Annotated in this window: 50 protein-coding genes, 1 tRNA gene and 1 pseudogene; 28 read left to right on the plus strand and 24 right to left on the minus strand. The window is 61.5% G+C overall.

The genetic code is table 11. The annotated features are described in order from the left end of the window. Positions 1 to 255: 255 nt before the first annotated feature. Positions 256 to 777: pseudogene (locus tag L6D75_RS09485) on the minus strand (Fic family protein); the annotation flags it as partial. Positions 778 to 970: 193 nt separating this feature from the next. On the opposite strand from L6D75_RS09485, the gene L6D75_RS09490 reads away from it, so the two are divergent. The 3 genes from L6D75_RS09490 to L6D75_RS09500 all read left to right on the plus strand — a co-directional run bounded on the left by L6D75_RS09490 (position 971) and on the right by L6D75_RS09500 (position 4,398). Next, on the plus strand, positions 971 to 1,360 hold the full coding sequence (locus L6D75_RS09490) for a YybH family protein (RefSeq protein ID WP_176512183.1): 390 nt from the start codon (positions 971 to 973) through the stop codon (positions 1,358 to 1,360). 94 nt (positions 1,361 to 1,454) lie between these two features. Continuing rightward, positions 1,455 to 2,954 (plus strand): purine-cytosine permease family protein, encoded by a 1,500-nt coding sequence (locus L6D75_RS09495; protein WP_176512184.1) that lies wholly within the window; start codon positions 1,455 to 1,457, stop codon positions 2,952 to 2,954. Between the two features lie 13 nt (positions 2,955 to 2,967). Then, the gene (locus L6D75_RS09500; protein WP_176512185.1) at positions 2,968 to 4,398 is read left to right on the plus strand and encodes an aldehyde dehydrogenase family protein; all 1,431 of its coding nucleotides are present in this window, start codon (positions 2,968 to 2,970) and stop codon (positions 4,396 to 4,398) included. A gap of 103 nt (positions 4,399 to 4,501) precedes the next feature. On the opposite strand, the gene L6D75_RS09505 is transcribed toward L6D75_RS09500, so the two are convergent. The 4 genes from L6D75_RS09505 to L6D75_RS09520 all read right to left on the minus strand — a co-directional run bounded on the left by L6D75_RS09505 (position 4,502) and on the right by L6D75_RS09520 (position 9,815). Next, positions 4,502 to 6,904, minus strand: coding sequence for a DUF3772 domain-containing protein (locus L6D75_RS09505; protein WP_176512186.1), 2,403 nt, complete (start codon positions 6,902 to 6,904; stop codon positions 4,502 to 4,504). Positions 6,905 to 7,029: 125 nt separating this feature from the next. Beyond that, complete coding sequence (locus tag L6D75_RS09510) at positions 7,030 to 8,190, minus strand: MFS transporter (protein WP_176512187.1); 1,161 nt, start codon at positions 8,188 to 8,190, stop codon at positions 7,030 to 7,032. 85 nt (positions 8,191 to 8,275) lie between these two features. Further along, positions 8,276 to 8,419, minus strand: coding sequence for a hypothetical protein (locus L6D75_RS09515; RefSeq protein WP_176512188.1), 144 nt, complete (start codon positions 8,417 to 8,419; stop codon positions 8,276 to 8,278). A gap of 184 nt (positions 8,420 to 8,603) precedes the next feature. Next, positions 8,604 to 9,815, minus strand: a complete 1,212-nt coding sequence (locus L6D75_RS09520) for an MFS transporter (protein ID WP_176512189.1) — start codon at positions 9,813 to 9,815, stop codon at positions 8,604 to 8,606. 181 nt (positions 9,816 to 9,996) lie between these two features. On the opposite strand from L6D75_RS09520, the gene L6D75_RS09525 reads away from it, so the two are divergent. Together L6D75_RS09525 and L6D75_RS09530 are read left to right on the plus strand one after the other, a co-directional pair. Further along, on the plus strand, positions 9,997 to 10,929 hold the full coding sequence (locus L6D75_RS09525; RefSeq protein ID WP_176512190.1) for a FecR family protein: 933 nt from the start codon (positions 9,997 to 9,999) through the stop codon (positions 10,927 to 10,929). A gap of 95 nt (positions 10,930 to 11,024) precedes the next feature. Further along, a tRNA-Met gene (locus L6D75_RS09530) sits at positions 11,025 to 11,101 on the plus strand. 69 nt (positions 11,102 to 11,170) lie between these two features. Here L6D75_RS09530 and L6D75_RS09535 read toward each other — a convergent pair. After that, a complete protein-coding gene (locus L6D75_RS09535; RefSeq protein ID WP_176512191.1) occupies positions 11,171 to 11,782 on the minus strand; it encodes a LysE family translocator in 612 nt (203 codons plus the stop codon). Between the two features lie 161 nt (positions 11,783 to 11,943). Between L6D75_RS09535 and L6D75_RS09540 the strand changes: the two genes are divergently transcribed. Then, complete coding sequence (locus tag L6D75_RS09540) at positions 11,944 to 12,858, plus strand: LysR substrate-binding domain-containing protein (RefSeq protein ID WP_176512192.1); 915 nt, start codon at positions 11,944 to 11,946, stop codon at positions 12,856 to 12,858. Here L6D75_RS09540 and L6D75_RS09545 read toward each other — a convergent pair. Beyond that, complete coding sequence (locus L6D75_RS09545) at positions 12,798 to 13,379, minus strand: D-Ala-D-Ala carboxypeptidase family metallohydrolase (RefSeq protein WP_176512193.1); 582 nt, start codon at positions 13,377 to 13,379, stop codon at positions 12,798 to 12,800. The genes L6D75_RS09540 and L6D75_RS09545 overlap by 61 nt on opposite strands. A gap of 67 nt (positions 13,380 to 13,446) precedes the next feature. Between L6D75_RS09545 and L6D75_RS09550 the strand changes: the two genes are divergently transcribed. Then, the gene (locus L6D75_RS09550; RefSeq protein WP_176512194.1) at positions 13,447 to 14,601 is read left to right on the plus strand and encodes a hypothetical protein; all 1,155 of its coding nucleotides are present in this window, start codon (positions 13,447 to 13,449) and stop codon (positions 14,599 to 14,601) included. Positions 14,602 to 14,710: 109 nt separating this feature from the next. Here L6D75_RS09550 and rimI read toward each other — a convergent pair whose 3' ends face one another. Both rimI and L6D75_RS09560 read right to left on the minus strand, forming a co-directional pair. After that, positions 14,711 to 15,166, minus strand: coding sequence for a ribosomal protein S18-alanine N-acetyltransferase (gene rimI / locus L6D75_RS09555; RefSeq protein WP_025337640.1), 456 nt, complete (start codon positions 15,164 to 15,166; stop codon positions 14,711 to 14,713). Beyond that, on the minus strand, positions 15,163 to 15,951 hold the full coding sequence (locus L6D75_RS09560; RefSeq protein ID WP_176512215.1) for an energy transducer TonB: 789 nt from the start codon (positions 15,949 to 15,951) through the stop codon (positions 15,163 to 15,165). Before L6D75_RS09560 ends, rimI begins: the two co-directional genes overlap by 4 nt. A gap of 286 nt (positions 15,952 to 16,237) precedes the next feature. Between L6D75_RS09560 and mksB the strand changes: the two genes are divergently transcribed. From mksB to mksF, 3 genes are read left to right on the plus strand one after another with little or no spacing between them, the layout of a single operon-like run. Further along, the gene (mksB, locus tag L6D75_RS09565; protein WP_176512195.1) at positions 16,238 to 17,515 is read left to right on the plus strand and encodes an Mks condensin complex protein MksB; all 1,278 of its coding nucleotides are present in this window, start codon (positions 16,238 to 16,240) and stop codon (positions 17,513 to 17,515) included. Further along, the gene (gene mksE, locus L6D75_RS09570; RefSeq protein WP_176512196.1) at positions 17,505 to 18,212 is read left to right on the plus strand and encodes an Mks condensin complex protein MksE; all 708 of its coding nucleotides are present in this window, start codon (positions 17,505 to 17,507) and stop codon (positions 18,210 to 18,212) included. The genes mksB and mksE overlap by 11 nt, the downstream gene beginning before the upstream one ends. Then, on the plus strand, positions 18,209 to 21,040 hold the full coding sequence (mksF, locus tag L6D75_RS09575) for an Mks condensin complex protein MksF (RefSeq protein WP_176512197.1): 2,832 nt from the start codon (positions 18,209 to 18,211) through the stop codon (positions 21,038 to 21,040). The genes mksE and mksF overlap by 4 nt, the downstream gene beginning before the upstream one ends. A gap of 122 nt (positions 21,041 to 21,162) precedes the next feature. Here the strand turns inward: mksF and L6D75_RS09580 are convergent, their stop codons facing one another. The 5 genes from L6D75_RS09580 to rplU form a co-directional block, all read right to left on the minus strand. Further along, entirely contained in the window at positions 21,163 to 21,624 is a 462-nt protein-coding gene (locus L6D75_RS09580; protein ID WP_176512198.1) for a CreA family protein, read from the minus strand. Beyond that, positions 21,621 to 22,739, minus strand: coding sequence for a glutamate 5-kinase (gene proB / locus L6D75_RS09585; protein WP_176512199.1), 1,119 nt, complete (start codon positions 22,737 to 22,739; stop codon positions 21,621 to 21,623). The genes L6D75_RS09580 and proB overlap by 4 nt, the downstream gene beginning before the upstream one ends. An 87-nt stretch (positions 22,740 to 22,826) precedes the next feature. Continuing rightward, the gene (cgtA, locus tag L6D75_RS09590) at positions 22,827 to 24,053 is read right to left on the minus strand and encodes an Obg family GTPase CgtA (RefSeq protein ID WP_016392849.1); all 1,227 of its coding nucleotides are present in this window, start codon (positions 24,051 to 24,053) and stop codon (positions 22,827 to 22,829) included. 190 nt (positions 24,054 to 24,243) lie between these two features. Continuing rightward, on the minus strand, positions 24,244 to 24,501 hold the full coding sequence (rpmA, locus tag L6D75_RS09595) for a 50S ribosomal protein L27 (RefSeq protein WP_008092023.1): 258 nt from the start codon (positions 24,499 to 24,501) through the stop codon (positions 24,244 to 24,246). 38 nt (positions 24,502 to 24,539) lie between these two features. Next, positions 24,540 to 24,854, minus strand: a complete 315-nt coding sequence (gene rplU / locus L6D75_RS09600; protein WP_003247466.1) for a 50S ribosomal protein L21 — start codon at positions 24,852 to 24,854, stop codon at positions 24,540 to 24,542. 245 nt (positions 24,855 to 25,099) lie between these two features. Between rplU and L6D75_RS09605 the strand changes: the two genes are divergently transcribed. The 3 genes from L6D75_RS09605 to L6D75_RS09615 all read left to right on the plus strand — a co-directional run bounded on the left by L6D75_RS09605 (position 25,100) and on the right by L6D75_RS09615 (position 26,905). Beyond that, positions 25,100 to 26,068 carry a polyprenyl synthetase family protein gene (locus tag L6D75_RS09605; RefSeq protein WP_176512200.1) on the plus strand — a complete coding sequence of 323 codons (969 nt, stop codon included), beginning with the start codon at positions 25,100 to 25,102 and terminating at the stop codon, positions 26,066 to 26,068. Between the two features lie 167 nt (positions 26,069 to 26,235). Continuing rightward, positions 26,236 to 26,577, plus strand: a complete 342-nt coding sequence (locus L6D75_RS09610; protein WP_008092017.1) for a zinc ribbon domain-containing protein YjdM — start codon at positions 26,236 to 26,238, stop codon at positions 26,575 to 26,577. Between the two features lie 82 nt (positions 26,578 to 26,659). After that, positions 26,660 to 26,905 carry a PA4570 family protein gene (locus L6D75_RS09615; RefSeq protein WP_176512201.1) on the plus strand — a complete coding sequence of 82 codons (246 nt, stop codon included), beginning with the start codon at positions 26,660 to 26,662 and terminating at the stop codon, positions 26,903 to 26,905. A gap of 109 nt (positions 26,906 to 27,014) precedes the next feature. Here the strand turns inward: L6D75_RS09615 and L6D75_RS09620 are convergent, their stop codons facing one another. The 5 genes from L6D75_RS09620 to L6D75_RS09640 all read right to left on the minus strand — a co-directional run bounded on the left by L6D75_RS09620 (position 27,015) and on the right by L6D75_RS09640 (position 31,712). Then, the gene (locus L6D75_RS09620; protein ID WP_176512202.1) at positions 27,015 to 27,632 is read right to left on the minus strand and encodes a BamJ family beta-barrel-assembly machinery protein; all 618 of its coding nucleotides are present in this window, start codon (positions 27,630 to 27,632) and stop codon (positions 27,015 to 27,017) included. A gap of 85 nt (positions 27,633 to 27,717) precedes the next feature. After that, the gene (locus L6D75_RS09625; RefSeq protein ID WP_176512203.1) at positions 27,718 to 28,023 is read right to left on the minus strand and encodes a DUF6482 family protein; all 306 of its coding nucleotides are present in this window, start codon (positions 28,021 to 28,023) and stop codon (positions 27,718 to 27,720) included. A gap of 171 nt (positions 28,024 to 28,194) precedes the next feature. Beyond that, positions 28,195 to 28,683, minus strand: a complete 489-nt coding sequence (locus tag L6D75_RS09630) for a TIGR00645 family protein (RefSeq protein ID WP_170028202.1) — start codon at positions 28,681 to 28,683, stop codon at positions 28,195 to 28,197. A gap of 88 nt (positions 28,684 to 28,771) precedes the next feature. Then, positions 28,772 to 29,110 (minus strand): PA4575 family protein, encoded by a 339-nt coding sequence (locus L6D75_RS09635; RefSeq protein WP_008092007.1) that lies wholly within the window; start codon positions 29,108 to 29,110, stop codon positions 28,772 to 28,774. Between the two features lie 163 nt (positions 29,111 to 29,273). Beyond that, the gene (locus tag L6D75_RS09640) at positions 29,274 to 31,712 is read right to left on the minus strand and encodes a Lon protease family protein (protein WP_176512204.1); all 2,439 of its coding nucleotides are present in this window, start codon (positions 31,710 to 31,712) and stop codon (positions 29,274 to 29,276) included. Positions 31,713 to 31,966: 254 nt separating this feature from the next. On the opposite strand from L6D75_RS09640, the gene L6D75_RS09645 reads away from it, so the two are divergent. The 4 genes from L6D75_RS09645 (at position 31,967) to L6D75_RS09660 (ending at position 35,509) form a co-directional block, all read left to right on the plus strand. Beyond that, positions 31,967 to 32,455 (plus strand): DUF3015 domain-containing protein, encoded by a 489-nt coding sequence (locus tag L6D75_RS09645; RefSeq protein WP_176512205.1) that lies wholly within the window; start codon positions 31,967 to 31,969, stop codon positions 32,453 to 32,455. 71 nt (positions 32,456 to 32,526) lie between these two features. Then, positions 32,527 to 34,380 (plus strand): Lnb N-terminal periplasmic domain-containing protein, encoded by a 1,854-nt coding sequence (locus tag L6D75_RS09650; protein ID WP_176512206.1) that lies wholly within the window; start codon positions 32,527 to 32,529, stop codon positions 34,378 to 34,380. Between the two features lie 206 nt (positions 34,381 to 34,586). Continuing rightward, on the plus strand, positions 34,587 to 34,943 hold the full coding sequence (locus tag L6D75_RS09655) for a hypothetical protein (RefSeq protein ID WP_176512207.1): 357 nt from the start codon (positions 34,587 to 34,589) through the stop codon (positions 34,941 to 34,943). Positions 34,944 to 35,011: 68 nt separating this feature from the next. Next, positions 35,012 to 35,509, plus strand: coding sequence for a GreA/GreB family elongation factor (locus L6D75_RS09660; RefSeq protein WP_176512208.1), 498 nt, complete (start codon positions 35,012 to 35,014; stop codon positions 35,507 to 35,509). Here the strand turns inward: L6D75_RS09660 and gdhA are convergent. Together gdhA and ettA are read right to left on the minus strand one after the other, a co-directional pair. Beyond that, entirely contained in the window at positions 35,506 to 36,846 is a 1,341-nt protein-coding gene (gdhA, locus tag L6D75_RS09665) for an NADP-specific glutamate dehydrogenase (protein ID WP_176512209.1), read from the minus strand. The genes L6D75_RS09660 and gdhA overlap by 4 nt on opposite strands. A gap of 325 nt (positions 36,847 to 37,171) precedes the next feature. Beyond that, entirely contained in the window at positions 37,172 to 38,866 is a 1,695-nt protein-coding gene (gene ettA, locus L6D75_RS09670) for an energy-dependent translational throttle protein EttA (RefSeq protein WP_176512210.1), read from the minus strand. A gap of 145 nt (positions 38,867 to 39,011) precedes the next feature. On the opposite strand from ettA, the gene L6D75_RS09675 reads away from it, so the two are divergent. Genes L6D75_RS09675 through L6D75_RS09690 form a run of 4 tightly spaced genes read left to right on the plus strand, consistent with a single transcriptional unit; the run spans position 39,012 to position 44,467 of the window. Further along, positions 39,012 to 40,301 (plus strand): site-specific integrase, encoded by a 1,290-nt coding sequence (locus tag L6D75_RS09675; protein ID WP_176512211.1) that lies wholly within the window; start codon positions 39,012 to 39,014, stop codon positions 40,299 to 40,301. Beyond that, on the plus strand, positions 40,276 to 41,865 hold the full coding sequence (locus L6D75_RS09680; protein ID WP_176512212.1) for a site-specific integrase: 1,590 nt from the start codon (positions 40,276 to 40,278) through the stop codon (positions 41,863 to 41,865). The genes L6D75_RS09675 and L6D75_RS09680 overlap by 26 nt, the downstream gene beginning before the upstream one ends. After that, positions 41,862 to 44,072, plus strand: a complete 2,211-nt coding sequence (locus L6D75_RS09685) for a hypothetical protein (protein WP_176512213.1) — start codon at positions 41,862 to 41,864, stop codon at positions 44,070 to 44,072. The genes L6D75_RS09680 and L6D75_RS09685 overlap by 4 nt, the downstream gene beginning before the upstream one ends. Before the next feature lie 2 nt (positions 44,073 to 44,074). Beyond that, positions 44,075 to 44,467 (plus strand): hypothetical protein, encoded by a 393-nt coding sequence (locus tag L6D75_RS09690; RefSeq protein WP_176512214.1) that lies wholly within the window; start codon positions 44,075 to 44,077, stop codon positions 44,465 to 44,467. Between the two features lie 882 nt (positions 44,468 to 45,349). Here the strand turns inward: L6D75_RS09690 and L6D75_RS09695 are convergent. Beyond that, a complete protein-coding gene (locus tag L6D75_RS09695) occupies positions 45,350 to 46,939 on the minus strand; it encodes an IclR family transcriptional regulator domain-containing protein (protein WP_176513928.1) in 1,590 nt (529 codons plus the stop codon). Between the two features lie 104 nt (positions 46,940 to 47,043). Here L6D75_RS09695 and L6D75_RS09700 point away from each other — a divergent pair, with 104 nt between their 5' ends. The 3 genes from L6D75_RS09700 to L6D75_RS09710 are packed head-to-tail and all read left to right on the plus strand — an operon-like array spanning position 47,044 to position 50,034. Beyond that, positions 47,044 to 48,384 carry an MFS transporter gene (locus L6D75_RS09700; protein WP_176513926.1) on the plus strand — a complete coding sequence of 447 codons (1,341 nt, stop codon included), beginning with the start codon at positions 47,044 to 47,046 and terminating at the stop codon, positions 48,382 to 48,384. Between the two features lie 10 nt (positions 48,385 to 48,394). Beyond that, the gene (locus tag L6D75_RS09705) at positions 48,395 to 49,369 is read left to right on the plus strand and encodes a hydroxyacid dehydrogenase (RefSeq protein ID WP_176513925.1); all 975 of its coding nucleotides are present in this window, start codon (positions 48,395 to 48,397) and stop codon (positions 49,367 to 49,369) included. A gap of 26 nt (positions 49,370 to 49,395) precedes the next feature. Beyond that, a complete protein-coding gene (locus L6D75_RS09710; protein ID WP_176513924.1) occupies positions 49,396 to 50,034 on the plus strand; it encodes an RraA family protein in 639 nt (212 codons plus the stop codon). Positions 50,035 to 50,398: 364 nt separating this feature from the next. On the opposite strand, the gene L6D75_RS09715 is transcribed toward L6D75_RS09710, so the two are convergent. After that, complete coding sequence (locus tag L6D75_RS09715) at positions 50,399 to 50,803, minus strand: glycine zipper domain-containing protein (protein WP_176513923.1); 405 nt, start codon at positions 50,801 to 50,803, stop codon at positions 50,399 to 50,401. A gap of 596 nt (positions 50,804 to 51,399) precedes the next feature. Here L6D75_RS09715 and L6D75_RS09720 point away from each other — a divergent pair. From L6D75_RS09720 to L6D75_RS09735, 4 genes are all read left to right on the plus strand, one after another. Further along, a complete protein-coding gene (locus L6D75_RS09720) occupies positions 51,400 to 53,145 on the plus strand; it encodes an alkyl/aryl-sulfatase (RefSeq protein ID WP_236193513.1) in 1,746 nt (581 codons plus the stop codon). Positions 53,146 to 53,228: 83 nt separating this feature from the next. Continuing rightward, the gene (locus tag L6D75_RS09725) at positions 53,229 to 54,530 is read left to right on the plus strand and encodes an OmpP1/FadL family transporter (protein ID WP_176513921.1); all 1,302 of its coding nucleotides are present in this window, start codon (positions 53,229 to 53,231) and stop codon (positions 54,528 to 54,530) included. Between the two features lie 43 nt (positions 54,531 to 54,573). Then, on the plus strand, positions 54,574 to 55,242 hold the full coding sequence (locus L6D75_RS09730; RefSeq protein WP_176513919.1) for a DUF3313 domain-containing protein: 669 nt from the start codon (positions 54,574 to 54,576) through the stop codon (positions 55,240 to 55,242). A gap of 95 nt (positions 55,243 to 55,337) precedes the next feature. After that, positions 55,338 to 55,868, plus strand: a complete 531-nt coding sequence (locus tag L6D75_RS09735) for a hypothetical protein (protein WP_176513918.1) — start codon at positions 55,338 to 55,340, stop codon at positions 55,866 to 55,868. A gap of 588 nt (positions 55,869 to 56,456) precedes the next feature. On the opposite strand, the gene L6D75_RS09740 is transcribed toward L6D75_RS09735, so the two are convergent. Next, positions 56,457 to 56,732, minus strand: coding sequence for a helix-turn-helix domain-containing protein (locus L6D75_RS09740; protein WP_176513916.1), 276 nt, complete (start codon positions 56,730 to 56,732; stop codon positions 56,457 to 56,459). Between the last annotated feature and the right edge of the window lie 27 nt (positions 56,733 to 56,759).

Here is a 56,759-nt window from a genome sequence, read left to right on the forward strand (position 1 = left end):
GGAAAAACGTTTGATACTAATCAAAAATAATTTTTGAGGCTTTGAGGGCGGTGGCGGCCCCTTCGCGGGGCAAGCCCGCTCCCACAGGCCTTGCACTGCGCCCCAGCTCGGCAGGGTAACTGTGGGAGCGGGCTTACCCCGTGAAAGGGCCCCCACTGGAAGCACACGCTCTTCAAGCTGGCTCCAGGGTCACCCACCAGCGTGCCAGGTAGCGGGCACTGACCGGCAAAATGGCCCACTGCTCACCTCGATGCCTTAGCCAAGCACCCGCCGATACCGTTGGGTCGGGCTACGAGGAGACGCGGGCTCAGTCATCTCGATCAGCCCAGCAGCCAGAGCAGGTTTCAGATAGGTTTTGCTGAAGGTGGGGCGATGGGAAAGCCCCAAGCGCTGCATCAGCTCACTGGATCTCAAGGCCATCCCAGGGGGCAGAATAGTCAGGAGCTTCGATACTTGGTCGGTTACTTGATCGGTTACTTGATCGGTCGTTACGGCTTCGACCAATGCCTGCAAGAGTGCACCCAACATGAACTCGACAAATGGCGTTGCCTCAGCGGCTTGATCAGCTGCGGCTAGAGCCGCGTAATAGGCATCCTGCTGCTCGCGAATAACGCTTTCCACAGGCAGGAACGCCATGACAGGCCGCCAGTGGCTAAGCAGCAGTGTCTGCCACAGACGGCCCATCCTGCCGTTGCCATCTGCGAATGGGTGAATGAATTCGAATTCGTAATGGAAAACGCAGCTAACGATCAATGGGTGCCATGCGCTCCGGCCCAAGCGATCGGTCCTGCATGTTAAGACCGCGTTCGCCTGCGCTGCACCTTATGCCACCGCAGTTAAAGGGGTAAAGAATCATGGAAAATTGGTTCAGAAAATCCTGAACTAATTATTTCCCCCCAGCGATTTTTCCCCCTGGCACTCCCCACCAGAATCGCTTCACCACAATCACAATAACCGTGAGGCCACTCCCGTGGACCAGACACTCCAGGTACGGCAGGCTGCCGCCGACCTCGTCGCCGCCTTCGCCAGCAACGACACCGCCCGCTACTTCGCCTGTTTCAGCGAAGACGCCACCTTCCTCTTCCACACCCTGGCGCAACCGCTGCTGTCGCGCCGTGCCTATGAAGACCTCTGGGCCCAATGGCAAGCCGAGGGCTTTGCCGTGCTCGGCTGCAGGTCGAGCAACGTGCAGGTGAGCCTGCAGGGCGAGGTGGCGATCTTCATGCACGATGTGGCCACGCACATCCGTATCGCCGGCGAGGAACACCAACTCGACGAGCGCGAGACCATCGTCTTCCGCCGCCAGGGCGAACGCTGGCTGGCGTGCCACGAGCACCTGTCGGTGGTCAGCGCCGCCTGATCCCTCTTCTACGCGGCCTTGCCGCCCTGCCAACGCACCCACAATAGGGCCCGTGCACCGCACCGGCCTACAACTAACGCGCTGGAGCATCACCATGAGCCACTCGACCGGTATCGAGACCAATGGCGTCGAACAGATCCCCGACGATCAACGCGACGCCTCCCCGCTTGACCTGTTCCGCCTGATCTTCGGCGGCGCCAACACCTTCGCCACCGCCGTGCTGGGGAGCTTCCCGGTCTTGTTCGGGCTGTCGTTCCAGGCCGGGGTCTGGGCGATCCTGCTCGGGGTCGGCGTGGGCGCGCTGATCCTTGCGCCCATGGGCCTGTTCGGGGCGCTCAACGGCACCAACAACGCCGTGTCGTCCGGCGCCCACTTCGGCGTGCACGGGCGCATCGTCGGCTCGTTCCTGTCGCTGCTGACCGCCGTGGCGTTCTTTTCGCTGTCGGTGTGGAGCTCTGGCGATGCCCTGGTCGGGGGCGCCAAGCGCCTGGCCGGGCTGCCGGAAAGCGACCTGACCCTGGGCCTGGCCTACGGCCTGTTCGCCGTGCTGGTGCTGGTGGTGTGCATCTTTGGCTTCCGCTTCATGCTGTGGGTCAACAAGATCGCCGTGTGGGCATCGAGCCTGCTGTTCCTGTTGGGTATCGTCGCCTTCGCCGGGCCGTTCGACGCCGGCTACGCCGGTACCGTCAACCTCGGCCAGGCCGGTTTCTGGGCCGCTTTCGTCGGCGCAGCGATTCTGGCCATGAGCAACCCGGTGTCGTTCGGCGCCTTCCTTGGCGACTGGTCGCGCTACATCCCGCGCCAGACCCCCAAGGCGCGCATCATGCTGGCGGTGATCGCCGCCCAGGGCGCCACGCTGATCCCGTTCCTGTTCGGCCTGTGCACCGCCACCCTGGTGGCCAGCCAGGCTCCGGACTACATCGCCGCCAACAACTACGTCGGCGGCCTGCTGGCCGTGGCGCCGAGCTGGTTCTTCCTGCCGGTGTGCCTGATTGCCGTGATCGGCGGCATGTCCACCGGCACCACCGCGCTGTACGGCACCGGCCTGGACATGTCCAGCGTGTTCCCGCGCCTGCTCAGCCGCGCCGGCGCCACCTTGCTGATCGGTGTGCTGGCCATCGGTTTCATCTTCGTCGGCCGCTTCACCTTCAACCTGGTGCAGAGCGTGTCGACCTTCGCCGTGCTGATCATCACCTGCACCAGCCCGTGGATGGTGATCATGATCCTCGGCCTGATCACCCGTCGCGGCTTCTACCACGCCGACGACCTGCAGGTATTCACCCGCGGCCAGCGCGGCGGCCACTACTGGTTCCTGCATGGCTGGAACTGGCGCGGCATGGGGGCGTGGATCCCCAGCGCGGCGGTCGGCCTGTGCTTCGTCAACCTGCCGGGGCAGTTCGTCGGCCCACTGGGCGACCTGGCCGGCGGCATCGACCTGAGCCTGCCGGTCACCCTGGGCATCGCCTGCGTGCTGTACCTGCTGCTGCTCAACCTGTTCCCCGAACCTGCTGGCGTGTACGGCCCCAATGGCCCGCGCTGGGTGCGCAGCAAAAGCACCCGGCACATGCCCGTGACCACTGCCGAAATGGCCTGACTGGAATCTGACCATGACCACTTCCCACTACATCGCTGGCCGCTGGGTCGAAGGCCAGGGCAGCGACTGCATCACCGTGCATGACCCGGCCCTGGGCGTGCCCTTTGCCGAAATGATGGCCGCCAGCGTCGCCCAGGTGGACCAGGCCGTTGCCGCAGCCCGCGATGCCCTGCCCTCCTGGAAAGCCCTCAGCGCCGGCACCCGCGCGGCGTTTCTGCGTGGCTTTGCCGAGCAGCTCGGCCAGCGCCGCGAAGCGCTGATCGCCTTGCAGATGCGCAACAACGGCAAGCCGCGCCACGAGGCTGAAATCGACCTGGACGACGCCATTGCCACCTTCGCCTACTACGCGCAACTGGCCGAGCAGTTGCCGGAAAAGAACCGCGAAGTGCCCCTGGCCGCCCCCGGCTTCACCGCCCGCACGCGCCTGGAGCCGGTGGGCGTGGTCGGCCTGATCGTGCCGTGGAACTTCCCCCTGGTGACCAGCGCCTGGAAGCTCGCCCCGGCCCTGGCCGCAGGCTGCACCGTGGTGCTCAAGCCCTCGGAAGTCACCCCGCTGATCGAGCAGGCCTACGGCCAGATCGCCGACACCCTGGGCCTGCCGGCCGGCGTGCTGAACATCGTCAACGGCAAGGCCGAAACCGGCGCCGCCCTGAGCAGCCACAACGGCCTGGACAAGCTGTCGTTCACCGGTAGCAATAGTGTCGGCAGCCAGGTGATGCGCAGCGCTTCGGCGCAGTGCCGGCCGGTGACCCTGGAGCTGGGCGGCAAGTCGGCGATCGTGGTGTTCGATGACTGCGACGTCGACCAGGCGGTGGAATGGATCGTCGCCGGCATCACCTGGAACGCCGGGCAGATGTGCTCGGCCACCTCGCGCCTGCTGGTGCAGGACGGCATCGCCGATGCCCTGCTGCCGCGCCTGCAACAGGCAATGGAAAAACTGCGCGTGGGCAACCCGCTGAGCGAAGAAGTGGACATGGGGCCGCTGACCAGCCAGGCGCAATGGCTGAAGGTGGCCAGCTACTTCGCCACCGCCCGCGAAGAAGGCCTGCAGTGCCTGGCCGGCGGCAAGGCGCTGGACCGCGACGGCTGGTTCGTCAGCCCCACGCTATATGCCGACGTACCCAAGCAAAGTCGCCTGTGGAGCGAGGAAATCTTCGGCCCGGTGCTGTGCGCACGGCGCTTCGCCAGCGAAGAGCAGGCGATTGCCGAGGCCAACGACAGCCGCTTCGGCCTGGTGGCCACCGTCTGCTCGGCAGACCTGGCACGCGCCGAGCGCGTGGCCGATGCGCTGGAAGTGGGCCATGTGTGGATCAACTCGGTGCAGGCGGTGTTCGTCGAAACGTCCTGGGGCGGCACCAAGGGCAGCGGGATCGGGCGTGAACTCGGGCCTTGGGGGTTGTCGGGGTATCTGTCGGTGAAGCATGTGACGCGCTGCCTGGGCTGACGACCGCAGCGGGCCTATCGCCGGCAAGCCGGCTCCCACAGGGGTACCACATGCCTTGGGCGCTGTGGCATACCTGTGGGAGCCGGCTTGCCGGCGATGAACATCACGCCGGCTCGTCAGCCGGCCGCGCCCCTTCCTGCACCAGCACCATGCTCTGCGGCGAAGACAAGGCAATGCCCTCGTCGCGCAACTGCCCAAGGATGGTGAACAGCAAGTCGCTGCGCGCCCCCGACACCTGCCGCGGCGACGCCACGTAACCACTCACCCCTATCACCATGCCATTGCTGGTCAGGTCCTTGAAGGTGACCGACGGCGATGGCGCATCGAGCACCGCCTCGTGCTCGTGGTACGCCTTGAGCAACACCTCGCGCACGCGGTTGGCATCGGTCTCCAGGGGCAGGGTCAGGGTAATGCCGACCACGCCCAGGGCATTGCCCATGGTCACGTTGCGCACGTTCTGCGAGATGAACTGCGAGTTGGGCACGATCACCGTGGAGCGGTCGGACATCTGGATCTCGGTGGCGCGCACGTTGATCCGGCGGATGTCGCCCTCGACGCCGGCCAGGCTCACCCAGTCGCCCACCTTCACCGGGCGCTCGGTGAGCAGGATCAGGCCGGAAATGAAGTTCTGCACGATCTGCTGCAAGCCGAAACCGATACCCACCGACAACGCACTGACCACCCAGGTCAGGCTGGTGAGGTTGATGTGCAGCGTCGACATCACCAGCATGGCCAGGAACAGGAAGCCCAGGTAACCCACCAGGGTCACCAGCGAGGCGCGCATGCCGGCGTCCATGTCGGTATCGGGCAGCAGGCGTTCGCTCAGCCAGCGCTTGATCACGCGAATGGCGAACAGGCCACCGAAGAAGATCGCCATGGCCAGCAGGATGTCCTGCGGCACGATGTTCAGGTTGCCGAGCAGCTTGCCACCGGTACCGTCCCAATCGCCCAGGCTCAGCAACAGCTCGCTGGGGCTGGTGCCCGAAGGCATCAGCGCCAGCAGCAGGGCCAGCAGCAACAGCACGGTGCGGGCGATGCCGCTGAGGATGGTGCTGGCCTGCGCCTGATGGCGCGGTGCCAGGCCCAAGGTCGAGGCCAGCGCCAGGCCGCCAGGCTGGCGGGGCGACAGCAACGTCTCGCACAGGTCGCCGAGGAAGGTGGTCAACAGGTAGGCGCAGGTGGCCACCACGCTGATCCACAACAGCTTGGCCGCGAGGAAATACGCCAGGGTCAGGTAGCCGGCCAGCAAGGCCAGGGTGATCAGCGCGACCCACACCACCAGCACGAACGGCAGCAACCCGGCCAGGCCGGTGGCGCGCTCCAGTTGGTGGATGCGCCGGGTGCGGCGGTAGCGCACCAGCGCCGCCGAAAAGATCACCACCACCACCAGCGCGGTCAGGCCGTTGGTGGCCACGGTCAGCGCAAGGCTGGTGCCGATCACGCTGTTGATGCGCTCCATGGTCAACATCACCATCAGCGCCAGGGCCAGTATCTTGGGGAACCAGCCAAGGGCGCTGGCCACTTCGTCGGCGATCGGCGGCAGGCGCCACGACGGGCGCTGCAGCATCAACATGGCGCGGCCCAGGCCCGAGATGAAGGCGCTGAACACCACCAGGGCAAGGATGTGGTTGGTCAGGCTGGCGACATCGGAGCCCAGCTCGGAGCTGCTTTCCAGGCCCCAGCGCAACAACGACACGGAACCGGCGATGGTGCCCAGGGTGGCCAGGCTCACGCTCAGCGCCAGGGCGCTGCGGCGCAGGCGGCCTTCAGGCAGCCAGCGCACCATGGCGTCGGCGAGCAGGCGTTCGAGCACGCGGCGCACCAGGGTCCAGACCAAAATCGCCGCCACCAGGCTGGTGATGAAGAACCAGCGGTGCTCGGGGCTCAAGGCGCTGGCCACGGCATCGGCGGCCTCGCCGCGCAGGTCGCGCAGGCGCATGACGTCATCGTCGGTGGGGCGGATCAACGACTTCCAGAAGGCCGGGGTCAGCGGGCTGGTGGCGCGGCTGGTGACCTGGGAGTTGAACTGGCTGCGGCGCAGGTTGACGATCTGGGTGGACAGGTCGCGGGCCGACTGGGTCAGCTTGGCGGCCTGCTCCTGCTCGGCGAGCAGCGCTTTCTTCTCGGCTTCGAGCTCCTTGCGCTGCAAGGTCAGGCTCTGCGCCTCGTCCGGTTGCGGCGGGCCGATGACCTTGAGCTTGTCGTCGAGCTTCTGCACATCGGCGGCGCGCAAGGTGCTCAAGGCATCTGCCTGGCGCTGGACCTGCATGGCGCCCAGGCGCAACTGCGACAACAGGTCGTCGTTGGCATTGCTGGTCACGCCCTGGCGAATCTGGTCGAGCCGGTCGTTGAGCTGCGCGTAGCTGGCGTCCTCCTCCAGCATCGGCAGTTCGGCTGCGGCCAGGGTGGACACCGGGGTGGCGGGTGCCGACCAGGCCGGGCTGGCCAATGCCAGCATCAGGGTCATGACACCCAGGTAAAAACGGGCAAGGCAGAAACGCCTCATCGAATGTTCCTCTTTACATTTCGATCAGGCGGTGGATTCTACGCGGCTTGTGGCCAACAGAAGAGTGCCGTTGCTCGCAACAATCCTGCGCCATTGCCCCGAAGCTGAAGAAAGTGGCTACCGCTTCAGTCCGTCACGGCGCGCAGCCTGCCCGCCCGGCGGTACGACTGCCGGGCAAAGCACACGAACAGCCCGGCCATGATCGCCAGCGCCATCGGCAGCCCGTGTGGCGCCACATCCATCGCCGCGCCGCTGAGCAGCGGCCCGATCAGGCTGCCGACACCCCACAGCAGGCCGACGCTGGCATTGGCCGTGACCAGGTCCTGGCCCTTGAAGCGCTGCCCGATCAACACCAGCGCCAGGGTATAGATGCCCCCCGCCACTGCGCCCAGCACCACCAGCAACGGCCACAGCAGCCAGGTCATGTCCAGCAGCCAGGGCAAGGCGATGCCAATCGCCATCGCCACCAGCCCGCACACCAGGTGCAGCCCGGTGCGCTCGACCCGGTCGGCCAGCCAGCCCAGGGGCAGCTGGAAGACCATGTCACCGGCGAACACCACGGTCACCATCAGCGCCGCCACACCCACGGCAAAGCCATGGCTGGTGGCATACACCGGCAGCAGCGACAGCACCACCGCATCGAAGAACGAGAAAAACAGCACCGCCACGCACAGCGCCGGCGCCACTCGGAAGAACCCGGCCAGGCCGAAGCTCTTCTCGCCTTCATCGCCATGCTCGACGTGATCGTTTGGCACCGTGAACAGGATGCACAGCAAGGCCAGGCCGTAGCACACCGTCACCACCCCGGTGATCCACGGGCTGTCGGCGCCGAGCAGCGCCAGCAGCGCCGGGCCCAGCACCTGGAAGCCGGTGAAGCTGGTGGCGTACAGCGCCATGATCTTGCCGCGGTTGTGGTCGGGGCACAGTTCGTTGACCCAGGACTCGCCGAGGATGATGGCGATGCCCATGCCGATGCCCAGCCCCAGGCGCAGCACGGCCAGCAGCCACAGCGAATCGAATGCCGATTCCAGCAGGGCGATGCTGACCGTGCACAGGCTGAAGCACAGCAGGTAGATGGTGCGCCGGGTCAGCAGCCGGCAGCAGCTGTCGACCATGAATGCCGAGAGCATCATGCCGGCAGCGGGAATGGCTGAGATGATGCCGATTTCCAGGGTGCCGGCACCGGCTTCGTGCAGGCGCAACGACACCAGCGGCAGGCTGGCCCCCAGGCTGAAGCCAACCACCGAAACGGCGAACAGAAGGCCCGCCAGCAAACGCATGTTCATGTACCACTCCAAGCAAAAACCGAAAAGACGCGCAAATACAGGCGCCCACGCGCACGCCGGGACGGCGGATGGCGCAGGGGCGCGGTCAGTTCAGGGCAAGGTGTGGCGAGAAGGTGAAGGCAAACAGCACGCTGCGCCGACGCTTGAGCACCGTGTCGCTCGGCCACGCGCGACGCATGGCCTGGAGGGCAGGCTGGCGGGCATGGGGGAGGCTTTGGGTACGGCGCATTGCTTGGTTACTACGCAGGTGGGGGGAAAAGAGGCGGCACTCTAGGCCAAGGCTGGTTGGATCGTCAATTGTTGGGGCCGCTTTGCGGCCCTTTCGCGACACAAGGCCGCTCCTACAGATATGCGCGTGGCTCTGTAGGAGCGGCCTTGTGTCGCGAAAGGGCTGCAACGCAGCCCCAACCCTTTCAGCGCTTGCCAGTATTGGGCAAAAACACCGCCAGCAAGCCAAACAACGGCAAGAACGAGCACAGCCCATACACGTACTCGATACCGCGCAAATCCGCCAGGTACCCCAGCAGCGCCGCGCCAATCCCGCCAAAGCCGAACATCAGCCCGAAGAAGATCCCGGCAATCATCCCCACACTCCCCGGCACCAGCTCCTGGGCATACACCACGATCGCCGAAAACGCCGAGGCCAGGATGAAGCCGATCACCACGCTGAGCACGGTGGTCCAGAACAGGTCGGCATAGGGCAGCGCCAGGGTGAACGGCGCCACCCCCAGGATCGAGAACCAGATCACCGCCTTGCGCCCGATGCGGTCACCGATCGGCCCGCCGAAGAAGGTGCCGGCCGCCACCGCGCCGAGGAACAGGAACAGGTGCAGCTGCGAGCTGGCCACCGACAGGCCGAACTTCTCGATCAGGTAGAAGGTGAAGTAGCTGGTGAAGCTGGCCATATAGAAGTACTTGGAGAACACCAGCAGGCCCAGCACGATCAAGGCCGCGATCACCCGCTGGCGAGAAATGCCATGGGTGGCCTGCACTGCCTTGCGGGCCTTGGCCTGGTTGAGGTGCTCCTTGTACCAGCGGCGCAGCATCAGGGTCACGGCGAAGAACAGCAATCCGGCCACGCCGAACCAGGCCACGTGGGTCTGGCCGAAGGGGATGACGATGGCCGCCGCCAGCAGCGGGCCGAACGCGGAGCCGGCATTGCCGCCCACCTGGAAGGTCGACTGGGCCAGGCCAAAGCGCCCGCCCGAGGCCAGCCGCGCGATCCGCGAGGTTTCCGGGTGGAAGGTCGAAGAACCGATACCCACCAGCGCCGACGCCAGGAGAATCATCGGGAAGCTGCCGACGAACGCCAGCATGACGATGCCCACCAGGGTGCACAAAGTGCCCAGCGGCAGCAGGTTCGGCGCTGGCCGGCGGTCGGTGAAGAAGCCGACCCAGGGCTGCAGCAGCGAGGCGGTGACCTGGAACGTCAGGGTAATCAGGCCGATCTGGGCGAAGCTCAGGTTGTAGTTGGCCTTGAGCATCGGGTAGATCGCCGGCAGCACCGACTGGATAAGGTCGTTGATCAGGTGCGCCAGGGCGCAGAAGGCGATGATGCGCATCACCAGCGGGTTGGCTTGGCTCGCCGAACCGGTGCTGGCGGAGGGGGTGCTGCTGATGGCCATGGGCTTGGATTCCGTCCGCTGGGTTGGGATCCGATTATCGGGAAACAAATAGATACATAGCTACCTTTTTTATCCCTCTGTCGTCGCGTACTTGTAAATGGTTCTCAATATAATTAGCATCTTCGCTCGACATCCCCCGTAATCGTTGGGCGAAACCGCCCTTATGCGAGCACACCGACCCATGAGCCCGATGCCCGCCACGCAGATTCAGGCCGATCCCCAGCAGGAAGCTCTGGAATGGTTTTCACGCCTGCGCCAACCCGGCTGCGATGAGCGCGAACGCCAGGCCTTCGCCCAGTGGTGCCAGGCGCCGCTCAATGCCCACGCCTATGCCGAGCTCGAAGCCTGCTGGCAGCAGCTGCAGGCGCCCCCTGCCCGGCCGCGGCCGCAGCTGGTCGTGCTGAAGCGCAGCCGCCTGGGCCTGCTGCTGGGCGTGCTGTTTCTGCTGCTGCTCGGGGCGCTGGCGTACCTGTACTGGCCACTGATGCAGCGCCTGGGCAGCGAGCTGCACACCGACGCCGGCGAGCGCCGCAGCCAGCGCCTGGCCGATGGCTCGACCCTGCACCTGGACAGCGCCAGCGCGATGAATGTGGATTTGCGCGGGCGCACGCGGCACCTGCAGCTGGTGCAGGGCCAGGTGTACCTGGAGGTGAAGCTCGACGGCCGCGCCCTGGAGGTGCAGGTGGACGATGCGCGCATCCAGGTGTTCGGCACCCGGTTGATGGTGGCGCGCCATGCCGGGCATGACGAGCTGGTGGTGTTCAACGGCAAGGCGATGATCGTTCAGGGCGCCGACCAGCGCATGCTCGGCGCAGGCGAGCGGGTGACATTCAACGAGGCGCGGATCGGCTCGGTGCAGAAGGCCGATGTAAAGGCTGCAGACGCCTGGCGCTCAGGCCAACTGCACGCCGCCGAGATGCCGCTTGGCCAGGTCATCGAACGCCTGGCCAGTTACCAGGGCCGGCGCGTGTGGCTGCTGGATGAACAAGTGGCCTACCGGCGCGTGAGTGGCGATTTCAACCTCGACCGCCCCGGCGAAACCCTCGCGGCCCTGGCTGGCGCGCAGCAGCTGCAGCTCCATGACGTGCTCGGCCAGTGGCTGATCGTGCGCTAGCACCGGCCTTGGCGGCTAAGTTTTTGAAAGCGTGTAAATTTTTTTTGAAATGAGTGTTGACACAGGGTCATCACAAGGGAATAATGCGCGCCATCGGCTACATAGCTCAGTTGGTTAGAGCATAGCATTCATAATGCTGGGGTCCGGGGTTCAAGTCCCTGTGTAGCCACCAAACTTGAAAAGGGCTTACCGCAAGGTAGGCCCTTTTCTTTTGCCTGAAGAAAAGTTCAACGCCCTCCCCTCAGCGCACGCCGGCCACCACCACGGCCAGGCCCAGCCCGATCAATGCCACGCCGATCACCCGGTCGACCACCCGTTGGCGCTCGATCATCGCCTTGCGTAGCCCCGCACTCGAGAAGAACACCGCCACCAGGCTGAACCACGCCCAGTGGGCGAACGACATGAACGCGCCATAGGCGAAATCCAGCGCCAGGGGCGCGCCCGGCTGCACCACCTGGGTGTAGGCGCTGATCACGAACAGCATGGTCTTGGGGTTCAGTGCGTTGGTCAGGAAGCCGGTGCGCAGCACGGCCAGCAGGCTCGCCCCCGATGCCTGCCCCTCCAGGCTCAGGCGCGCGGTGTTGGTGAGCGACTGGTAGCCCAGGTAGATCAGGTAGCCCGCGCCGAGCACCTTCATGGCCAGGAACAGCGCCGGGCTCTGGCTGATGATCACGGCGATGCCCAGCACCGTGTACAGCACGTGCACCTGCACGCCCAGGGCAATGCCCACTGCCGCCGCGAGGCCAGCCTTGCGGCCCTGGGCATAACTGCTGCGGGTGACCATGGCGAAATCGGCGCCGGGGCTGATCACGGCCAGGATGGTGAATAGGGCTACGGCGAGTAGTTCGGTCACGGGAAAGCGTCCTTGATAGGCGATGAAAATGCACAGAGGCGCTGATTATCGAGGGCGGATAATTTCTGGAAAATCGATTTATAGTGGCGCTGATCTGCTAGTTTTTTTCACAGATATTTATTGCCCCGCGAAGAGGCCCGCACTGACAACACAGGCCCCCTATGAAACTGCCCCCACTCAGCGCCTTGCGCTACTTCGACATTGCCGCCGAAACCGAAAGCTTCGTGCGCGCCGCCGAGCGCCTGCACGTCACCCACGGCGCAGTCAGCCGCCAGGTGCGCCTGCTCGAGGAAAGCCTGGGCATCGAGCTGTTCGAGCGGCGCAACCGCGCCCTGTTCCTCACCCCCGCCGGCCGCACCCTGCATGGCACCACCCAGGCGATCTTCGAACAACTCGAAGGCGCCGTGCAGCGCCTGCAGCAGCAGGAACGCGACAATGTGCTGGTGCTGTCCTGCGAACCGACCATTGCCATGCGCTGGCTGATCCCGCGCCTGCCCCGCTTCCACGCCGCACACCCAGACTTGCACCTGCACCTGGTGGCCGCCGGCGGCCCGGTGGACTTCGCGCGCAACGGTATCGACCTGGCGCTGCGCCGCGATGACTTCCACTGGCCAGGCAGCGTGCACAGCCGCAAGGTCTGCGACGAATGGATCGGCCCGGTTTGCCGCGATGGCGGCACCCCGCTCGAAGGCCAGCGCCTGCTACACAGCAGCACCCGCCCAAGCGCCTGGCCCGACTGGCTGCGCCTGAGCGGCCAGCCGTTGCGCCGCAGCCAACGCAGCGATTACCAGCACTTCTACCTGTCGCTGCAGGCCGCCAGCGCAGGCCTGGGCCTGGCCATCGCCTCGGCACTGATGGTGCGCGACGAACTCGACAGCGGGCAGTTGCACGCCCCCTTCGGCTTCCTGCGCGATGGCTCCAGCTACCACCTGCTCAGCCCGCAGCCGCTAGGCGATGGCGGCAAGCGCCAGCGCTTCGCCGACTGGGTGGCCGGCGAAAGCCAGGCCTGCCTCGCTCAGCTGGGTTTGACGCAGAACGACGAGCCGGCGCTGCCATCGCCGCCCCAGGTGCGGTAACCGGCTGTGTCGATGTGGATGCGCCCCGTGGGGTAACGCCCCAGGCCCATGTTCCAGGCCTGCCCGTATTGCTGCCAGAAGCGGCACAGCGGGTTGGGGTCGGCCCCGCCCGGCAGCAGCATGTCGACCGCGAAGGCACGGCTATGGGCGCTGCCCACGGCGCCGCCGGCGCAACGGTTGAGGCTGGGTTCGCGGTAGGCGGACACCACCTCGAACTGGCGCAGGATGCCTTGCTCGCCCAGGGCCTTGAGCAGCGCCAGCGTCGAGCGCACCGCCGGCCAGTTGGCAGACGGCGGCACGGCAAACGGTGAAGCCCGGCACAGCTTCCAGTCCGAGGCCGAGCGCAGCAGCTGGTGAATCGGTACCACGCCATACAGGCGGGCCTGCACCAGCATTTCACGAAAGGGCCGGGTCTGATGGTCCCCGGCCCACTGGGCGAACATCCACAGGTCACGCTCATCGGCCTGGGCCGTGCCCATCAGCAACGCCAGCGCCATCAACCCGCCTTTTGCACGTTTCATTCCTGCTCCCCCTGCTCCACCATGAGCACGGCCGCCAACCCTGGCGGCTGCTGACAAGGAGTTAAGCATGCACAAGATGGCCTTACCGAGCCTGGCCGCCCTCGCCTTCAGCGGCGTGGCCCTGGCAGATGCGCGCATCGACCTGGGCGACAGCCAGCGCGTCACCCGCCTGTTCGCCTACCCCAACAACTGCCACGTGATCTGCTTTCGCGACTGGACGCTGGAGCAGACCGTCGAGCACTACCTGACCCAGAGCGTGCGCCGCGATGGCCACGCCAACGCACAGGTGCAGGTGAGCCGCCAGGGTGACCGGCTGCACGCGACCATCAGCCAGGTGCCCGCCAGCTATGCCGAGCCGCTGCGCCAGCTGCTCGCCAGCGGCGAGCTGGCCTACCAGGGCGCCAGCCAGCTGAACAAGGACGGCAAATGGGCCTACGACTGGTACCTGTTCCTGCCGCTGGGCATGGCCCTGCAGAACCGGCGCAGCATCGAACTGCTGCACTTCCCGCCCGACTATTCGCTGACCCAGGCCCAGGACTACCTGCGCTCCAACACCACCGACCGCTGGGCCGAGTTGCTGACCTTCAACGGTGTGCCAGCCAACCAGACAGCGGCCTACCAGACCATCATCGACATCGCCCCGATCGCCGCACCGGCCAGCGCAGGCGACGCCCTGAAAGGCACCTACAGCTACTTCAAGGACTATCAGCTGCGCATGGTCAGGGAAATGGCCCTGCAAGACGCCAGCAAGCCCCTGCCGATGGTGGCCTTCGGCGCTCCGGTGCGCAGCTGGATCCAGCAGCAGTACGGGCCACAGGTGGCTGTGCTGGGCCTGGTCGGCATCAGCCCGCAAGCAGGCGCCACGGTTCCGGTGCTGGGCGCGAACCACCCCAGCGCGATCTGGTATGCGGCAGACAAGGACAGCCACGGCGGCAACCAGGACGAGGCCGATGCGGCGGGGCTGAAGATGATGGGCCAGGACCTGACGGCGGCGTGCTGGCAGGCGGGAATGGGGCGTAATCAACAAGCCGATGCCCGCTCGACCCTGCAGGAGTGCTCGAACAAGTGGCAGGTGGCGCAGAAGAAGCAGACCTGCGAGCTGTTCTTCCGCACCGTGCGCCAGTACACGCCGGAGCAGGCGGCGGCCAAGTGCAATAGCGGGGGCGTGAAAAGAAGCCTGATGGATTTGCGCAAGCCGGTCGAGGGAGTGCAGGGGCTTTGATCGGTATTGCCTGTACCGGCCCTATCGCCGGCAAGCCGGCTCCCACGCTGATCCTGAGGCTTGTGGGATCCCTGTGGGAGCCGGCTTGCCGGCGATAGGGCCGCGACGATCAGTCTTCGAGCAAGGTGCAGGCCATCACCAGCGCATCCTCGCGCCCGCCCGCCACCGGGTAGTAATCCCGCCGCCGGCCAATTTCATTGAAGCCATAGCGCTCGTACAACCGATACGCCGACTGGTTGCTGGCCCGCACTTCCAGGAAGCACTCCCGGCCATTGAGCTGGTAGGCCCGCGCCATCAGGTGCTCGAGCAGGCGCAAGCCCAGGCCGCAGCCCTGGTTCTCGGGCTTGACGGTGATATTGAGCAGGTGCGCCTCGTCGATGATCACGTTGATCACCCCATGCCCCACCTGCTGCTGGCCATCGAACATCAACCACACTTCGTAGGACTTGAGCGCATCCTGGAAGATGCCGCGGGTCCAGGGGTGGCTGAACGCGGCATATTCGATCTTAAGCACGGCATCCAGATCCGCCTCGGTCATCGGGCGGAAACTGATCGAGTCACTCATTCAACGCTCTTCCAGCGCGCCATCAGCTGGCGCATCGCTTGCCAGACGTCCGCCTTGCGCTGCGGCTCGTCCATCAACAGTTCAAGGCCCGGCAACGCCCAGGCATCGCCCAGGCCGTCGAGCTTCAGGGCTTGGTAATAGGCCGTGTCGTCGACGCCGGCGGCGAAGCGCAGCGCCGGCAGGCCGACCAGCCACAGGCAGGTGCAGGGGGCCTCTTCCAGGCGCGCCTGGACGAAGCCCTGGACGAAATCACGCGCCGCATCCGGCCCCTGGTCCATGTTGCCGCGCACCAGCAGCGGCCAGCGCACCGGCTCGCCGATGATCTGCGGCGCCTCCGGCAGGCCCGCGGCGCGCAGCATGTCCTTGAGCAGCAGGTAGGACGGGTCGCGGCTCTGGAACGGCTGGCCGGTGGCCAGTTCCACCAGCAGCAGGCAGCTGCCGGCGCGCAGCAGTTGCAGCGAGAAACGCGGCGGCGGCACCGGCGCCGGGCGTGGCGCGGGGGCCTGCGGCTCGGCCTCGACGGGCTTGGCAACCGGCTTGGGCGTGCTGCCTGGGCGTGGGATTTCGATTTTCGGGCGTTCGACGGAACGCGCCTGGGGCGCGGCCGGCGCCTCGCTTGCTGGCGCGGCGGCTGGCCTGCTCTGGAACTCGGCTTCTTCCACCGGAACCTGCGGCATCAGCAGCTCGGGGCGCGACGGTGCGGCGAACGGCAGTTCGGCGCGCGGCAGCCAATGCACCACTTGCATGGCGGAAAGGAAGGCGCGGCGGCGGGGCTCGGTCAGCAAGGCACGGGTATCCGGGGGGAACAAACAGTCGGGCATTCTAACGCTGTTGGCCAGCGAGCGCCGCAACTGGTCGGCAGAAAGTTGTTGCCTGCACCGGCCCCATCGCCGGCAAGCCGGCTCCCACAGGGCTCGGTGGTGTACCTGTGGGAGCCGGCTTGCCGGCGATGGGGCCGGTGAATCCCCCAGATAAATCAGGGTTATGCCTCATTACAGACCAAGGGGTGAAATCCTCCCCCCCGGATGCAGTACAATCGCCCCCTTTTTACTTGGCAACGAGTAGACGCCAATGATCGAACCCAAGCGCGTCCTGCGCGCCCTAGCCGAACACTGGGCCCTGATCGAGCCGCTGTGCGAGCGCTTCGACCAAGGCACCCTGAGCCTGGTCGAACTGCGCCAGCAACTGGGCCGCCAGCAAGTGGAAAGCACGCCGCAGGACATCACCCAGCTGCTCGACGTGTGGATCCGCCTGGATATCCTGGTGCCGGTGGCCAAGAGCCCGAACCGTTTCGAGCTCAACGCCCAGATCCACGACTTCCTCGCCTACCTGCGCCGCGAGCACCGCCTGGGCCTGTGCCTGGAGATCGAGGCCTACCTGCGCCACCTGGAGCGCCTGGCCGGGCACATCCAGGATGCCTTCGACAACCGCGACAGCGACGACCTGGCCCGCCAGCTGCGCCTGCTCGACATGCGCGTGCGCGACGTGCTCAAGAAGCTCGACAACGACGAGCAGGCGCTGGTGGCCGTGGCCGAACGGGCCAAGACCAGCAACCGCCAGATCCCGCTGCGCCAGCGCTACGCCGAAGTACTGGCGACCTGGGACGAGTACGTCGAGCCGATGATCCAGCTGGTCAACGCCGACGGCGCCTTCGAACAGGGCGTGCGCAAGGTCGAGACCGTGCTGCTCAAGCTGCTGGGCGAGCAGGCACGCCTGGGCCACCTGGTCGACGACGACATGCTGCTGCGCACCCACGCGCGCATCCTGGAGATGCAGACCAGCGCCCAGCTGACCCTGCGCCACGCCCGCGAACTGCTGCTGCCGCTGCGTGAAGAAGCGCGCCGGCACAACGCCGTGACCCGCGGCGCCGCACTGGCGCTGTCGGTGATCCGGCGCAAGGGCATCGATGCCGTGCCCCAGGCCGCCATGCCGCTGTTCACCCGCCCGCAGAGCACCTTCCTCGGCAGCGCCAGCCAGGTCGAGGCGTATGTCTACGCCCTGGCCCGCTTCGAGCCGAAACCGGCCAAGTTCCCCAAGGCCCACAAGACCCACAGCGGCCCGTTGCCGCGCGCGCCACGCACGGTCAAGGAAATGCTCGAGCGCTGCGAAGACGCCCTGCCGCTGCCCGACCTGATGGTCTGGCTGCTGGAGCAGGAGCCCGAAGGCGCCACCGACGAACTGCTGTACTGGTTCTCGCGCCTGTCGCGGGAGAAGCGCTTCAAGCGCGAGCGCCTGGACCGTCGCGACTACACCACCCACGAACACCTGGTCAGCCTGCGCTCGTTCGCCCTGTCGTCCAGCCGCCAAGCGCAACCTGAAACCAACGCGAGCCCAGCCAATGCATCTTGATCTCTCCGAACTGTCCCAGCTCGCGCCGATCTTCCGCGAGCTGTTCAAAGGTTTCCACGTCAGCCGCCGCGACCCGGAAATGTACGCCCAGCTGTCGAACTTCCAGGACCAGTACCGCACCCTGTTCAAGGCCCTGGGCTTCGAGCTGGTGTGCGATACCCGCGGCTTCTACTACTTCGTCCCCGAGCAGGCCGCCGCCCAGGTCAACAAGACTGCCCAGCGCCTGTCGCTGTTCACCTTCATCCTGGTCGAGCACCTGGCCGACCAGGGCCGCGACCCGATGGCCGTGCTCGACGGCGGCAGCATCGGCCGCGACGAGTTGCCATCGCTGCTGGACAAGTACCGCGACCTGTTCCTGCAGGCCGAGGTGCAAACCGTCGAAGAGCTGGAAGAAAAGATCATGCGCCGCATGACCCAGCTGGGCTTCGCCCATGAGGAAGGCGGCATCTACCGCTTCCTGCCGCCGATGCACCGCTTCCTCGACGTGTGCCTGTCGGTGCAGCAGGACCGCGACCTGGCCGCCAGCCTGCACAGCGACCTGCCGCTGCCGACCCCGGTGCTGGTCGAGGAAGAAAGCCCCGAGGAACTGGCGCGCACCGACGACCCGCTCGACCTGACCCCGTTCGAGGCCGAGGAAAGCGAAGAAGAGGCCCTGGCCCGGGCGATCCGCGAAGAGCAACAGGAGATTGATGCATGAGCCAGGAACGCTACGGCATCCGCCGCTTCGCACTGCTCAACACCGCCGGCTACAGCCTTGGCCTGTTCCCCCTGGAACAACCGCTGTCGGTCTATGGCGCCAACAACCTGGGTAAATCGGCGTCGATCAACGCCCTGCAGTTCCCGATCCTGGCGCGCATGTCGGACATGAGCTTCGGCAAGTACAGCCTGGAGCAGTCGCGCCGCTTCTACTTCGCCAGCGACACCTCGTACATCCTCTGCGAACTGAACTTGCCCCACGGCCCGCACGTGATCGGCGTGGTCGGCCGCGGCCCGGGCGGCGGTTTCGGCCACCAGTTCTTCGCCTACAAAGGTGAGCTGGACCTGGCTCACTACCAGAAGAACGACACCTGCCTGCGCCAGAAAGAGCTGTTCACCAACCTCGAGCGCCTGGGCCTGAAAGCCTACGAGCTCAAGCCGGACGAGCTGCGCCGGCTGCTGGTCGGCGGCCACACCTCGGTGCCGCTGGACCTGACCATGATCCCGCTGCGCTCGACCAGCGAGCAGAGCCTGAAAACCTTCCGCGCACTGTTCATCAACCTGCTGCACATGCGCGAAATCACTGCCGCCAAGCTCAAGCAGCTGTTCCTCGATGCTTTCGAGCACAGCCTGCGCTCGGGCAGCGTCGACTACATCGCCGCTTGCGAAGAAGCCTTCCGCGACGTGCGCCGCATGGAACAGGACTACAACGCCCTGGTCGCCGCCGGCCCGTTGGTCGAGGCCCTGGCCGGCGGCGTGGCCCAGCGCGACATCCTGCGCGGCAAGCTGCACCGCCTTTCGCCATTGCTCGACAACCTGCTGGGCACCTGGCAGGAATACGCCATGGCGCGCAAGGAAGAGCTGGTGATCCAGGCCGAGCACTACCGCGGCGAGCAGGACCGCCTGCAGAACGACCAGCGCGGCGGCACCCAGGAGCTGATGCGCCTGGAGCGTGAAATCACCGGCATCCAGCGCTGGCTGGGCGAGCTGTCGGTGCTCAAGCACCGCTTCGCCCTGGTCGATGACGTCAAGGTCCTGGAGCAGCAACTGCTGGCGGCCAAGGACGCCCACGACGAGCTGGCCGGCGCCCTGGCCCAATCGCGCCAGTTCTCCGCCGAAGACCTCGACGAGCGCGTGCGCGACCTGGAAAAACGCCTCAAGCAGGTCAAGCAGCAGCTCGACCACGCCGACAACAACAGCTACGCACGCCTGCGCGAAGAGTTCTCGCAGCAGGACGTCGACCGCCTGATGCGCCTGTTCAACGGCGCGCTGTTCAGCCTGCCGCTGGGTGAGCGCGGCATCGAGCTGGACGACAGCGACCTGTGGGTCAAATCCCTGGAAGCGGTGCTCGATGGCTTCAAGGGCGAGCGCTTCGAAGCCCCCGGCATCTCCATCGACATCTCGCACATCGACCCACCGGCCCTGCAGGCCCTGGCCGACCGCGCGGCCCTGCGCGACCAGAAGGACCGCCTGGAGCGCGAGCTCAAGCAGCTCAAGACCCAGCAGTCGGTTGCCGCCGACCGCAACGCCTCCAAGGCCCAGACCGAGGCGCTGTACCAGCAGGTGCTGGACGCCCAGAAGGCCCTGGAAGACTACCGCCGCAGCGAAACCCTGGCCGCCGAGGAGCCGGAGAAGCTCGAGCAACTGGCGCAGCTCGAAGCCGCCCAGGACGAGCTCAAGCGCTCCAGCGATGCCTTCACCGAGCGCGTCCAGCAGCTGTCGGCCAAGCTGCAGCTGGTCGGCCGCCAGATCGGCGACCTGGAGTCCAAGCAGCGCACCCTGGAAGACGCCCTGCGCCGTCGCCAGCTGCTGCCAGCCGACCTGCCGTTCGGCACGCCGTTCATGGAAGCGGTCGACGACTCCATGGACAACCTGCTGCCGCTGCTCAACGACTACCAGGACAGCTGGCAGGGCCTGCAGCGCGTCGACAACCAGATCGAGGCGCTGTACGCCCAGGTGCGCCTCAAGGGCGTGGCCAAGTTCGACAGCGAAGACGATATGGAGCGCCGCCTGCAGCTGCTGGTGAACGCCTACGCGCACCGCACCGACGAAGCCCTGACCCTGGCCAAGGCGCGCCGCGCCGCAGTCACCGACATCGCCCGGACCTTGCGCAACATCCGCAGCGACTACGACAGCCTCGAGCACCAGCTGGCCCTGTTCAACCGCGAGATCAACAAGCGCCAGGTATCGAACCTGGAGAGCTTCCGCGTGGTGCTGGCGCCGAACAAGGAAGCGCTCAAGCACATCGACCAGATCATCCACAGCGCCGGCCAGTACGAGGAAGGCGAGACCCTGTCGGTGTTCGACCTGACGCAAAGCGCAGAGCAGGACCACAAGAACGAAGAGGCCAAGGAATACCTGGCGCGGCTGGTGGCGGCCAACCACAACCAGCTGGGCCTGAAGGACCTGTTCGAGCTGGCGTTCGAGATCACCAAGATCAACAGCCAGCCGGTGATCCACGCCGACATCGACGGTGCAGCCTCCAACGGCACCACCATGACCATCAAGGCGCTGACCAACATGTACCTGTTGCTGCACCTGATGGACCGCGACCTGGCCGGGCGCATTCGCCTGCCGTACTACCTCGACGAGGCGGCGGACATCGACGAACGCAACCAGGCGGCGTTGCTGGAGACCAGCCTGCAGCTGGGCTTCGTGCCGATTCTGGCGAGCGTGAAGCCGCAGGTGTCGGCGCGGGTGGCGATCGATCTGGAAGGTGGCAGCGGGCCGAATGGCATCTACATCGACGAGGCCGACTGGAAGTACATCAGCCGGCTGGATGAGGTGAAGGCGATCGTGCGTGAGGATGAGGCCGAGGAATTGGCCTGATCGGTGTAACGGGGCCGCTTTGCGGCCCTTTCGCGACACAAGGCCGCTCCTACAGGGGCATGCGTAATCCTGTAGGAGCGGCCTTGTGTCGCGAAAGGAGGCCAAAGGCCTCCCCTAGGGCATCAATGCGCCCAAGGCAGGATCGGAATCGCCGTCACCGCATTCTGCGGGCTGCCTTCGATCATGCGGTCGCTATACACCAGGTACACCAGCGTATTGCGCTTCTTGTCCAGAAAACGCACCACCTGCATGGTCTTGAACACCAGCGAGGTGCGCTCCTTGAACACCTCCTCACCGTCCTTCAAGTCCCCCTTGAAGCTGATCGGCCCCACCTGACGGCAGGCGATCGACGCCTCCGCCCGGTCCTCGGCCAGCCCCAGGCCACCCTTCACACCGCCAGTCTTGGCCCGCGACAGGTAGCAGGTCACACCCTCGACCCTGGGGTCGTCGAACGCCTCGACGACGATGCGATCGTTCGGCCCGACGAACTTGAACACGGTGGACACCTGGCCGATTTCCTCGGCCCCGGCCACCATCGGCAAGGCCAGCGCCAGCACCGCCAACGCACGTGTGAGCAGGCTCATACCAGCACCAAGTTGTCGCGGTGCACCAGCTCCGGCTCTGCGCTGTAGCCGAGCAGGGCCTCGATGGCATCGGACGGCTGGCCAATGATCTTCTGCGCTTCCAGCGCGCTGTAGTTGGCCAGGCCACGGGCCACTTCAAGGCCATCGGGGCCGACGCAGACCACCATCTCGCCACGGCGGAAACTGCCCTGCACGGTCTTCACGCCGACCGGCAGCAGGCTCTTGTTGGCGGCACGCAGCGCCTGCACGGCACCGGCGTCGAGCACCAGGGTGCCGCGGGTTTGCAGGTGGCCGGCCAGCCACTGCTTGCGCGCTGCCAGCATGCCGCGCTCGGGCGACAGCAGCGTGCCCAGGCGTTCGCCGGCCTTGAGGCGGTCGAGCACGCGCTCGATGCGCCCGCCAATGATGATGGTGTGGGCACCGGAACGGGCTGCCAGGCGCGCGGCGCGCAGCTTGGTCTGCATGCCGCCACGGCCCAGGGCGCCGCCGGTACCGCCGGCCACGGCGTCGAGCGACGGGTCGTCGGCGCGGGCTTCGTAGATCAGCTGGGCTTCGGGGTTGTTGCGCGGGTCGGCGTCGAACATGCCGTCGCGGTCGGTGAGGATCACCAGCAGGTCGGCTTCGACCAGGTTGGCCACCAGCGCGGCCAGGGTGTCGTTGTCGCCGAAACGGATCTCGTCGGTGACTACGGTGTCGTTCTCGTTGATCACCGGCACCACGCCGAGGTCGACCAGGGTACGCAAGGTGCTGCGGGCGTTGAGGTAACGCTTGCGGTCGGACAGGTCGTCGTGGGTCAGGAGGATCTGCGCGGTGTGCTTGCCGTGCTCGCCGAAGCTCGACTCCCAGGCTTGCACCAGGCGCATCTGGCCGATCGAGGCAGCCGCCTGCAGCTCGTTCATCGCGCTCGGTCGCGAGCTCCAGCCCAGCTGGCTCATGCCCGCTGCCACGGCCCCGGAGGAGACCAGCACCAACTCCACGCCCGCCTCACGCAGCGCGACCATCTGCTCGACCCACACGGCCATGGCGCCGCGGTCGAGGCCCTTGCCATCCGCCGTGAGCAGCGCACTACCGATCTTCACGACCCAGCGCTTGGCGCCAGTCACCTTGCTTCGCATCTTGTCTTCCAACCTATGTCGAATCTGTAGATACCGTAGATACAAAAACGCCGCTCCAAAGAGCGGCGTTTAGTGTACTGCAACCGATCAGTCGCGCACGTAAATGATTTCCGGGCCGTCTTCGTCGTCCTCGAAATCATCGTCCCAGGCATCGTCGTCGCCGATGTCGTGCACGCTCTTGACGCCGGTACGGCGCAGGGTGCGCGCGTCGTCCAGGGCCTGCAGCTGGGCACGGGCTTCGTCTTCGATGCGCTGGTCGAGCTCGGCCAGCTCCTCGGCGTAGGCCGGGTCGTTGGCCAGGCGGTCGGCGCGGTCTTCGATGTAGCGCATCAGGTCGTGGCTGAGCTGCTCGGTGCCCTGCTTGGCGATGGCCGAGATCACGTAGACCGGGCCTTCCCACTGCAGGCGCTCGACCACTTCCTTGACCCGCTCGTCACGCTCGTCGTCCATCAGCATGTCGGCCTTGTTCAGCACCAGCCAGCGCTCGCGGTCGGTCAGCGACGGGCTGAAGCGGGTCAGCTCGTTGATGATCACCTCGGCGGCATCGGCCGGGCTGCTGCCATCGAGCGGCGCCAGGTCGACCAGGTGCAGCAGCACGCGGGTACGCGCCAGGTGCTTGAGGAAGCGAATACCCAGGCCGGCACCGTCGGAGGCGCCTTCGATCAGGCCGGGGATGTCGGCGATGACGAAGCTCTTCCAGCGGTCGACGCTGACCACGCCCAGGTTCGGCACCAGGGTGGTGAACGGGTAGTCGGCGACTTTCGGCTTGGCGGCCGACACCGAACGGATGAAGGTGCTCTTGCCGGCATTCGGCAAACCGAGCAGGCCGACGTCGGCCAGTACCTTCAGCTCCATCTTCAGGTCGCGCTGGTCACCTGGCTTGCCGGGGGTGGTCTGGCGCGGCGCACGGTTGGTGCTGGACTTGAAACGGGTGTTGCCCAGGCCGTGCCAGCCGCCTTGGGCGACCATCAGCTTCTGGCCCGGAGTGACCAGGTCACCGATCACTTCCTGGGTCGAGGCGTCGATCACGGTGGTGCCGACCGGCACGCGCAGGAACAGGTCTTCACCCTTCTTGCCGGTGCAGTCGGTGCTGCCACCGTTGGAGCCGCGCTGGGCTTCGTGGTGACGGGTGTAGCGGTAGTCGACCAGGGTGTTGAGGTTTTCGTCGGCCACCATGTACACCGAACCACCATCACCACCGTCGCCGCCGTTGGGGCCACCGTTCTCGATGAACTTCTCGCGACGGAAGCTCATGCAACCGTTGCCGCCGTCACCGGCCTTGACCCGAATGGATACTTCGTCAACAAACTTCATTCAAAAACCGCCTCTCGTCGACCGACGAGCTGAATACCTAAAAAACCTGAGGCTCTTGCAAAAATGAGCGCGGCGGCCCCGTACGACCGTAGAAACCCACGCCGGCAGCCCATACAAACAGCTTTGCAAGAGGCTCACCACAAACGAAAAAGCCCCGTCGCATGACGGGGCTTCTGGAGCGACGTCGCGATTAAGCGGCGACGATGCTCACGTAACGGCGGTTGAACTCGCCTTTCTTCTCGAACTTGATCACGCCTTCGATCTTGGCGAACAGGGTGTGATCCTTGCCCATGCCAACGCCGTAACCGGCGTGGAACTGGGTGCCGCGCTGACGGACGATGATGTTGCCGGCCTTGACGACCTGGCTGCCATACATCTTCACGCCAAGGCGTTTCGATTCTGAGTCGCGACCGTTACGGGTACTACCACCAGCCTTCTTGTGAGCCATGGTTCAATTCTCCAAATAAATTCAGGGGATCTAGGGGATTAAGCCTGGATGCCGGTGATTTTGATCTCGGTGAACCACTGGCGGTGGCCCATACGCTTCATGTGGTGCTTACGGCGACGGAACTTGATGATGCGTACTTTATCGTGACGGCCTTGCGAAACGACTTCGGCAACAACTTTAGCGCCAGCGACGACTGGAGCGCCGATGGTGACTTCTTCACCGTTGGCAACCAGCAGAACGCGATCGAAAGTCACGGATTCGCCAGTGGCGACTTCCAGCTTTTCGATCTTGAGGAATTCACCTTCAGCGACTTTGTACTGCTTGCCGCCGGTAACGATTACTGCGTAAGACATGGGTATTTCTCCGATAATCCTGCTCACCCAGCGCTTTATATGATGAGTATTGGCTGGCATGGCTGCATGGGGCTGGAACGGCCCGGTGCAATTGCGTAAGGCAGGTGCTGCCCAGGAAGTTAGGGTGCGCGATTGTACGCAACCGCGCCTGGCCTTGCAAGTGCCGGCCCCGGCCCACGGGCAGCGCGCCTTGACACACCGGAACCCGCGACCTAGCATGCCGCGCAACCTCAATGGAGCAGCCGATGCAACCCCAAACCTTCTACCGCGCGGTAGCTGACGATTTCAGCGCCGTCGACGAGATCATCAAGAAGCAGCTGACCTCGCGCGTGCCGCTGGTATCGAAGATCGGCGACTATATCACCTCGGCCGGCGGCAAGCGCCTGCGTCCCCTGCTGGTGCTGCTCTGCGGCAAGGCCCTGGGCCGCGAGGGCGACGACCTGCGCCTGCTGGCGGCGACCATCGAATTCCTGCACACCGCCACCCTGCTGCATGACGACGTGGTCGACATGTCCGGCATGCGCCGTGGCCGCTCCACCGCCAACGCGCTGTGGGGCAACGCGCCGAGCGTGCTGGTGGGCGACTTCCTTTATTCGCGCTCGTTCGAAATGATGGTCGAGCTGGGCTCGATGCCGGTCATGCAGATCTTGTCCAAGGCCACCCGGGTGATCGCCGAGGGCGAAGTGCTGCAGCTGTCGCGCGTGCGCGATGCCAGCACCACCGAGGAAGTCTACATGGACGTCATCCGCGGCAAGACCGCGATGCTGTTCGAAGCCTCGACCCACAGCGCCGCCGCGCTGGCCCAGGCGAGCGAAGCACAGCGCGAGGCCCTGCGCACCTTCGGCGACCACCTGGGCGTGGCCTTCCAGCTGGTCGACGACCTGCTCGACTACAAGGGCGATTCGCAGACCCTGGGCAAGAACGTCGGCGACGACCTGGCCGAAGGCAAGCCGACCCTGCCGCTGATCTACACCATGCGCGAAGGCACGCCTGAACAGGCAGCGCTGGTGCGCAAGGCGATCCAGAAGGGTGGCCTGGAAGACCTGGAGCAGATCCGCGAGGCGGTGGAAGCCTCCGGTGCGCTGGACTACACCGCGCAGCTGGCTCGCGACTACGTGGCCAAGGCCATCGAGTGCCTGGAAGTGCTGCCGGCCAGCGAGTATCGGGATGCGCTGGTCGAGCTGAGTGAATTTGCCGTAGCGCGCACGCACTGATAGCGCGTCGCCCTCTTCGCGGGACAAGCCCGCTCCCACAGGCCGCCACAACGAGGCACCTGGGGGAGCGGGCTTGTCCCGCGATGCTTTTGGGCAGACGAAAACACATCTTGCAAAAAACCTTATACAATATGCGCCTTTACCGCCTGTCTGTTTAAGGAACTGAAGTGAGCACTCTGCCAGCCTGTCCGAAATGCAATTCCGAATACACCTATGAGGATGGCACTCAGCTGATCTGCCCCGAATGCGCCCACGAGTGGTCGGCCAACGGCGAAGCCGAAGCGGCCAGCGACGATGTGGTGAAGAAGGACTCGGTCGGTAACGTGCTGCAGGACGGCGACACCGTCACCGTGATCAAGGACCTCAAGGTCAAGGGTTCGTCCCTGGTGGTCAAGGTCGGCACCAAGGTCAAGAACATCCGCCTGTGCGACGGCGACCACGACATCGACTGCAAGATCGACGGCATCGGCGCCATGAAGCTGAAGTCGGAATTCGTGCGTAAGGTCTGATTGCACAAATCCGCCAATTGGCACTTGCTATTCTGATAATAAGAATTATTCTCATTGGAACCGCTATCCAAGGAGAATAGCCATGACTTATCTGATAGACGCCTGGCTGGACCGCCCCCACCCCTACCTGCGCATTCTTCACCGGGAAACCGGTGAGGTGTGCGCCGTGCTCGAAGAAGAAGCGCTGGATGAATTGCGCGACCAGGGCGACCTGGACCTCGACGGGCTGAACTCGAGCGAGCCGGTGGTGCTCAAGGAGCTGGTGCGAAACCTGTTTCTGTTCTGCTATGCACGGGCGCTGCGCCCTGGGGGGACGGACTGGAATTGAGGCCGGCAGGGCCGGCCTCATCGCCGGCAAGCCGGCTCCCACAGGCACATCAACTACCTGTGGGAGCGGGCTTGCCCCGCGAGGGGGCCGCAAAGCGGCCCCAGGGGCATTACAGAACGTCGAGCAGCTCGACGTCGAACACCAGCACGCTGTGCGGCGGGATGCTGCCAACGCCTTGGGCGCCGTAGGCCAGCTCGCTCGGCACGTACAGGCGCCATTTGCTGCCAGCGTTCATCAGTTGCAGGGCTTCGGTCCAGCCAGCGATCACGCCGCCAACCGGGAATTCGGCAGGCTGGCCACGATCGTAGGAGCTGTCGAACACGGTGCCGTCGATCAGGGTGCCGTGGTAGTGGGTGCGAACGTTGCTCTCGCGGGTCGGCTTGGCGCCTTCACCGGCGGTCAGCACTTCGAACTGCAGGCCCGAAGCCAGGGTGGTGATGCCATCGCGCTTGGCGTTCTCTACCAAAAATTCCTTGCCGGCAGCAGCGGCGGCTTCGGCCTTGGCGGCAGCTTCGGCTTGCATCAGTTCACGGATGACTTTGAAGCTGGCCGACAGGTCGGCTTCGCTGACGCGGCTGTCGGCGCCGTTGAAGGCGTCGGTCAGGCCAGCCAGAATGGCGTCCAGGCTGACGCCCGGTGGCGGGTTGTCGCGCAGTTGGCCGCCCAGCTGACGGCCGATGCCGTAGCTGACGCGAGTTTCGTCGGTGGACAGGTTGAGTTCGGACATGGTCGTGCTCCACTGCAGGGCGCAGTGCAGCCGCGCCCTTGATGAAAAGGGCGAGCAGCCTAGCACACTGGGCCGCTGCGAGCAGCTACCAGGCAGAACGCTGGGAAATCGGCACTTTGAGGTCTTCTTCCGGGTGGCTGCCCATGCCGCACATTTCATCCTGCACGGACCAGTGCACCAGGTTCATGGAGACCATCGGGATGGTCTGCAGCACCTTGCGCGCATCCTCCACCGAACGCACCCGCAGGCGCTTGCCGCGGGTATCGGCCAGGGGGTGGGCATGGCCCTTGACCCGGGCCTCGATCAGGTAGTCGCCGCCTTCGATGGCAATCAGGTTGACTTCGTCGACATGGCCGGCCCTGGCCTCGGTATTGAGCTGATGCAGGTTCATGAGAGCACCTCGCTGGTGGGAACCACGCATGAGTGCTCATTTTTTGTACGGGGGCGGGGAATACACAAGGCATAACTGACGCCGCTCGTCAGTTGGACCGCGCTGGCCCCATCGCCGGCAAGCCGGCTCCCACACAGGTTTGGGGGGGTATCTCTGTGGGAGCCATGGGGCTCAGTGCTTGGTGAGCTTGTCCAGGTAGCCCATGCAGAAGGCCGAGACCACGAAGGTCATGTGGATGATCACGTACCACATCAGGTAATCGGTGGAGATGTTCTGCGCATCCATGAACACCCGCAGCAGGTGAATGGACGAAATCGCCACGATCGAGGCGGCCACCTTCATCTTCAGCGACGAGGAGTCCATCTTGCCCAGCCAGTTGAGCTTCTCCTTGCTTTCGTCGATGTCCAGCTGCGACACGAAGTTCTCGTAGCCGGAGATCATCACCATCACCAGCAGGCCGCCCACCAGCGACATGTCGATCAGCGAGAGGATCACCAGGATCAGGTCGGCTTCGCTCAGGGCAAAGACGTTGGGCAGGACGTGGATCACTTCCTGGAAGAATTTCAGCGCCAGGGCCAGCAGGCCGAGGGACAAACCGAAGTAGATGGGGGCGAGCAGCCAGCGCGAGGCATACATCGCGTTTTCGAGAATACGTTCCATGGAGGGTTTGGGACTCGTCAGGTGACTGGAAAAGCGAGCGCGAGTATAGCCAGCCACCTGTGACAGCAAAAGCCCACACCCCAGCCACTCAGGATTCAGGATGGAACTGGTAATCCCCAAGGTTGCGACAGCGCTCGCCATTGATGCGCCGTAGCTGGGCCTGCAGGTGCAAGGTCCAGATCTGCGGCCCCTCGGTCACCTGGTACCCATGCAGGGTCAGGCTGTCGACGATGGCATTGAGCACCGACTCGGCCACCAGCGGCCCATGGAAAGGCCCCTGCGCCTTGATTGCCGAGGGTTGCTCGCCAGACATGCCGGCGGCGAACAGCAAGGTCCACATGCCGTTGTCCCCGGCCAGCGGGCGGATGCTGCATTCGATGCGAGTCACCAGGCCCAGGCACTGGCGAGTAAGGCTGAGGTTGCGCATGGCCGCGTCCCCTCCAATGAGCCCTGTTCAGCCTGAAACTCCCAGGCTGTTTCCATCCTGAACGCTGATGCCGTCCTTAAGTTCCAGCATAGAAGAACGGCACAGAAAGATGGAAAACCGGCGCTGAACGGTAGCACATGGCCGCCAGCGCCGATTTATTGACTCAGGCAGGTTTCGCCTGGGCAATCACCTCTTCCAGGCGTTCCTTTTCCGCCTTCTCGATCTCTTCCTCGCTGATCATCTCGGCGATCTCGCGCAAGCGCTCGACCACCCGGGCGTTGACGCTGCCTTCGGTGAACTGGCCCTTGTCGTCCAGCTCGCCGGCGTCCTCGCCCACCAGCAGGCTCAGTGCCTCGTCGGCCTGGCTGACCGCGTAGACATGGAACTGGCCATTCTCCACCGCCTGCAACACGCGCTCATCGAGCATCAAGGTGGCGACGTTGGCGCGCGGGATGATCACCCCCTGCTCGCCCGTCAGGCCACGGGCCTCGCAGAGGCGGAAGAAGCCCTCGATCTTCTCGTTGACCCCACCCACCGCCTGCACTTCACCGAACTGGTTGATCGAGCCGGTGATGGCGAAGCACTGCTTGAGCGGCGTGCGCGACAGCGCCGAGATCAGCGTGCAGGCCTCACCCAGGGATGCGCTGTCACCGTCCACGTAGCCGTAGGACTGCTCCAGGGCGATGCTGGCGGAAATCGCCAGGGGGAATTCCTGGGCATAGCGGCTGCCCAGGTAACCGGTGAGGATCATCACCCCCTTGGAGTGGATCGGCTGGCCCAGGTTGACCTCGCGCTCGATGTCGACGATGCCGCTGCCGCCCGGGTAGACGGTGGCGGAAATCCGCGCCGGCATGCCGAACGCCGAGTCGCCTACTTCCAGCACGGTAAGGCCATTGCACTTGCCGATCGCCGCGCCTTCGCTGTCGATCAGGATGATGCCGGCGAGCATGTCGTCGAGCACCCGCTGCGAAACGCGGCCGGTGCGCGTGGCCTTGGCCTTGAGCGCGCGCTCGATGTGGCCGGCGTCGGTCATCTCGTCGCTGGCCAGGTGGCGAATGAAATCGGCCTCGCTGACCAGCTGGAACAGGTCGCCGATGCGCGCCGACAGGCGCGACTGGTTTTCCGCCAGGCGCGCACTGTAGGTGGCCAGGCGCGCCACCGCATCGCTGGTCAGCGGCGCCATGCCCTCCTCGTTGGTGCGGGTACGCAGCAACTGGGCGAACTGCTCCAGGTTCTCGTCGACCATGGGCATGTCTTCGTCGAAGTCCACCAGCACCCGGAACATCTCCTGGAAGTCCGAGTCGTGGTCCTGCAGCGCGTAGTACAGCTGGCGCGAGCCGATGATCACCAGCTTGACGTTGAGCGGGATCATCTGCGGCGTCAGGCTGACCGTGGCGACCCGGCCCAGCTCGCCCAATGGCGACTCCATCTTCAGCTTGCGCGACTGCAGGGCGCGCTTGAGCGCATCCCAGACGAACGGCTCGCCGAGCATCTTCTCCGCTTCAAGGATCAGGAAGCCGCCATTGGCGCGGTGCAGCGCACCCGGGCGCAGCTGGCGGTAGGAGGTGTACAGCGCGCCCTGGTCGGTGCTGTATTCGATGCGGCCGAACAGGTTGTCGTAGGTGGGATGCGGCTCGAACACCACCGGCGCGCCGCCGTCGGCATAGTGGCCCACCACCAGGCTCGGGGCGTACTGCTCTTCGAGCAGCTTGCGCGCCACGGCGTCGGTCTTGCTGTCGTCGACCAGTTGCTCGACCACGGTGCGCAGCAAATTCAACTGCACCGACTGCAGGTAGGCACACACGGCCGCGTTCTCGGCGTACTTTTCCGACAACGGCGCCAGCAGTGGCTGCAGGGCCAGGGTGATGGTTTCTTCGTTGAGCTGGCGCAGCTGGTTGTTCGACTCGCGCTTCCACTGCGGCAGGCTGGCCAGTTCTTCGTTCAGGCGCTCCTCGAGCAGGGCGATGTCTTCATGGAACTGTTCGCGCACCGCTTCCGGCAGCTGGGCGAATTCGGCTTCGTCCAGCGCCTTGCCGTCGGCCATCGGGGTGAAGGCGACGTTGCTGGCGTCGCGGTACAGGGCCACGTCCTTTTCCAGCGACGCGCGCTCGATCACATCCAGGGCGCGGTCGTAACGCTGGTTGAAGGCGCGGTCGATGGCGCCCTTCTTCTGCTGGTACGACGGGTGCTCGAACACCGCCGGGAAGGTGGCCAGCAGGTTGTCGATCAGCCCGCCCATGTCGCTGATGAACTCCGCGGCGCTGCCCGAAGGCAACTCCAGGGCCCGCGGCTCGCGGGTGTCGTCGAAGTGGTTGACGTAGACCCAGTCGGCCGGGGTCTGCTGGCGCTTGCCCTCGGCCTTGAGGTAGCGCTTGACGAACGAGAAGCGGCCGGTGCCGGGCTCGCCCATCACGTACACGTTGTAGCCAGGGCGTGGCATGGCCACGCCGAACTGCAGGGCCTCGACAGCACGCTCCTGGCCCAGGACACCACGAAACGGCTCCAGATCGTCGGTATGGGTAAAGGCAAACTGCTCGGGGGAGAAACGCCGGGTCAGGGCTTCAGGCGCAAGACGCAGGCGCGCAGCGACAGGATCGGGCATTGGGTTTCCTTACTTCGGCGGGGCAGATACGCAGCATTCTGGCGCCGCCCGCGCGCGCCTTGCAAGGCTCGGCCGGACTTTATGTCGCAGGCGCGCTGGCGTAGTTCAGAAGCAAATTTTTCGCAATGAATGACGCAACCTTTAGATCGTGCCTAAACTCCAAGCTGCGCGGGTGGGTGAAACGCTTTCCCGACTTGGCAACCGAGTTGCCAGAAACCCTGACCCTTGGTTAAGACAAATAGAGAACAAATGCTATGAAACGGATTCTTCTGGGTACTCTGTTCACCGTGGTCTCCCTCAACGCCATGGCCGAAGCGCCAGGTGGCCCGAATTGCGGCTGGGGCAACATGCTGTTCGAAGGCCAGCGCGGCACTCCGGCTCACTTCCTCGCTTCCACCACCAACGGCACCTCCGGCAACGCCACCTTCGGCATGACCTCCGGCACCAACGGCTGCTCCACCAAGGCCTCGCTGACCTATGGCGGCAAGTCCTGGTTCGCCATGAACGGCATGATGAACGAGCTGTCCGAAGACATGGCCATGGGCCAGGGCGAAGCCCTGACCACCTATGCCGTGGTCCTCGGCGTGGCACCGGAAGACCGCGGCTACTTCGCTTCGGTCGCCCATCAGCACTTCAACCAGATCTTCAGCAGCGCCGACGTGACTGCCGAGACTGTGCACAGCAACACCCTGGCCGTTCTGAAGAGCGACCCACGCCTGGCCAAGTACGCTACCGAGGCCTAAGCGCAGCTACTCCCGCCCCACCCCGGGGCGGGTTTCGCCTTTTCGGCATCGTTTAGAAGTAGTTGCCCGATATGCTCAAACGCTTCGCTTACCTGGCGCTGTGTGTCTGCGCCCACGTCCAGGCTGCACCGGTGCTGGACGACGCCCGCGTGCAACAACTGGCCAACACCCCCTACTGGATCGCCCTGGGCCACTACGAAACCGCCAAGCTCGGCGGCTGGCGCAGCTATGTGGACGATCACGCCTACTTCCTCGCCGAAGATGGCGCGCACCACCCGGACCAGGAACTGCGCGCCACGGTACAGGCGCTGTACGCCCCGGCCGAGCTGGGCGACAAGCACGCCCAGTGCGTGTTCCCCGCGCGCACCCGCTGGCTGCGCGAGCAGCTTGGCCTGCAAGGCCTGCCGCAACCGGACTGCCAGGAATTCAAGACCTGGTACAAGTCGATCGACCCGCACAGCGCCGCGTTGATCTTCCCGGCCGCCTACCTGAACAGCCCCTCCTCGATGTTTGGCCACACCCTGCTGCGCATCGACCAGTCCAACACCCGCAGCGACGACACCACGCTGCTGAGCTATGCCATCAACTTCGGCGCCTACATCGAAGGCAGCGACAACAGCATCCTGTATGCCTGGAAGGGCCTGATGGGCGGCTATCCCGGCCTGTTCGCACTGATGCCTTACCAGGAAAAACTCTCCGAATACCGCAGCCTGGAAAACCGCGACCTGTGGGAATACCAGCTGGACCTGACGCCGGAAGAAACCGGGCGCATGGTCGAACACGTGTGGGAACTCAAGCAGATCCAGTTCGACTATTTCTTCTTCGACGAAAACTGCTCCTACCGCCTGCTGGAGTTGCTGCAGGTGGCCCGGCCGAGCCTGGACCTGACCTCGCAGTTCCCGCTCACCGCCATCCCCACCGACACGGTCAAAGCCGTCAAGCAGTCGGGGCTGGTGGCCAGCGAAACCTACCGCCCTTCGCGCGAGCGCGAGCTGCTGGCCCGCGCCGAGCCGCTGGACGCTGACGAAAAACGCCAGGTGCTTGCCGTGAGTGCCGACACCGCGCAACTGCAAAGCCCTGCCTTCACCGCCCTGCCCCGCGAGCGCCAGGCGCTGGTGCAGGATGCCGCGTACCGCCTGGAGCGTTACCGGGCCAACGGCCAGGAGCGCGACCCTGGCCAGGCCACCCGCAGCTTCGAGCTGCTGCGGGCGATCAACCGCAACCCGCCGCCGCCGCTGCAGATCGAACGCCCTGGCCTGCCGGAAGACGGCCACGACTCGCGCACCTGGCAACTGGGCGTCGGCACCCGCGAAGACCGCGCCTACGCCGAGTACGGCCTGCGCATGGCCTACCACGACCTCAACGACAACGCCTACGGCTTCCCGCTGGGCGCGCAGATCGAGATCCTCCAGCTCAAGCTGCGCCAGTACGAAGGCAACGACTGGCAGGTGCAGCGCCTGGACCTGGCCACCATCCGCTCGCTGACACCCCGCAACGAGCTGCTCAAGCCCTGGTCGTGGCAAGTGGCCGGCGGCCTGGAGCGGGTGCCGGGCAAGCATGACGACGAGGTGCTGGTGAGCCATGTGAACGGTGGCGCCGGCGGCACCTGGCAGTTGGCCGATGGCTTGCTGGGCTTTGCCCTGGGCACCGTGCGGGTCGAGCACCACAACGACTTCGCCCAGTTCATCGCCCCGGCGGCGGGGTTCAATGGCGGCCTGCTGTGGCGCAACGGGCTGGGCAACCTGACGCTGGAGGCCAAGGGCGACTACTTCACCAATGGCGAGGTGCGGCGCAGCGTGAGCTTGAACCAGCAGTGGGAGATCAGCCAGAACCTGGGGTTGAGGCTCAGTGCTGCGCGGGAATTCAGCCACCTGGCCACGGCGCAGAACGAGGTGATGCTGGAGCTCAAGTGGTATCACTATTGAGGGTGACTGTACTGGCCCTATCGCCGGCAAGCCGGCTCCCACAATGGATCTCACAGCCCTGAGACCTGTGTGGGAGCCGGCTTGCCGGCGATAGGGCCAGCACAAGCAACAATGTGAACCAACCGACGCTTTTGACACCGTTTTGACAGCTCCACGACAAATGCCCACCTAGACTTTCGCGTATCACTCAGAGGGTCTGGAAGGTCATGTCGCGGTACTGGTTCGGCGTATGCATCGCCTTGTTGCTGTCAGGTTGCGAAACCACCCACGAGCAGATGCTCAGCCAAGGTTACCCCCCCTCCTACGCCGACGGCTTCCAGGACGGCTGCAGCAGTGGCCGCCAGGCCGCCGGGGTCATGGCCGGCGACTTTCGCAAGGATGTCCCGCGCTACCTGCACAACCGCCAGTACGAAACCGGCTGGGACGATGGCTTTCGCCAGTGCAACGCCATGAAGAACAGCGAGGACGAACGCCAGTACCGAGACCGCTACTGGGACGAACGCGACCGCGAATGGCAGCAGGAAAAGGACCGCGACGCCGCACGTGCCTACCGCCACGAGTAGGTCGCAAACGGGCATTCGTTGAAACCCGCAGCCTGTCACCATGGTCTCCAGCACAAGGAGGCCCACCCATGAGCCGAGCATTCGTCAACGAAGACCAGGCCGCCGCCCAGGCCGACCAACCGGTGGAGCGGCGCGTCAGCGACCAGCCCAATTACCTCACCGCCAGTGGCCTGCGCCAGCTGCAACAGCGCGTGGCCGAGCTCAATGCCCTGCGCAACCAATTGCAGGGCCAGGGTGAAGGCGCAGACAAGCAGCGCCTGGCCGACACCGAGCGCGACCTGCGCTATTTCAGCGCCCGGGTGCAAAGCGCGCAGGTGGTGCCCGCCGCTACCTCGCTGAGCAAGGTGCAGATCGGTAGCCGTGTGAGCTTTGTCGATGAACAGGGCCAGGCGCATGAGGTGCGGCTGGTGGGGGAGGATGAGGCCGATGCCGGCCGCGGGCTGATCAACTGGGGCTCACCGCTGGGGCGGGCGCTGCTGGGCGCCAGCCCCGGCGATGAAGTGGTGTGGCGACGACCTGCGGGTGATCAATCGATCGAGGTCGTCGCCATCGCGCCTGATGCTTAAACCACGCCCTGGGCCAGCATGGCGTCGGCGACCTTGACGAAGCCGGCGATGTTGGCGCCCTTCACGTAGTTGATCTTGCCATCGGCCTCTTCGCCGTAATGCACGCAGGCATGGTGAATCGACTGCATGATGTTGTGCAGCTTGCTGTCCACTTCACCTGCGGTCCACAACAGGCGCATGGCGTTCTGCGACATCTCCAGGCCCGACACGGCCACGCCCCCGGCGTTGGAGGCCTTGCCCGGGGCATACAGGATGCCGGCGTCGATGAAGATATCCACAGCCTCCAGGGTGGTCGGCATGTTGGCGCCTTCGGCCACGCAGATGCAGCCGTTGCGCAGCAGGGTGCGGGCGTCTTCGCTGTCCAGCTCGTTCTGCGTGGCGCATGGCAGGGCGATGTCGCACGGCAGGCTCCACGGGGTCTGGCCCTTGCGGAACTCAAGGCCGAAGCGCTCGGCCAGCTCGCTGATACGGCCGCGCTTGACGTTCTTGAGCTCCATCAGCGCATCCCACTGCTCGTCGGTCAGGCCCGCTTCGGCGTACAGGGTGCCTTCGGAGTCCGACAGCGAGATGACCTTGCCGCCCAGGTCCATGACCTTGCGCGCAGCGTACTGGGCCACGTTGCCCGAACCCGAGACCGCCACGCGGCGGCCATCGATGCGCAGGTTCTGGCGCTTGAGCATTTCTTCGGCGAAGTACACGCAGCCGTAGCCGGTGGCCTCAGGGCGGATCAGGCTGCCGCCGTAGGTCATGCCCTTGCCGGTGAGCACCGAGGTGAACTGGTTGGCCAGGCGCTTGTACTGGCCGAACATGAAGCCGATTTCGCGCGCGCCCACGCCGATGTCACCGGCCGGCACGTCGAGGTCGGCGCCGATGTGGCGGTACAGCTCGCTCATGAAGGCCTGGCAGAAGCGCATGACTTCGGCGTCGCTCTTGCCCTTGGGGTCGAAGTCCGAGCCGCCCTTGCCGCCGCCCATGGGCAGCGAGGTGAGGGAGTTCTTGAAGACCTGCTCGAAGGCCAGGAACTTCAGCACGCCCAGGTTCACCGACGGGTGGAAGCGCAGGCCGCCCTTGTACGGGCCGATGGCGCTGCTCATCTGGATGCGGTAGCCGCGGTTGACCTGCACCTTGCCCTGGTCATCGACCCACGATACGCGGAACAGCACGGCGCGCTCAGGCTCGACCATGCGTTCGAGAATGCCGGCTTGCAGGTAGTGAGGGTTGGCTTCGAGGAAGGGCCAGAGGCTGCGCAGCACCTCTTCGACGGCCTGGTGGAATTCGGGCTGGGCCGGGTCGCGTTGCTTCAGGCGCGCGAGGAAGTGGTCGACGGATTCGATCATGGTAGACATCTCACCAAGAGGATTGGACTTATTGGTTTTTTTCGCAATGTACCAAGAAGCAATCGCACTGGAATAGGGCGCGATGTCGTTTTTTTGAAAATATTTGGTGCGTTTTATATAAATGTATACAAAACACCAGGCCTTATGTTTGCAGGTCTGGCCTCTTCGCGGGGCAAGCCGCTACCACAGGGAGGCGGGCACAAGCCAAGAATCTTGCGGTTTTTCTGGGGGAGCGGGCTTGCCCCGCGAAGGGGCCACTGCCCTTTTATGCCAGGCACAAAAATGGGGCCCCGAAGGGCCCCATCCTTGTGCAGCAGAAACCGGCTTACTGGGCCAGCTTCTTGTGCCGTACCCGGTGCGGCTGGGCAGCAGCATCGCCCAGGCGCTTCTTGCGGTCGGCTTCGTACTCGGTGTAGTTGCCCTCGAAGAACACCACGTTCGAGTCGTCCTCGTAGGCCAGGATGTGGGTGGCCACACGGTCCAGGAACCAACGGTCGTGGGAAATCACGATCGCGGCACCCGGGAAGTCCAGCAGGGCTTCTTCCAGCGAACGCAGGGTTTCGACGTCGAGGTCGTTGGACGGTTCGTCGAGCAGCAGGACGTTGCCGCCCTCCTTCAGGGTCAGGGCCAGGTGCAGGCGGCCACGCTCACCACCGGAGAGGTCCTTGACGAACTTCTGCTGGTCACCGCCCTTGAAGTTGAAGCGGCCAACGTAGGTGCGCGACGGGATCTCGTAGTTGCCGATGCGGATCATGTCGGAGCCGTCGGAAATCTGCTGGAACACGGTCTTGGCGCCATCCAGGTCCTCGCGGCTCTGGTCCACGCAGGCCAGCTGCACGGTTTCGCCGATCTCGATGCTGCCCGAGTCCGGTTGCTCCTTGCCCATCAGCATGCGGAACAGGGTCGACTTACCGGCGCCGTTACCACCGATCACGCCGACGATGGCGCCCTTAGGCATGGCGAACGACAGGTTGTCGATCAGCACGCGGTCGCCGTAGCCCTTGCTGACGTTCTTGAACTCGATGACCTTGTCGCCCAGGCGCGGGCCGGCCGGGATGTAGATCTCGTTGGTTTCGCTGCGCTTCTGGAATTCCTGCGACTGCATTTCTTCGAAGCGCTGCAGACGGGCCTTGGATTTGGACTGGCGAGCCTTGGCGCCTTTGCGCACCCACTCCAGTTCCTCTTTCATGGCCTTCTCGTGGGCGCTCTGCTGCTTGGATTCCTGCGCCAGGCGGTCCGACTTGGCTTCCAGCCAGCCCGAGTAGTTGCCTTCGTACGGGATGCCGGCGCCGCGGTCCAGCTCGAGGATCCAGCCGGCGACGTTGTCGAGGAAGTAACGGTCGTGGGTAATGGCTACCACGGTGCCCGGGAAGTCGTGCAGGAAGCGCTCGAGCCAGGCCACCGAGTCGGCGTCCAGGTGGTTGGTCGGTTCGTCGAGCAGCAGCATGTCGGGGGCCGACAGCAGCAGGCGGCACAGCGCCACACGGCGCTTCTCGCCACCGGACAGGTGCTCGATGCGCGCATCCCAGGCCGGCAGGCGCAGGGCGTCGGCGGCGACGTCCAGCTGGCGCTCCAGGTTGTGGCCGTCGGCGGCCTGCAGGATGGCTTCGAGCTTGGCCTGCTCGGCGGCCAGCTTGTCGAAGTCGGCATCCGGTTCGGCGTAGGCGGCGTAGACCTCGTCCAGGCGCGCCTGGGCGTCCTTGATCACGCTGACCGCTTCCTCGACCACTTCGCGCACGGACTTGTTCGGGTCCAGTTGCGGCTCCTGCGGCAGGTAGCCAACGTTGATGTCGGGCATCGGACGGGCTTCGCCGTCGAATTCCTTGTCGACGCCCGCCATGATCCGCAGCAGGGTCGACTTACCCGCGCCGTTCAGGCCGAGTACGCCGATCTTGGCGCCTGGGAAGAACGACAGGGAAATATTCTTGAGAATTTCCCGCTTCGGCGGCACGACCTTGCTCAGCCGATGCATGGTGTAGACGTATGAACCTGTTTGGCCGTGTTTGTCACCTTTTGCCATCTTTGGATTACCTTTGAGTCAATGATTACGCGGCTTCGGAGAGATTCCAAGCCTGCGACTGAAAATTGGTGAAAGTCATGTCTAGGTTTGAGCCAGCACCGATTCGTTACTATACTCAAAAAAAGTTATGTTTTGGAGAAGAATCGTGGGTCACCAGATCATAGAAATAAGGATCAATGGTGCTAGAAGAAAGGTATTGGTGCAAGAGCACATTCCTGCTTACTACCCGAACCTATATGTGACCCTTGAGCAATCAAGACGGGCATTAAACACGCAACAAAAATATTTGGAACACATCGGGCTATTTGAAGATTTTTTAAAGTTTGAGTCGATCGATTTGATCGCCCGCTTGGAAGAGAGACCAACGTCTCGCTACCTTACAGATGACGAGATTTCCCGCTTTGTCGCTGATGCTGCACTTAACAAGTCGACGCTCGCTAAAAAATTTGCTGGAATCCGCATGTTACCAACGGCTTACTCAACAGTTGGCAGCACACACGCACAGCAGAGACTTGAAGCTGTGCGTGACTACACAATATTTCTTTATGACAAGCTTGGTGAGGAAGCGACACGGGGAGCGGCAATAGACGATATTGTAAGTCGTCTTAACAGGAAGATAAAAGCAGCCAAGCCTTCCTGGAAAAAGACCTCCAACAATGACATCAAAGGCCTGTCGACTGCAGAGCGAGATCGCCTATTAGAAATTATGCATCCAGAAAGCGCAACCAACCCATTTGCTAACAAAGCAATAAAACTTCGAAATTATATAATTTTGTTACTAGGCATTGATATGGGCCTGCGCCGTTCCGAAATGCTCTTGATCAAAGTTGGAGATATCCGGTGGCATAGCAGAGAGCTTTCAGTAATCAACCTCATAAATGAGGAAATTGATCCGCGCACGTTAGCCCCCCAATTCAAAACACACGAGCGTATTCTGGAGATGGGCGACGACCTTGCTTGGGCTCTTAAGCGATATATCGATACTTATCGAACTTCCAATGAGCAAACGTCTGAGGCGAAAAAACACCCTTTTCTGCTTGTCTCTCATAGACGGAATGAGGGCAAGCCACTAAGTGTTAAAGCGCTTGATGGCATTCTACCTCGGGTTGGGAAAGCCGTGCCGGAACTGGCACATGTTCATCCCCATGTGTTGCGTCATGATGCGGTCTACACTCTTCTAGAAAGCATGCGGGATGAGTTGGATATCCTTACGCCCGAGGACCGAACAACCAAGGTGCAAAAAGTACTAACTTATGCTTTCGGATGGAGCCATGGTTCTCATATGCCCAGCCTTTACGGAGCGAAATTCTGGAGAGAAGAAGCGAATAAAGCAATGAGAAAGCGCTCGGATAGATTCAAGACTATCAGAGATAGCGTTAATACAAAAAACCGCGAGGAAGGCTTACAAAGTGAATCCGTCGACTTCAGCACTTAAAGTACCCACCCAGAGCAGTTTAAGCACTTGGCTCGACACTCCACGCCTTGCCAGATGCGGCGATTTTTTCACTCCGTCCCAGCCAATGTGGTGGCCGGATAGATCATGCCGCTCAGCAATCAATTGGCAGTCCGCAATTTTTTGCGTTCCTAATAATTGGCAAGGTTGGTTGCACGCCGCCTTGGCCTACCGTATGGCAGAAGTTTCCCAGGGAACCATGGGTGTAGTAACGTCTGTCCTATCGCGCGCTGCTCTAGCCGGGCTAGACCCCCTCAACGATGATCAGCTGATAGATCTACGCGAACGCTTCAACATGGGGGAGTTCTCCAGTCTTGTCGGTTTTATGGAGTTTTGGCAAAAATGTGAATCCCTAGAACAGCGTCCGTCACATGCTCTTCTAAAAGCTTATAAATCAACCCCCAGAAAGAAGCGAATAAAAAATGATGTCATCATGAGCTTAGATCCTGAACAGGGCCCATTCACGCAGGTAGAACAAGACTCTCTGCATCATTGGGCGCATGAGCAGTTCTGTCATGGAAATCTGGATCCAGAGCGCTACCTCTATCTGCGCTTGCTAATGATCTACGGGCAGCGGGGGACACAGATTCGCATGGTAGTTTTTGATGATTTCATGAAGACTGATCAAGGCTACCAAATACGAATATTCTGGGCCAAGCAAAAAGGCGATGAAGCTGGATGGCGAGAAAAATTCGAAATCTTCAATTTGGACGAAGATCTTTATAATACTGTGCAAGCATACAAGGCGATCATACAAACCAGCCTTGAGCAAGAGTATCCCGGAAGGGCGGAGTGGAACAAGGCCATTAAGCACGTACCTCTTTTTCGCCGAAAATTATCCTATGAAGAGAAAAGTAATAGGTTAGGCGCTGTAATAGTTGACCTACCTGATTTAAGAGATCTTGAGCTTTCTCCCCTGGCAAAATTCCATGTCGCCGCCGGAGTTGCTAGAGAGTGGTTAGTGCAAATGGAAGGGATGCTGGGGTTTCCCATCTCGACGCGTACACATCAGCCCTTGAAAATTTCCAGAGGTCATCGCTTCAAGCACACACTCGGTACCGATCTTTCGAATGCTGGGCTGGATGAATGGTCAATCGCTAGCGCACTCATGCATTCCAACACTCGGACCGTTCGAAAATATCGAGCGGTATCAGCTGAGTTAATGAAGCTGATAGACGATAAGATGAGTGATCATCTCGCACTTGTTGTAGGAGCTTTTAAGGGCTCCATTGTACCGGATCGCGCGTCCGCCAAAAATGGGCAACGCCTAGACCGCCAAATTGAGGATCTTGCCGTCTGCGGCGCCGATAGTTCCTGCTATCTGGATGCACCGTTTACGTGTTACGGCTGCATTAAATTCCAGCCGCTGCTTGACGCGGATCACAGTGCCGCGCTTGCGCGACTTGAAAGCCGCCGAGCGCAAACCATCAATCACGACAAAATTACCGGAGTGTTATGGGACCGTGCCATCCTTGCCTGTCGCAAAGTGATTCTTGATTGCAATGCGCAGCGCGCGCGAGGAATAAGTGTAGGACCTTACGAATGAGCACTATCGTCGATTTTAAACCGCTCAACCATGCCGATGCTAAGGCACAACTGGATGCCTTTATCATCTGGGCTCAGATAGTTTTGCCCAAGGGAGTTGCCTATCAAAGAGTTCACGCGGGCATTCAATGGGATATGGATTCATGGCATGACTCAGGAATTCCCAGCTGCGCATTTACTGCGTATAAATCACCCAGAAATACAAATTCAAACTCAAAAGTTTTCATGCAATCCTCATTCATGGATTTCGCCAAAGCAATTATCGTTCACTACAGAGTATTTCAAGGAAAAAAATCAGCGAAAGATATGCTGTATGGCACCAGAATCCTTGAAGCCGCACTCCTGGAACTAACAGGCACTAGTGACGTAACAAAAACTTCAGCGGCGGTATGCAATAGAGCGTGTGAGCATCTGACAATCGATTACCCACGTGGCAATAGCGCGTACAGCATCAGCAAATATCTTGAGAAGATTGTCTTATTCATGGGAAACAAAGGGCTACTCGCAAAGCCCTTTCGATGGGTATCGCCGCTCCGGTACAAAGATTCAGGCACGTTAAAGGAGCAGCAGGCCAATAGCGAGCGAAAACTACCGAGCCGTGAGTCTATTCAAGCCTTAGGCGAAATTTTTAATAATGACATAACCAGCCCATTAGACATCATAACCGTCTCTGCCTGCGCTCTTTTGCTTAGCCAACCAGGTCGTATTGGTGAGCTAGCCGATGTTGAGCATGACTGCGTAGTCTTCAAAACTGACGCTGAGGGCGGGCAACGCATGTTCCTCCGCTGGTATGCGGAGAAAGGTTTCGGAGCGACTACCAAGCCTGTTGTGACAGGCATGGAATCCTCAATCGAACGTGTATTAAAACTCTTGATACCAATCACTGATGAAGCCCGAGCATATGCGGCATGGCTTGAGGACCATCCTCATGATTTTCCGCCGCATAGTGATTTACCGATCAAGGGGCCAGATGAGCCATTATCTTATGAGGAAGCTTGTGCAGCGCTGAAAATTATTTATACAGGCCGATACGCTGCGAGAACACTTTTCAAAGATCAATGGCTCAATTCCCTGTCAAATCGCAGAGCTTTAAGCCCTGACGCCCAGACAGTATTGGATGAAATAAGAGAAGGCTGGGACATCAGTAAAGGGCAGCGTGTCTATGAAAACGGTAAACTGAACCGCTTTGAATTTACAGATAAAGCCGTTATCACGTTACGAAAACTGAATATTCTCATTCGTGAAAAATATCTACCTAAGCACTTTCCCTTTACCACACCTGCTGAGGACGGTAAAAAGCGCGTGAAGTATCGTGATGCGCTGTTTACCGTGCGAACAGGCTCTCTGCCCAATGAAACAAAGAGCCCCGTCGCAATGCAGCGGGACTTTGGAGTTGAAATCTCCGCCAGCCATGTTCGGATGGTGGCCCAGCTAGGAGGCGCTTCACATTCGCAAAGCATCTTCCAGCGGCACGGATACGGAGAGCTCAAGGTGAACACTCATGCTTTTCGTCATGAGCTGAATACGGAGATGCATCGGGCGGGACTTTCACAACTGCTAATTGATGCATTTTCAGGACGCACTAACCAGGGTTCAGTTTATAATCATGAAAGCATCAAAGAACGCACCCAGGCTGTGGCGGCGGTTCACCCAAAGACCAAGCAGAGCAACACAGCGAAGTGTTTTGAAAAAATTGTGACCAATCAGCCAATTAAGCTCAGCGAGCTAGTTGATCTTAGCGAAAGCGATCAGGATCGCATTATACATAGAACTCACCTAGGCCTGTGCATTCACTCGTTTGAGAGTGAGCCTTGCCCTAAAATGGGCGCATGTCTAACTTGTGGAAACTTGGGATGCATCAAAGGTGATGATGTAAGGCTAGCCAACCTGAAAGAGGAGAGATTATATCTGAAACAGCGTTATGCGCATGCGGTTGCTGCTGAAGCCAGAGAGGTCTTTGGCGCATCTGAATGGTGCAAAAAAACAGCATTGGACCTGCTCAAGTGCGATGCATTGATCAAAGTTTTAGAAAACCCTGAGCTCAAAAACGGCGACATTGTGTGGAATAGCGATAACGGTTGGAACCTGACAAAAAATGCTGCCGCCATGGCAGGATTGATTGACGCAAAATCAATAACAGAGCCGACACAAACGGCATTGCCATCGTTAAAAGATCTGTCAGCCATGCTGGACAATATTGAGGTATAGCAATGGGACACTTAACAAAAAATGACGAAGTTCGCATAATTAAGCTGATTGAAGACTGGGCAGAGCCAAAGTTAACATGGCCCCTTCTAGTAGATGTTTGCAAAAAGAAGCTCAATATCAGTCGCGCGCGTCAGTCCTTAATGAAATTGCCAGCGGTGAATATGGCAATGAAGTATCGTAAGGCTGCACTCAAGGCTCCGACTGAGAAGCCTGGGTGGATTAAAGACATTCATCTTGCAAACGAGCGTATTGAAAAGCTGACTGAAGCTAATCAGCAGCTAAAGGCTATCAATCAGCAGCTTCTTACCCGCTTCCTCACATGGCAGGCAAACGCTGATATGCATGGTTTATCTCAATCAATCTTAGATCGGCCACTGATTCAATTCAAAAAGTAATGAGGAAGCCGAGCTCTAGAAATTGCAACTCAGCCCCGCGGCTAAGCGTCAGATCAACCAGGATCCATAGAGGCTGGGCGAGATCAAGAGACTTTCGCGCTAACCCTTTGAATGGTGAAGGACCTGGGGTCCGAGCGTGCAACCGCTCTCAATCAAAGGTGCGTAATTTCGCCTCGCGACAACAGCCCGCCGGACAGCCTCTGATTTGCACAGCGCCCATGAGAATTGGTTTTACTGAACTATTGACGAATTACCTACGTGATTTAAGAGCGCTCTGCGCCATCGCGAACGGAGGAATCGTAGCTCTGAAGCATGCGAATTAAGCCGTATGATCGGCCTGTAATGCGAAATAAAGTCCCTCTAAAAAAAATTTTAAACGGGCGTATTTTCTAGGCTTCACAGACACGCCTCATGCTTTGGTGTTCCACTGGATCAACCTGGCGCTATTGAAGGGGCTGAGCATGGCGTGCGCGCCTCGGCTGCTGCTGCGTTGGCACAACTGAGGTTCTCTGTAAAATACCCCGTAAAATGCTCGGGAAGCTGTGAGTATGCGAAGCGCAGAAAGGTCCGTGAGCAAGCCAACCCCAGCTGAAATAGTGCCTGCGGGATGCAGCTTGTAAACCACTTTTTTTACCTGTAAACCACATAGGTTTACAGGTAAAAAAAGTGGTTTACACGGCCTTCGCTGCCCGCGGCGGATGACAGCTGTTGGCCGTTAACTGCCCGCAGGCAAAGGCAGCTTCGGGTCGAGAGTAGCCAGTCGCGACGGACCGCTTTCGACCCACAGCCGCCGTTAGAGACATGCAGCAATCGGCCTAAAGCCCCCATCTGAAGAGCAATAGATGATCGCTTGGTTGCCGTTACGGGCATCCCCTTTGAGCTTCAGGGGCCAACGCGCCCCATTCCTCCCAGAGAAAGCAGGTGACCTATGCGCCTTGAGGCCTGCTTCATGTTCTCTATCAGGGAAGGTACGTCACAGTCTTCCTTGCGGTACTGCGGTATCGTCGCAGAGATTGAGCCAGCAATCTGCCCATCGATGAAAATCGGAACGCCGATACCAAAGGCGCCTAGAACCCGTTCACCATCACCCACCGACCATCCTCGCTCTCTGATCGACTGAAGGTCAGCCCGAAGCTTGGAGTGCGAAGTGATTGTCGCATCGGTGAGTTTCTCCAGTTTCAAGCCCTCAGCAAAATCTGCTGGCAAGTGGGCCAGCACAGCCTTACCGGCGCCACCGGCATACAGCGGGACATCAACCCCAGTTTCCAGTTTGTACTGGATAGGCCTCCAGCCTTGAGTAACATCAAGGAACTGGGCTTTGGAGGTAGTTCCGTCAAACGAGAGATACGCGATTGTTTCTCCCGTTTCCTTCACCAGAGAATCGACTATGGACTTGCAGAGCTTCACCGGAGAGTAGGTTTCATTGCTGAGTAGTGCAGCCCACTGGTGTAGCCGGGCAGCCGGGTAAATCACCTGCCCGTCGATATGGATCAAACGTTCAAGGGTGGCAGATTCAATAATTTTCTTGGCAGTTGCCGCATTGCATTGCAACTGGGCGGCCATGCCCAATCTGCATTTGTACCCATTGGGCTCCGCGCACACCAACTGCAGCAGCCCCTCAAGCCGGGCAACAATAGCACTGTCTCCATCGCTGACTACCTCACGACCGAAGCTATCCGACACGCCTACTGCCTGTGATAACCGATCAGCAACCTCATCAAGTTTGGCCCGGGCGGCATGTCGTACCTTGGCATCAAGGCCCCCAAGATCGTGAAGCGATACCGAAATCACCAGCCCCGGTGCCAACCTCCTCACCACCATGGAGACCGCTGAGGGAAACTCGGACTCCGAGATGCTTTGGGGTGGTTCGATCGGTGTTTGGCGAGGTGGGATGTCATCCGGCGACGGATGCTTTCGAAGGAACTCACTGAACCCTCTACCGATATCTCCGAACTCCAAGGGGAAGGGATTTCCGCTCTTCGGTCTGAAGAACAAGGTGGCCGGGGCTTCACCACAGTGAAGAACGTAGTAGCCGTTCAAATGCGGCGCATAGACCGACAGTAAGGCTGCTTGCTTTGCACTCTCCGCCAAGCCATCGAGGAGATGCCGAGCTGTATTCACCAAAGCACTGCGATTATTCAAGGCGTGCATCAGTACCCTGAAGCGCGGGCCCACTCGATACTTTCCAACCCCCTCTTCAACCGCAAAATTTCGGTCAACCAAGGCCACCAAGATGCGGTTGACGGTACTTCTGCTCTCTCCAAGATCGTGGGCTAGCTCTCTTACGCCCCACGCGTCTCCATCCGCTCGTCTGACCAAAGCATCCATTACCTCAATCAATCGACCGTGGCTGGATGTGGCTGCAGGGGCTTTGGAAGCCAGAATTTGAGAGGGCGCGATAGGCATTTGATCAGCTTGCTGAGCATCAAGAAGGCTCCATTTTGTGCCGGTTTCGAGCCGCAGGGCAATCACCGCCTGTTGACAATAACGCTGGGCGCGAGGATTCTTAAAAAAACAAAACAGGACACTGTCCCATTTTTTAAAGAATGGACGTGATCCACAAAGTGGAGTGACCTATGAATAACAACAATACGTTGACGGAGTCCGTCGCTATGCCTGAGCCTGGAATCGAACGCAAGACCAAAGCCAAGAAGGCTACCGCTGCTGCGGTATTCGGGACGTTCGTTGAGTATTACGACTTCAGCATCTACGGATACCTTGCTGCCACCCTTGCCTTGGTCTTCTTCCCATCAGACGACCCGACAACAGGCCTGCTCAATACCTTCCTGGTTTTCGGCTCTGCATTCCTCGTCCGCCCGATTGGCGCTGTAGCGTTCGGTTGGCTGGGGGACAAGGTAGGACGCCGCGCTAGCCTGATCGCGAGCATCACCCTGATGGGGGCTGCTGCGACACTCATCGGCCTGCTGCCTGGCTATGCGCAAATCGGCGTCTGGGCCCCCATCCTCCTCGTTGCACTTCGCATGCTGCAGGGCTTCTCTGCCGGCGGGGAAATTGGCGGTGCGGCTAGCTACATCCGTGAGTGGGCTCCAGCCAATCGTCGCTCGCTATACATCTCTTTCCTGCCGTCGATTGCTCAGTTTGGTAAAGGTCTTGCCGCAGCCATCGCCGGCCTTGCAGCTGCATGGCTGACCGACCCACAGATGGCTGATTGGGGTTGGCGTATTCCGTTCCTGTTGGCACTGCCGCTGGGCATCATCGGCCTGTGGATGCGCCTGGGCATCGAAGACAGCCCGGAATTCGAATCGAAAAAAGCCGAGGAGAACAAAGAACACAGCGCACCTTTCGCTGAGCTCGTGCGCGACTACATGCGCCCGCTCACTAAGGTCATGATGATCTCCCTAGTGCAGAACATCGGCACCTACATCGGCACCGTTTTCATCGCTGCGTACTTCAGCTCAATCCTCGGCTACTCGAAGGGACAGGCTTCCACTATCGTTCTGGTGGCTGTCAGCTTTGCAGCCCTGATGATTCCGTTAGCAGGTCACCTCGGGTCGATCATTGGCAGTAAAGCCGTGCTCCGCCTAGCTTATCTCGGCTACGCCGTTCTTTCCGTTCCATCGTTCCTGCTGATGCAGCAAGGCCAGGTAAGCATGGCCATGGCCGGTCTGGCCTTGGGAATGATTCCTTACGCGCTTTGCCTGGCCGGCACCTACTCGGTCATGCCTGAGTTCTTCCCTACCCACGTTCGCCACACCGGGGTCGCCTTTGGCCACAGCGTCGGTGCCGTTATCGGCGGCGGCATTGGGCCTTTCATGGCGACCTGGCTGATCGGCGCCACCGGCAACCAGACGGCTCCCGCTTTCATCCTGAGCGGTGCCGGAGTTCTGGGCCTGATCGTGCTGTGGACTGTCCGCAGCCAAGCAGCTGCCGACGACAAAAAACATCAATTCGCCTGAGTACTACCGCATGCCTCTCATTTACGTCACCAGCCCCATTCACGAAACAATCCTCAGCCGACTTTCGGATGTCGGGGAAGTGCGTCTCGGCTACGGCCCTAATGCCGTTGGGTATGAAGAAATCCGTAATCAGGTGGCTGCCGTGTTTTTGCGTGGCGGCCACATCAGCGCTGAAATGATCGCTGCCTCGCCCAAGCTGCGGATTGTTGCTCGCCATGGCGCCGGCTATGACAACGTCGATTACAAAGCAGCCGCCGACCACGGGGTTTGGGTCACGAACACTCCAGGTGCAAACCAGCGCAGCGTGATTGAGCATGTCTTCGCGTTGCTCTTGTCGCTGTGCCGCAAGCTGCCGCTGGCATCCGAACAAACCCGCAATCGGGTCTGGGCAGAAGACCGCCTTTCGCTGACCGGTATCGAACTCGAAGGACGCACTTTGGGCCTGGTGGGGTTCGGCAACATAGGCTCCAGCGTTGCACCTGTTGCTGAAGCCTTCGGCATGAAAGTGATATTTACCGACCCCGCCATCGACCCGAGCTCAGACAGCCGCTGGGTAGACTTCGACACCCTCCTGTCTACGGCTGATGTCGTGAGCCTGCATGTCCCTCTGCTGGAAACCACTCGCAACCTGATCGGAGCACCTGAGTTCGCCAGGATGAAAGACGGCGCAATGCTGATTAACACCAGTCGTGGTGGTGTTGTCGACGAGCAAGCACTGGTCGACGCCCTCAAGAGCGGAAAGCTGGCTGGCGCGGGGGCTGATGTACTCGCTGCCGAGAACATCGACATGATCAAGCCGTTCGACCATACCACGCCGGACATCGCGAACACGCCCAACCTGATCGTCACTGCCCACGTCGCCGGCCAGACCGATGAATCGTTGATGCGCGTAGGCATGAGCGCACTGGAGGCCATAGCCGCCGTACTCAAGGGCGAAGCACCTGCTCACCCAGTCAACCAGCCTGTGCCGAAATCGTTCAGCTAAGCCTTTTTCCGAACTGGAGGTATTCAATGTTCATCAATGTGTCCGATGAGTCGATCACCGTTAATGCCACCTGGGAGCGAGCTGACTTGACGTTGATCGAGGAAATCTCGCATTACCCGGTGGCACTCATCGGCGACGTACTCCACCGCATGGGCATGATGGCTTCGGCTATTCGCCACACCGCCGGTAAATCTACGTTCTTCGGCACCATCTTGCCGCTGAACACTCGCGAGGGTGACAATCTCGCTATCCATCGTGCGTTGGACGAGGCACAGCCAGGGGATGTACTGGTCATCAACGGCAACAGCGAAGTGAACCGCTCAGTGTTCGGTGATTTGCTCGGTGAGATCTGCCTAGCCAAGCAGGTTGCAGCGGTCGTCATCGATGGCGCGGTACGTGACATTGAAGAACTCGACAGCATGGGGCTGCCTATCTACGCCCGTGCAGTAAACCCAGCAGGCCCCTCAAAATGGGGCCCAGGCCAGGTCGGCGTTCCAGTCGCCTGCGGTAATGTCGTTTGCTATCCAGGTGATGCCATTATCGGTGACCGGGATGGCATCATCGTAGTTGCTCGCAGCCTCCTGCCAAACTTGGCCGAGAGGGTGAAGCTCCAGGACGGCTACGAAAACAGCTTCCGCGAAAAAGTACGGGCAAGCGTACGCTAAACGCACATAACCCTTCGTAGATAGCGGCCTCCCACGCCTCGGCATTTCCGCACCGAGTGGCCGCTATCTACACCCCCGTTATCTGCTGAGTGAATCAGCTTTCGATAACGAGAAGTTGCCCGGTCGATCCCGACACGATCGTATTGGTTACCACATCAACAGGTCGTAAATCACGCTCACCTGAGGGCAGTGAATCGCCCCCGGTTTTGTCCGTCGTGAGTGTATACACGCAGGTCACTGAAATCCAAGCACTGATCAATGCCGCGCATTAGGCCGAATGCTGGCCAACGCAAGAGGCCGCTTAGGGTCGATAGCTGTCAGTCGTTGATGACCGGTCTCGACCCATAGCAGCCTTACGGGACAGCTAGTGCCCATGCTTATTTTTATGATTGTGTTTGTGGCGATGTCCATCATCGTTGGCCAAACTGTTGCCAACTGCACCTCCCGCCGCACCTCCCAGTCCTGCGCCGATCAAGCCACCGGTAGAACCACCAACGCTGTTGCCAATTACTTGACCGCCCACAGCCCCAAGCCCTCCTCCAATAGCTGACTCTGTCTTGTTGCCGTGTTTGGCCGTCATTGCACCGCCGGCTGCACCACCGATACCTGCGCCGATTGCGGCACCTGTGCTGCCACCTACGGCCTGGCCTGCAACACTTCCGAGGGCGCCGCCAAGCCCTCCCCCAATAGCCGTATTAGTTGTTTCATCGGCGAATACATAAAGAGATACAAAAAGACTCAACGCAACGACACACAATGATCTACGCATCGGACAGACCTCCGAAAATTCATGAGAGAAGTAAAGTCTGTGGCGCCGATATGATCGGGTCAATGTGTAGTCGGTGGTGCCTTAATCTCGATCAATCAATTGACGAAAAGGTCTCCGTCTGTCCAGCAATTTTCTGCCTGGTTATGCGTTCTGTTGAATTTCAAAGCAGCTGTGGGAGCGGGCTCGCCCGCTCATGGGGGCGCAGTTAATCGCGGTTTGGACTAATCCAAATTCCTAGCTAGCCTATCTAAGCAGCAAGAATCTTTCGCTGGCAGTTGCCGAACCGGTACAGCGTGTCCACTCAAAAGGAGCTTGTAATGACATTATTCGCGAAACCGTTCGGCACCTACGGCCGCTCTGTGTCGGCGGGCAGACTCTGGAAACTCAGTTCGACTTTCTTCCTGGCGAGCGCCATTGCCATTGCTTCGCAGGCGTGGGCGGAAGAAAAGGCCAAACCAGCCACAGATGCAACGAAGGCGGCTAACGACGCGCTTCTAAAGGAACTGCCATTTAACGACAAGACTTCCTTCGAGCTGGCCCACAAGGGCTTTATCGCTCCTTTGCCTGCGGAGCCGATCAAGGGCCCCTCCGGCAACATGATCTGGGACCCGGCTAAGTATGGTTTCATTAAGGAAGGTACAACAGCACCGGCCTCCACCAACCCGAGCCTGTGGCGGCAGTCGCAGCTGATCAACATTTCCGGCCTGTTCGAGGTAACCGACGGTCTTTACCAGGTGCGAAACTACGACCTGTCAAACATGACCATCGTCGAGGGCAAGGAAGGCATCACCATCATGGACCCGCTGATCTCCTCGGAAACCGCCAAGGCGGCCCTGGAGTTGTACTACAAGCATCGGCCGAAGAAGCCGGTGGTCGCGGTGATCTACACCCACAGCCACGTCGACCATTATGGCGGGGTGCGCGGCGTGATCAATGAGGACGACGTCAAAGCCGGCAAGGTCAAGATCTACGCTCCCAAAGGCTTCCTCGAACATGCCGTGGCCGAGAACGTCATGGCCGGTACCGCGATGAGCCGTCGTGCCAGCTACATGTACGGCAACCTGCTGCCGCCAAATGAAACCGGTCAGCTGGGTGCAGGCTTGGGGACCACCACCTCCGCCGGTACCGTGACCCTGATCCCGCCGACCGACATCATCGAGAAAACCGGTGAGAAGCACGTGATCGACGGTCTGACATACGAGTTCCTCTACGCGCCAGGCAGCGAGGCGCCGGCGGAGATGCTCTTTTACATCAAGGAGAAAAAGGCTCTCAACACCGCCGAAGACTCTACCCATACACTGCACAACACTTACTCGCTGCGCGGCGCGAAGATTCGCGAACCGCTGCCGTGGTCCAAGTACCTCAACGAAACCTTGAAGCTGTGGGGGGATGACGTACAGGTGATGTACGCCATGCACCACTGGCCGGTCTGGGGCAACAAGGAAGTAAAAGATCAGCTGTCGTCCCAGCGCGACATGTACCGCTACATCAACGACGAGACCTTGCGTCTGGCGAACAAGGGCTACACCATGACCGAGATCGCCGAGCAGGTGAAGCTGCCTCCGTCGATCGCCAACCGCTTCTCCAACCGTGGTTACTACGGCTCGCTGAACCACAACGTCAAAGCCACCTATGTATTGCACTTGGGCTGGTTCATCGGCAACCCTGCCACCTTGTGGGAGCTGCCGCCGGATGAGCAAGCCAAGCGCTACGTCGACATGATGGGCGGTGCCGACGCAGTGCTGAAAAAGGCCAAGGAGTACTACGACAAGGGTGACTATCGCTGGGTGGCCGAGGTGGTCAACCACGTGGTGTTCGCCGACCCAAGCAACCAGGCAGCGAAGAACCTGCAAGCTGACACGCTGGAGCAATTGGGTTACCAGGCCGAGAGCGGCCCGTGGCGCAACTTCTACCTGACCGGTGCCCAGGAGCTGCGTAACGGCGTGCAGAAATTGCCAACCCCGGACACCGCCAGCCCCGACACCGTCAAGGCAATGGACCTAGACCTGTTCTTCGACTTCCTGGCCATGCGCCTGAAAGGGCCTGAGGTGGGCGACAAGCACATCACCCTGAACCTGGACTTCACCGACCTGAAGCAGAAGTACACGCTGGAGATGGTCAACGGTGTACTCAATCACACCGAAGGCATGCAAGCCAAAGACGCCGACGCGACCATTACTCTGACCCGCGACACCTTGAACAACATCATGCTCAAGCAGACCACGCTGAAAGACGCGGTCAGCAAAGGCGACGTGAAGGTCAACGGCAACGAGGGCAAGCTTGAGGAGTTGATGAGCTACATGGACAACTTCGACTTCTGGTTCCCGATAGTCACACCTTGATTGCTCCCTTGACGCAGTTGGGCGTCAAGCAGGACACCGATTATTCGGTGTCCTGCTCTTTTTAAAGTGTGGAGTAAGGGACTATGAGCACGACATCTCCAGTCAACCTTGCAAAAAGGTTGGTGCCCGCAACACTGCTTTGTTTGTCGCTCCACAGCAACAATGTGCTGGCCGGCGGCATCTTCATATATGAGGCCGGACAGGAAAGCAACGGCTTGGCCAACGCCGGCTCGGCGGCGCTAGCGACAGATCCCAGTGTGCTGATGAGTAACCCCGCCGGCATCGCGCTGCTACCTGGCACGCAGATCAGCGCCAATGCACAGGTGATCTTCGGAGACATTGGCTTCTCCCGTGGCAGTAACAACCAGTTTGATGGCAACGAGGGCGGCAACGCCTTGCAGTATTTGCCGGGGGCCAGCCTTTTCATCAGCCATCAAATCGACGAGCGCTCGGCCATCGGTTTCGGCATGTACGGGAACTTCGGCCTGGCCCTGGATTATGACGATGACTGGACTGGGCGCTATTTTACCCAGGAGTCAGCAGTGATCGGAGTGTCATTCCAACCAACATTTGCCTACAGGTTTACCGACGATCTCACTCTAGGCATCGGCCCGCGCATGATGCTTGGTTATTTCCGTACCGAGATGGCCATCGATAACAGCCTGTTGGGGCTGGTTGACCGCCCAGACGGCCAGCTTGAGTACAAGGACACCGACTTCGGCATGGGCGTGAACTTGGGCCTGATGTACCAGCTTGATCCGCGCACGCGCCTGGGCTTCGCCTATACCAGCAAGGTGAAGTTGGAGTTCGAGGACAGCCCGCACGTCAGCGACATCAACAACCCGATCATCAACGCTGCACTGAACCGCCTGGCCGTGGATACCCTGGAACTGGACATGAATGTTCCGCAGACGGTGACTTTCAGCGTGGCCCACCAACTCGATGAGCAGTGGACCCTGCTGGGCAGTCTGGGTTGGCAGGATTGGAGCGACTTCGGCGATATCGGCGTGGAAGTGGACGCCAACGCCGCAGACGTCAGCCGCACGGTCGACCGCAAATACAAGGACACCTGGCATGCCTCGGTCGGTGCTCAGTACCAGATGAGCAAACAACTGCGCTGGAGCTTCGGCGTGGGCTACGACAGTTCGGCTGTCGATGACAAGGATCGTACTGTCGACAACCCGATGGGGGAAGCCTGGCGCTTCGCGACCGGGGTGAACTACCAGGTCGAGGAAGGCTTGGATTTGCATGTGGCCTACACCTTGGTCTGGCTCGGCGACATGGACGTAGAGCAGACCAAAGCGCGCTCCGGCAACTCCCTGTCGGGCAGTTATGACAATGCCGCCCTGCACATCATTGGCGGCGGAGTGACATGGCGCTTCTGACGCATTGAACGCTGAAGACCATTTACCGCAAAGGAGAGGCTGTATGAAGAGCAAATCGTTGGTTGCAACAGTGTGCCTCGCATCGCTGCTGCTGCATGGCTGTGCCAGCAAGTACGTGGAGCCGGACCAGTACTCGGGCTTTCTGAAAGACTACAGCAAACTCAAGGAGGATAAATCGCCATCGGGCGCGGCGGTCATGCGCTGGATCAAGCCTGGAGTTGATGTCAGCCAGTTCAGCAGTGTGTATGTCGAGCCCAGCCAGTACTACCCAAAGCCACAGCCAACTGAAAAGATCCCGCAGCAAACGTTGACCGGGATTACCCAGTACTACGACCAGGCGTTGAAAACCCAGTTCTCCAAAGCCTTGCCGTTGGCCACCAGCCCAGGACCAGGCGTGCTGGTGGTACGTCCGGCAATTACAGGGGTAAGTGCCAAAACCAAGGGGCTGCGTCCTTATGAAGTGATTCCGATCGCGCTGGTCGCTGCTGGTATCAGCACGGCCACCGGTATCCGCGACCAAGACACCAGTGTTGCCACCGAGGCTGCGTTCATCGATGGTCGCTCCAATGAAGTCGTCGCCGAGGTGGTACGCAAAGGCGCCGGTACCGATCTTGAAAACTCCTCGCAAGTAATGCAGGCCAAGGATGCTCGCGTGGTGCTCGATGGTTGGGCGAGAGACATGGTCAATGCATTCCAGGCGCTGAAAAAATAGCTCGTATGTCCTCCTGGCGTGCCGGCTGCGGCAGGAGGACCTAGAGGCTTTGAGTAGTCTTCAAGTGAGACGCTTCACTTACTGGAGGTGCGACAATGAGTACCGTGTTGCTAAAGCTCAAACATGAATTCATGAAGGTACTTCCCCCAACCTTGTTCTTCTTTGTGATCCTGCACATCGTGGCGCTGATTCGTGCACTGATGATCAAGGGCTCAGGGGTCGAGTTGCCTGTTTCAGCTTCCGTGCTGATCGCGTCCATGGTCCTCGGCAAGTCGGTACTCGTTGCTGACATGCTGCCGTTCATCAATCGATTTCCCGACAAGCCCCTGATCTGGAACGTCGCCTGGAAAACCGCAATGTATGCCTTGGTAGCCCTGATCGTTCACTATCTAGAGCGACTGTACGATTACTGGAAAGAGGCGCCCGGGTTCGTCGATGCCAATACATTGTTATGGTCGTCGATGAACTGGCCACGCTTCTGGGCGATTCAGATCCTGTTGATTACCCTGATCTTCATGTACTGCGTCATCGCAGAATTGGCACGAGTGATTGGTCGTGATCGACTGAAAATGATGTTCATCGGCCCACTGCCGCCAAAAACGGCTGAATCTACGGAGGGCAGCTGAGGAGTCAGTCACTGGTTCAGGGAGAATTCTCAGGGGGATGCTCGAACGTCCGCTATGGGTCGATAGCTGCCAGTCGTAGATGGCTGCTTTCGACCCGAAGCTGCCTGTCGCCAGGCTTGAGCGACCCCTGTGGGGAGTGGGTTTACCCTCGAAGAATTCAACGCGGTAATGGCACCGGCTCCATCGGTGTTCGCGGGTCAAACCCGCTCCCACAGGTCCCCGCTTAATCGACAAGTCATGTGCTATTCGGAGCTTATTCTGTCTGAAACAGTGCTACTTGAGTGGGTATCCGCATAGGGTCGGTTAGCGCCTCTGGATCGGGCTGAGCATCCTTGTCCTCCCGCACCTGGAGGACAAGCCATGAATGCCATTACGACCAGCCGCCATCAGCTTGGGACAAAGGAAAAATTGGTCGGGTAGAAAGCTCCGCTCCGATTGAAAGATATCTGGGCCATTCGGTTAAGACTCAAATCACACCGCCTGTCCGACATCCCTCCTACCGGCCATGGCGGTGCCGTGACCGCTGGGATAGGTCCAGGCTCAGGTTGTAGTTCGTCATGACTCAGGTACCGCTAAGCTGGCGAAGCTTCAGCCCTTGTCAAGAATTTCCCCCCTAACGCGAGCCAATAGTTCGTCCAAATTGCCTCCAGATTGCAGCAAAAAACTTTCGGCCAAGATGCTAAGTGGGTGCACGCCGATCATTTCTGCAATTGAGGTCAGCTTGTTGACCGTTACAGCTTTCATACCTCGCTCCAGGGAGCTAATGTAGGTTCGACTGCTGATGCTGCCGAAGTCCTCTTGGGTAAAGCCCTTGCGGAGGCGAGCATTGCGTAATGCCTGACCTACAGCATCATTCAGTTCCATTTGCGACTCCTGCAAAAGGAACGATGA

Source organism: Pseudomonas faucium (assembly GCF_021602585.1).
Lineage (GTDB): Bacteria > Pseudomonadota > Gammaproteobacteria > Pseudomonadales > Pseudomonadaceae > Aquipseudomonas > Aquipseudomonas faucium.

Coding starts and splice junctions, on each gene's coding strand:
- L6D75_RS09495 (WP_176512184.1), top strand. CDS start 1,455: ATGAGCCACTCGACCGGTATCGAGACCAATGGCGTCGAACAGATCCCC.
- L6D75_RS09500 (WP_176512185.1), top strand. CDS start 2,968: ATGACCACTTCCCACTACATCGCTGGCCGCTGGGTCGAAGGCCAGGGC.
- L6D75_RS09505 (WP_176512186.1), bottom strand. CDS start 6,904: ATGAGGCGTTTCTGCCTTGCCCGTTTTTACCTGGGTGTCATGACCCTG.
- L6D75_RS09510 (WP_176512187.1), bottom strand. CDS start 8,190: ATGAACATGCGTTTGCTGGCGGGCCTTCTGTTCGCCGTTTCGGTGGTT.
- L6D75_RS09515 (WP_176512188.1), bottom strand. CDS start 8,419: ATGCGCCGTACCCAAAGCCTCCCCCATGCCCGCCAGCCTGCCCTCCAG.
- L6D75_RS09520 (WP_176512189.1), bottom strand. CDS start 9,815: ATGGCCATCAGCAGCACCCCCTCCGCCAGCACCGGTTCGGCGAGCCAA.
- L6D75_RS09525 (WP_176512190.1), top strand. CDS start 9,997: ATGAGCCCGATGCCCGCCACGCAGATTCAGGCCGATCCCCAGCAGGAA.
- L6D75_RS09540 (WP_176512192.1), top strand. CDS start 11,944: ATGAAACTGCCCCCACTCAGCGCCTTGCGCTACTTCGACATTGCCGCC.
- L6D75_RS09545 (WP_176512193.1), bottom strand. CDS start 13,379: ATGAAACGTGCAAAAGGCGGGTTGATGGCGCTGGCGTTGCTGATGGGC.
- L6D75_RS09550 (WP_176512194.1), top strand. CDS start 13,447: ATGCACAAGATGGCCTTACCGAGCCTGGCCGCCCTCGCCTTCAGCGGC.
- rimI (WP_025337640.1), bottom strand. CDS start 15,166: ATGAGTGACTCGATCAGTTTCCGCCCGATGACCGAGGCGGATCTGGAT.
- mksB (WP_176512195.1), top strand. CDS start 16,238: ATGATCGAACCCAAGCGCGTCCTGCGCGCCCTAGCCGAACACTGGGCC.
- mksE (WP_176512196.1), top strand. CDS start 17,505: ATGCATCTTGATCTCTCCGAACTGTCCCAGCTCGCGCCGATCTTCCGC.
- mksF (WP_176512197.1), top strand. CDS start 18,209: ATGAGCCAGGAACGCTACGGCATCCGCCGCTTCGCACTGCTCAACACC.
- L6D75_RS09580 (WP_176512198.1), bottom strand. CDS start 21,624: ATGAGCCTGCTCACACGTGCGTTGGCGGTGCTGGCGCTGGCCTTGCCG.
- proB (WP_176512199.1), bottom strand. CDS start 22,739: ATGCGAAGCAAGGTGACTGGCGCCAAGCGCTGGGTCGTGAAGATCGGT.
- cgtA (WP_016392849.1), bottom strand. CDS start 24,053: ATGAAGTTTGTTGACGAAGTATCCATTCGGGTCAAGGCCGGTGACGGC.
- rpmA (WP_008092023.1), bottom strand. CDS start 24,501: ATGGCTCACAAGAAGGCTGGTGGTAGTACCCGTAACGGTCGCGACTCA.
- rplU (WP_003247466.1), bottom strand. CDS start 24,854: ATGTCTTACGCAGTAATCGTTACCGGCGGCAAGCAGTACAAAGTCGCT.
- L6D75_RS09605 (WP_176512200.1), top strand. CDS start 25,100: ATGCAACCCCAAACCTTCTACCGCGCGGTAGCTGACGATTTCAGCGCC.
- L6D75_RS09615 (WP_176512201.1), top strand. CDS start 26,660: ATGACTTATCTGATAGACGCCTGGCTGGACCGCCCCCACCCCTACCTG.
- L6D75_RS09620 (WP_176512202.1), bottom strand. CDS start 27,632: ATGTCCGAACTCAACCTGTCCACCGACGAAACTCGCGTCAGCTACGGC.
- L6D75_RS09625 (WP_176512203.1), bottom strand. CDS start 28,023: ATGAACCTGCATCAGCTCAATACCGAGGCCAGGGCCGGCCATGTCGAC.
- L6D75_RS09630 (WP_170028202.1), bottom strand. CDS start 28,683: ATGGAACGTATTCTCGAAAACGCGATGTATGCCTCGCGCTGGCTGCTC.
- L6D75_RS09635 (WP_008092007.1), bottom strand. CDS start 29,110: ATGCGCAACCTCAGCCTTACTCGCCAGTGCCTGGGCCTGGTGACTCGC.
- L6D75_RS09640 (WP_176512204.1), bottom strand. CDS start 31,712: ATGCCCGATCCTGTCGCTGCGCGCCTGCGTCTTGCGCCTGAAGCCCTG.
- L6D75_RS09645 (WP_176512205.1), top strand. CDS start 31,967: ATGAAACGGATTCTTCTGGGTACTCTGTTCACCGTGGTCTCCCTCAAC.
- L6D75_RS09650 (WP_176512206.1), top strand. CDS start 32,527: ATGCTCAAACGCTTCGCTTACCTGGCGCTGTGTGTCTGCGCCCACGTC.
- L6D75_RS09655 (WP_176512207.1), top strand. CDS start 34,587: ATGTCGCGGTACTGGTTCGGCGTATGCATCGCCTTGTTGCTGTCAGGT.
- L6D75_RS09660 (WP_176512208.1), top strand. CDS start 35,012: ATGAGCCGAGCATTCGTCAACGAAGACCAGGCCGCCGCCCAGGCCGAC.
- gdhA (WP_176512209.1), bottom strand. CDS start 36,846: ATGATCGAATCCGTCGACCACTTCCTCGCGCGCCTGAAGCAACGCGAC.
- ettA (WP_176512210.1), bottom strand. CDS start 38,866: ATGGCAAAAGGTGACAAACACGGCCAAACAGGTTCATACGTCTACACC.
- L6D75_RS09685 (WP_176512213.1), top strand. CDS start 41,862: ATGAGCACTATCGTCGATTTTAAACCGCTCAACCATGCCGATGCTAAG.
- L6D75_RS09690 (WP_176512214.1), top strand. CDS start 44,075: ATGGGACACTTAACAAAAAATGACGAAGTTCGCATAATTAAGCTGATT.
- L6D75_RS09700 (WP_176513926.1), top strand. CDS start 47,044: ATGAATAACAACAATACGTTGACGGAGTCCGTCGCTATGCCTGAGCCT.
- L6D75_RS09705 (WP_176513925.1), top strand. CDS start 48,395: ATGCCTCTCATTTACGTCACCAGCCCCATTCACGAAACAATCCTCAGC.
- L6D75_RS09710 (WP_176513924.1), top strand. CDS start 49,396: ATGTTCATCAATGTGTCCGATGAGTCGATCACCGTTAATGCCACCTGG.
- L6D75_RS09715 (WP_176513923.1), bottom strand. CDS start 50,803: ATGCGTAGATCATTGTGTGTCGTTGCGTTGAGTCTTTTTGTATCTCTT.
- L6D75_RS09720 (WP_236193513.1), top strand. CDS start 51,400: ATGATCTGGGACCCGGCTAAGTATGGTTTCATTAAGGAAGGTACAACA.
- L6D75_RS09725 (WP_176513921.1), top strand. CDS start 53,229: ATGAGCACGACATCTCCAGTCAACCTTGCAAAAAGGTTGGTGCCCGCA.
- L6D75_RS09730 (WP_176513919.1), top strand. CDS start 54,574: ATGAAGAGCAAATCGTTGGTTGCAACAGTGTGCCTCGCATCGCTGCTG.
- L6D75_RS09735 (WP_176513918.1), top strand. CDS start 55,338: ATGAGTACCGTGTTGCTAAAGCTCAAACATGAATTCATGAAGGTACTT.
- L6D75_RS09740 (WP_176513916.1), bottom strand. CDS start 56,732: ATGGAACTGAATGATGCTGTAGGTCAGGCATTACGCAATGCTCGCCTC.